Source organism: Micromonospora sp. DT228 (genome assembly GCF_049841595.1).
Lineage (GTDB): Bacteria > Actinomycetota > Actinomycetes > Mycobacteriales > Micromonosporaceae > Micromonospora.
The window spans coordinates 1-57,671 of sequence record NZ_JBNCKO010000016.1; the positions used below are offsets into that span (position 1 = coordinate 1).

Here is a 57,671-nt window from a genome sequence, read left to right on the forward strand (position 1 = left end):
ACAGACGATCATGCGGTGGCCGTCCTCATTCCTGCGGGACCCGAGGTCACCTCACGAACGGCGGCTGCCGTACTAGGGCGTCGATCCGCAGGTCAGTGGTCCGCCCGTCGCGCAGGGCTTCCTTCATCTGACGCCGTGTGTTCGGACTGGCGCCGCTTGACGGCGACGGGTTGCGGGACATCCGGCGGACGACCAGAAGTGCGATGACGGCACCGATCACCCCGGGTATCAGGAGGAGCAGCAGGCCGGGCAGTAGATCGCCAGCGTTCCATTCGCCGTCGGCGACCGACATCCCGACAACGAGCAGAGCGGGGAAGGCGACCACCAGCAGCACCACCAAGCCGGTGTTCAGCCGGCCCGAGCGTGGCTGCGCCTGCGGGATCGGCCGTGCCTGCTCCACCTCTGCGGTCTGGTCCCCGATAGTCGTCACGGTCGCTCCGTACCCCGTCGCCAAAGACGCCACGCGCGCCTGACGAAACCCGGCCGAGGATTGATCGGACAACCCCACTAGGCTGGACCGGTTCTGTCCGGATCGCGTCTGGAGCGTCTCATGACCACGACACTGCCCGCGTACGACGAGGTCGTCGCGCGCTTCGAACCGGTGATCGGCCTGGAGACCCACGTCGAGCTGGGCACGAACACCAAGATGTTCTGTGGTTGCCCGACCGATTTCGGTGGCGAGCCGAACACCCGGGTCTGCCCGGTGTGCCTGGGCCTGCCCGGTTCACTGCCGGTGGCCAACAAGGCGGCCATCGAGGCGATCATCCGGATCGGCCTGGCGCTGAACTGCTCGATCGCCGAGTGGTGCCGGTTCGCCCGGAAGAACTACTTCTACCCGGACATGCCGAAGAACTTCCAGATCAGCCAGTACGACGAGCCGATCTGTGTCGACGGTTACCTGGACGTCGAGATGGGCGGCGAGACGGTGCGGATCGAGATCGAGCGGGTGCACCTCGAGGAGGACACCGGCAAATCGCTGCACGTCGGTGGTGCCACCGGCCGCATCCAGGGCGCGACCGAGTCGCTCGTCGACTACAACCGGGCCGGCATCCCGCTCGTCGAGATCGTCACCAAGCCGATCACGGGCACCGGTGCGCTCGCCCCCGACGTGGCCAAGGCGTACGTCGCCGAGCTGCGTGACGTGATCCGCACCCTCGGCGTCTCCGACGTGCGGATGGAGGAGGGTTCGCTGCGCTGCGACGTGAACACCTCGCTCAACCTGCCGGGCGCGGAGTGGGGCACCCGTACCGAGACGAAGAACGTCAACTCGCTGCGGTCGGTGGAGCGGGCGGTCCGCTCGGAGATGCTGCGCCAGGCGTCGGTGCTCGACGCGGGCGGCCGGATCACCCAGGAGACGCGCCACTTCCACGAGGACACCGGTGACACCACCCCGGGTCGCTCGAAGGAGACGGCCACCGACTACAGGTACTTCCCGGAGCCCGACCTGGTGCCGATCGCCCCGGACCGGGCCTGGGTCGCCGAGCTGAAGGCCGCCCTGCCGGAGCTGCCGCGGGTGCACCGGCGTCGGCTCCAGGAGCAGTGGGGCCTCTCCGACCTGGACATGCAGTCGGTGTTGAACGCCGGCGCGGTCGAGCTGATCGAGGCCACCGTGGCGGCGGGCACCACCCCGGCGGCGGCCCGCAAGTGGTGGCTGGGTGAGCTGTCCCGCCGCGCCAACGAGAGCGGCGTGGAGCTGGCCGAGATCGGTGCCACTCCCGCCCAGGTCGCCGAGCTGCAGGGGCTTGTCGACGCAGGCTCGCTCAACGACAAGATGGCCCGTACGGTGCTGGAGGGCGTGGTCGACGGTGAGGGCTCGCCCACCGAGATCATGACCAGTCGGGGCCTGGAGGTCGTGTCGGACACCGGTGCGCTGACCGCCGCCGTGGACGAGGCGATCGCCGCGAACCCCGGCATCGCCGACAAGATCCGCAGCGGCAAGGTCGCGGCGGTCGGCGCGCTCGTCGGCGCGGTCATGAAGACCACCCGGGGGCAGGCCGACGCGAAGACCCTGCGTGAGCTGATCCTGGAGCGCCTCGGCGTCCAGGGCTGACCGGCACACCCGAAACAGGCCGCCGCGGCGGCCTGCCGCCACCCCCTGTCGCAGACGCGGCCACCCCCGCACCCCGCACGAGGGCGTCAACGGCGACGCCCGAATGGAGCCACCGTGACCCAGCACGACCTCGATGTCCTCGACGAGATCCAGCGGCGGGTGCTCTGGCTCGCCACCCGGATCGTCGACGCCGCCAACCACGACCGGGCCACCGGTGACGGCGTGAAGGTCGGCGGCCACCAGGCGTCCAGCGCCTCGCTGGTCACGGCGATGACCGCGCTGTGGTTCGCGCACCTGGACGCCGAGGACCGGGTCGCCGTGAAGCCGCACGCGTCCCCGGTGTTCCACGCCATCCAGTACCTGCTCGGCAACCTGGACCGCTCCTACCTGCCCCGGCTGCGGGCCCGTGGCGGCCTCCAGTCCTACCCGTCGCGCACCAAGGACCCCGACGAGGTGGACTTCTCCACCGGCTCGGTGGGGCTGGGCGCGGCGGCGCCGCTCTTCGCCGCCGCCACCCGGCGGTACGTCGACGCGCACTTCGGGGCCCGCCCGCACTCCCGGTTCGTGGCGCTGATCGGCGACGCCGAGTTGGACGAGGGCAACATCTGGGAGGCGGTGGCCGACCCGGCGACCACCGGGCTGGGCAACGTCATGTGGCTCGTCGACTTCAACCGGCAGTCGCTGGACCGGGTGGTTCCCGGCATCCGGATCAACCAGTGGCGCGGCCAGTTCGAGGCGGCCGGCTGGCACGTCGTGGAGGTCAAGTACGGCCGTCGGCTCGCCGAGGCGTACGCCCGGCCGGGTGGCGAGGCGCTGCGCGACTGGATCGACGCGATGCCCAACGAGCAGTACCAGTCGCTGTTCGGGTTGACCGGCCCGGCCCTGCGAAAGCAATTCCTGGACGGTGCGCCGGCCGGCATCGACGAGCTGATCGCCCACGTCAGCGACGAGGAGCTGAGCCCGCTCGTCACCGACCTGGGCGGGCACGACCTGTCCGCGATGCTGGACGCGTACGCCCAGTGCGACGCGGTCACCGACCGGCCCAGCGTCGTCTTCGCGTACACCGTCAAGGGTTGGGGGTTGCCCATCGCCGGCAATCCGCGCAACCATTCCGCGCTGCTCAGCTCGGAGCAGGTCGACACGCTGCGGGCCGCGCAGGGGTTGACCGCCGAGACCGAGTGGGACCGCCTCGACCCGGCGTCACCGGCCGGCATCCGGGCCGGCGCCCGCCGGGAGGCGCTGTCCCGCGCGCCCCGCGAGCGCGCGCTGGGGGTCACCGTCCCGGAAAGCACGGGAGTACGCGCAACGAAGCCGATCTCCACGCAGGAGGTCTTCGGTCGGGTGCTCGTGGACCTGGCGCGGCACCGGGAGGTGGGCCGCTACCTGGTGACCACCGCCCCAGACGTGGCCACCTCCACGAACCTGGCCGGGTTCATCAACAAGACCGGGGTGTTCGCCCCCACCGAGCAGCGTTCCTGGACCGAGGACCGGATGCTGCGCTGGACCGAGAGCCCCGCCGGGCAGCACATCGAGCTGGGCATCTCGGAGATGAACCTGTTCCTGCTGCTCGGTCAGCTCGGCCTGTCCTGGGACCTGTCCGGGCAGCCGCTGCTGCCGGTGGGCACGGTCTACGACCCGTTCGTGCTGCGCGGCCTGGACGCGTTCCTGTACGGCACGTACTCCGGCTCGAGGTTCGTGGTGGCCGGCACCCCGTCCGGCATCACCCTGGCCCCGGAGGGCGGCGCCCACCAGTCCACGATCACCGCGTCGGTGGGCCTGGAGCTGCCCGGGGTGACCTTCGTCGAGCCGGCGTACGCGACCAGCCTGGACTGGCTGCTCTGCGACGCGCTGGGGCAGATCGCCGGTGGGTCGACACCGGCGGCGACCGCCGCGCCCGCCGAGGACGGCGCGTACTACTTCCGGTTGAGCACCCGACCGCTGGACCAGGCGCCGTTCGAGGCGGCCCGGACCCGTCTCGGTGACGCGGTGCTGCGTCGCCAGGTGGTCGCCGGGGCGTACCGGCTTGTCGACGCGCACCAGGCGTACCCGCATCTGGTCGACGCCCCGGTGGTGCAACTGGCCGCCTCCGGCGCGGTGCTGCCCGAGGTGTTGGCCGCGGCGGCGGAGCTGGCCGACGAGGGCATCGCCGCGCACGTGGTGGACGTGACGAGCCTCGACCGGCTCTACCGGGCCTGGCAGCGCACCCTGCGCCAGGGCGTGCGGACGGCCACGGTGCCCAGCGTGCCGGGCGCGCTGCGGTCCGCGTTCGTCGATCGGGTGCCGGTGGTGACCGTGCACGACGCGGCGTCGCACGCGATGGCCTGGCTCGGGTCGGCCCTCGGCGCGCCGGCGGTGCCGCTCGGCGTGGACGAGTTCGGCCAGTCCGGCAGTGTCGCCGAGCTGTACGACCTGCACGACCTGCTGCCCGGCAGCATCGTCAACGCCGCCCTGGCCGCCATCGCCCTGCGCTGACCCGGTCGCGCCGGCCCAGTGGTGCCGAGCCGGCCGTGTGGGGCCAGGATCAGCTGGTCGGGCTCGGGGTGGGGCTCTGCAGCGGGTTGGGTGACTCCGGCGCGCCACCGGTCGGCGTCGGGGTGACCGACGCCTGCGCGCCCTGCGCCGGATCGGCCACCACGTGCCGTTCCAGGTTGACCTGGGACTGGCCGGTGCCGCCCACGGTGATGTCGTCGTACGCCTGGAGCATCTTCTGCTGGTCGAAGTAGAGAACCGTCATCGTCAGCGGAGTCGGTTTCTCGCCCTCCAGGCCGCGCAGGCCGGCGCCGCCGGTGGAGCCCTCGACCATCAGCGCGGTGGGCTGCTGGCCGGGCGCCTGGGGCAGCCGGGACACCTGCCGCGCGTGGGTGTGCCCGGCCAGCACCAGCGGGCAGGTGCCGGCGAGCGGCCCGGCCGACGCCGGGTCGTGCACCAGCGCGATGTTCACCGGCTGGGGCGAGCGGCGCACCGTGGTCGCGAGCTGCTCGCCCGCGTCGATCACCTGGTCGGCGACCTGGGGGGTCAGGCCGCTGCCGGCGGGTGAGGTGTTCTTGTCCGGGGTGAAGCGGGGGTCGCCGATGCCGGCGATGGTCAGCCCGCCGACCGTGGTCGTCGAGTTGTTCAACACGATCGCGTTCGGCTGACGGGCGACGGCGGCGGCGGTCTTGCCGGAGTCGTGGTTGCCCCGGATGAAGACGTACGGCTTCTTGAGCAGGCCGATCGAGCCGACGAAGGACGCCTCCGGCTCGCTGCCCCAGTCGGTGATGTCACCGGTGTCGATCACGACGTCGATGCCGAACTGCTCCACCACCGTCCGGATCAGTTGCCAGCCGGTCGGGTTGAGGTGCATGTCGGAGACGTGCAGCACCCGCGTGGTGCCCGGGGTCGGCTCCAGCAGCGGAAGCGCCGAGACGGTGGTGTAGAGCTGGCTGACGTTTCCGACCAGGCGTTGCAGTTGCTCGGCGTACTTGGTGTAGTCGTTGGCGATCCGGCGCGCGTCGCCGACGATGGCTGGCGCGTTGACAAGCAGCCCCTCGTAGCGTGGCTCCTCGATCGCCTGGGGACGTACGGTGGCCGCCGCCGTGCCGAGACTCCCGGCGGTGACCAGCAGCGCGAGGCCACCCGCCCAGGCGGTCCGCCGGACGTTGCGGAAGATCAGCCCGGCCAGGATCAGGGTGACGAGCACCGACGCGCCGAGGGCCCGCAGGCCGAGCCGCATCACACCGGAGCGGACGTCCTCCACGGCGCTCTGGCTGGCCCGGCTGATGCTGGCCGGGTCGTCGATCAGCGCCTCGGTGCGTCCCTGGTCGAGTGCGCCCAGCCGCACGGTGAGGTGGGTCGGCCCGTCGTGGCTGTCGAGCAGCAACGCGCCGAGCGGCGGGATGTCGACGGTGGTGCCGCCGTCGCGGGCGGGGGAGATGCTGAGGTTGGCCCGGAACGGCCCGATGTCGGTGTCGACCTGACCGCCGGCCAGCACCCCGAGCACCGCCCCGGTCAGGGCCACGGCGAGGACGGCGACGATCAGCCCGACGCGGCGCAGCGGGCCGCCGGGGCCGACCAGCGAACGCGTGGGGCGTGGCGGATCGCCGTCGGTCACCGGGGCGTCCCGGTCCCCGGCGTCGTCGTGCTGCTCGTCGCGCTGCCCGTCCATGCTGAAAGTCTGACCTGCCCGTCGGGAGATCTTGGTAAACCTGAACGGATGGTGACGAACGTCAGCTGCGTCCGCCGTCGCCGCCCGCGAAGACCACCCGCAGGAGTCGGTCGTCGTCGCCGCCCGGGTTGCCCCGCCCGTCGTGGTTGGAGGTGCTCACCCAGAGCGAGCCGTCCGGCGCGGCGGCCACCGCGCGCAGTCGGCCGTACCGGTTGGTGAGCAGCTCACTGGGCTGGCCGAGCAGCGTGCCGGTGTCGGTCAGCTCCATCACCCAGAGGCGTTTGCCGCGGAGGCAGCCGGTGACCAGCAGCCGGTCCGTGGCGGCCAGACCGGAGCAGGACGCGTCCTCGGTCGCCCACTGCGTGACGGGGTCGGTGAACCGCCGGTCGCCGGCCCGTCCCTCGACCTCCGGCCAGCCGTAGTTGCCGCCCTTGGTGATCTGGTTGATCTCGTCCCAGGTGTTCTGGCCGAACTCGACGGCGTACATCCGCTTGGCGCCGTCCCAGGCGAAGCCCTGCACGTTGCGGTGACCCTGGGACCAGACCGGGGAGCCGGCGTACGGGTTGCCCGGTGCGGGCTTGCCGTCCCGGGTGATCCGGAGGATCTTGCCGCCGAGGCTCTTCACGTCCTGCGAGAGGGGGCGCTGGCCGGCGTCCCCGGTGCTGACGTAGAGCTGCCCGTCCGGGCCGAAACCCAACCCGCCACCGTTGTGCACGTTGGCCTTGGGGATGCCGGTGAGGATCGGGGTGGGCTGCCCACCGAGTTGTAGCCGCGCGACCCGGTTGTCCCGCTCGGCGGTGTAGTAGACGAAGACCGTCCGGTCGCGGGCGTAGTCGGGGGAGACGGCGATGCCGAGCAGGCCGCCCTCGCCGGCCGCGGCCACGTCGGCGATCGTCTGCACCGGGCGGATCCGCAGACCGTCCGGCCCGGACTCGGGGCCGACCTGGACGATCCGGCCGCTGTCCCGTTCGGTGACGAGTGCGGCCCCGTCGGGCAGGAAGGCGATGGCCCAGGGCACCCGCAGACCCTTCGCGAGGACCGTCGCCACCGCCTGCTGGCCGGCGCCGCCGGGGCTCGCCGAGGCGGACGGGGTCGGCAGGTTGGGCGGCTCGCCGGCCGGGTCGGGCTCCGGTTCGCCGAAGCTGCAACCCGCGCTGAGCAGCACTGCCGCGCAGGACGCCGCGAGGGCCACCCGAAGGCTACGGACGCGAGGGTACGGGGGACGGGCTCTCACCCGGCCCAGGGTAGCCCGCCGGACGGCCCGGCCGAGTCCGATGGGTGCCCGCGACCCCGGCCGGTGCACAGTTCACCGTGCCCGTACGGCCAGCAGCGCGGTGTCGTCCTCGCGGTGGCGGATCGAGGCGAGCAGCAGGTCGCACAGCTCGTCGAGGGGCAGTGAGTCGGTGTCGGTCAGCCGAATCACCAGCTCGGCCAGGCCCTCGTCGATGGATCGGTCCCGCCGCTCGATCAGCCCGTCGGTGTAGAGCAGCAGGGTGTCGCCGGTGGCCAGGCTCGTCGACTGGCTGGTCCGCGACGACGCTCGGGCCAGGCCGAGCAGCGGCTCCGGTCTCGCCTCGAGAATCTCGACCGTCCCACCGACGCGGACCACCAGGGCCGGCGGGTGCCCGGCGTTGGACCAGGTCACCTCGCGGACGCCGGCGTCCTGCGGGCAGATCCGGACCAGCGTCGCGGTGGCGGCGATGGGCAGCCGCAGGCCACGGATCGCGCCGTCCAGGTTGCTCAGCAGCTCCCCGACCGAGTCCGGCCGGCCGAAGGCGTTGCCCCGCACCAGGTTGCGCAGCTGACCCATGGTCGCCGCCGCCTCGATGTCGTGCCCGGCCACGTCCCCGATCGCCGCGATCAGATCGCCGTCGGGCTGGATGAACGCGTCGTACCAGTCACCGCCCACCTCCACCCGGTCGGCCGCCGGCTGGTAGCGGGCCGCCAGCTCCAGCTCCTGGACGACCGGCAGGCGCGGCAGCATGCTGTGTTGCAGGACCTCGGCGACGTGTCGCTGCTCGCCGTACATCGAGCTGTTGCCGACGGCCTGGCCGGCCCTGCGGCCGATCTCGACGGCGGTGAGCAGGTCGCGGTCGTCGAACTGCTGCCGCCCGGTGCCGTTGACCAGGGTGATCGCGCCCAGCACGGTGCCGCCGACGCCCCGCACCGGCACGCTCAGGTAGGACGCGATGCCCAGGCGGGCGGCGATCGGCGCCATCTCCGGGTGGGTGGTGCCCCTCGTCACGTCGGCCAGCGACGCGATGCTGCCGAGTCGGGGCTGGCCGGTCCGCAGCACCGCCCGGATGGACGAGTCCGGGCTCAGCCCGGTGCGCAGCAACTCACCGAAGCGTTCGACGTCCGCCGTCCGGGCCGGGTCGCGGTGCACCGAGACCACCTCGCGCGGCAGGCCGGTCGGGCCGATCAGGGTGAGCAGGCACCAGTCGGCGAGCAGCGGCACCATGGCGGCGGCGAGTCGGCGCAGCGCGGTGCCCACGTCCAGGGTGCCGGCGAGGGTCTCACTCACCCCGGCCAGCAGCTCCAGCCGCTCGTGTGCCTGCACGACCCGCCGCCGGGCCTCCTGCGCGCCGTCCAGCGCGATGCGCAGTCGCAGCTCGGACGAGCAGGCGGCAGCCAGGTCGGCCAGGGTCCGTAGCTGCGCGCTCGTCCACGCGCGCGGTTTGCTGTCGATGGCGCACAGCGAACCGAGCACCCGCCCGGAGAGGTCGGTCAGCGGCATCCCGGCGTACGCGACGACGCCGAGGTCGTCGATGGCCAGATTGTCCCGGACACGGGGGTAGACCCGGGCGTCCGGCAGCACCATCGGCACCTCGATGTCCACCACGTGCTGGCAGAACGAGTGACTCAACGGGGTCTGCCGGCGTTCCGACCAGGGCTCCGGCAACCCGAACGCGCCCGGAAAGAACTGCCGGTCGGCGGTGACCAGGGAGACAAGCGCGACCGGCACGTCCAGCAGGTCGCTGACCAGCCGGGCGAACCTGTCGAACGCCTCGTCCGGGGCGGCGTCGAGGCCGGTGTCGGCGAGCGCGCGGAGCCGCTCCGGGTCGCCGAGCGCCGCGGGTGAGGCGGTTGGACGCCGGGCGGTGCCGGGGGAGCCGTCGGTCATCGAGCACCTGTCTGCTGGGGCGGAGGCCGACCGGACCTCCGACCCTTCGTTATACCTCGTCCAGGGCCGGGTCGAACATCGGTGTGCTGAGTCTCGCCCGCCCCAGCTCCGCGCGCCATCCCCCGGGACGCCGGTTCGCGCCCGCAGCGCGCCGGTCGCGGTGGCGGGGACTATCGTCGGCTGACGTGAAGGTATGGATTCCGAACCAGGCCGGCCTGAACCTGATGGGCGAGCTGCCCCCGGACGTGACGGTGGAGGTCCTGGAGCACGCCGACCGGCTGCCCTCGGAGGTGGCGGACGTCCGCGTCTGGGTGCCGCCGTTCCTGACCGGCACCGACGCGACGGCGCTGCTGGGTGAGCTGCCCGACCTGGCGGTGGTGCAGTTGCTCTCCGCCGGGGCGGACGCCTGGGCCGGCCGGACCCCACCGGGTGTCACCCTCTGCGATGCCCGGGGCGTGCACGACCCGGCCACCGCCGAGTGGGTCGTGACCGCGATCCTCGCCCAGCTACGGGCGTTCCCGGCGTTCCTCCGTGCCCAGGCCGACAGGCGCTGGGCGTACCAGGGGAACGCCCCGACCGACGAGCTGACCGGCAAGCGGGTGCTCATCATCGGGGCCGGTTCGATCGGCTCGGCGGTGCGCGACCGGCTCGCCCCCTTCGAGGTGAGCTTCACCCTGGTCGCCAGGACGGCCCGCCCGGAGCAGGGGGTGTACGCGGTCGAGGAGTTACCCCGGCTGCTGCCCGAGGCGGACGTGGTGGTGGTGCTGGTGCCGCTCACCGACCAGACGCGTGGCCTGATCGACAAGGACTTCCTGGCCGCGATGCCGGACGGGGCGCTGCTGGTGAACGCCGCCCGAGGGCCGGTGGCACACACCGAGGCACTCGTCGCCGAGCTGGGCACCGGCCGGATCTCGGCCGCGCTGGACGTCACCGACCCGGAGCCGCTGCCCGCCGACTCGCCGCTCTGGGCGATGCCGAACGTGCTGCTCACCCCGCACGTGGCCGGGTCGGTGCGAGGCCTGCTGCCGAGGGCCTACCGACTGGTCGGTGACCAGGTTCGCCGGTTCGCCGCCGGACAGCCGCTGATCAACGCGGTCGTCGACGGCTACTGAGCCGGCACTCAGCCGGCGTGGGGCAGCGCCTGACCGGTGGCCGAGATCAGCCGGGGCAGGTCCTCGCCACGGACGGCCGGCAGGGTGACCTGCTGGCCGTCGTCGAGCCGGGCCACCGCCCGCCCGCGCCGGTCGGCGGTCAGCTCGACGACCCGGTCCCAGGTGAGGCGGCGTTGCCCGACCAACGCCCGTAGCCGTAGCTCCCGCGCGTCGGCTTCGGTGCCGGCCCGCCAGGCCCACACCCCGACGGCGAGCGGGACGAGCAGCACCGCCAGCAGGTAGGTCCGGGCGTTCGCCAGCGGCAGGGCACCGATGAAGGCGATCACCGCGGCGACCAGGATGGCTTGGTTGTATCGGAAGCGGACCGTGTCGGGCTTACTCACCCTCCGATGATCCCACTCCCGGCCGTTGCGGCTCGCGGCGGGCGGTGCCGAGGGGGTGGTACGTCGTACAGTGACACCTGTCGTTGCCTGCTCTGGGTGACCGACACGTAACCGATGTGGCCGCCGATCGTTCACAATTGTTGGACAGCGGACCAGAGATTGTTCGATGTCCCGCACCGTCGTACCGCCCCGTGCCCCCTCACGAAGGCGACCGCCGTGCTCCTCGCGTACCCGTTCCGCGTCCTCGTCCCCCGCCGAACACCGGAGACCGCCACGTCCACGACTGTGGCGCTGCTCCTCTTCGCCGGTGCCCTCGACCTGGTGCCGACTCCGGTGGTGATCGCCCTGTCGGCCGGCGCCGGCGCCACCCTCGCCGGGGTGCGGCTCTCCCGGCTGGCCGTCTCGCGCCGCGTCGACCCGGCGCCGCGGACGGCGGGCGTGCTGCTCGACGCGGCGGTGGTGACGGCCGGTCTGACCGCCGTCGCACTGCCGCTGGCCGGTGGCTGGCGCACCGTTGCCGCGCTGGTGGGGGCACTGCTCGTGGTGGCCCTCGCCGGGGCGGGGTTGTGCCGGCTTCCCGGCCGGACGCGCCCGACCGCCGGGGTCCGGCTGCGCGGGCTCGTCGAGTCGACCGGCCCGGCCGTCGGGTTGGCCCTCGCCGGCTGGCTGCTGCTGCCCCCTGTCGGCCCGCCGGTGCCGGTCCGGCTGGTGGCCGCGTTGGCGCTCGGTGGGCTGGGCATGGCCGCGCTCACCGCGTTCGCCGGGCCGCGGCGACGTTCTCCGACGGCGGTCTGCCGCGGCGGAGTCCTGCTCACCCTCGGCGGGCTGGTGCTGCTGGCCGCGCTGCCGTCCGCGCCGACCGGGCGGGTGACCCTGCTGGTCGTACCCCCGCTGGTGCTCGGTTTGCTGCTCGTCGCGGTCGGTGCGGTCGGTGCGGTCGACGCCGCGGACGCGGGCGACACCGCGCCGGCGGAGCCGATCTCGTCGGCCTGGCCCCGGTCGGTGCTCCCCGCCGCGGTGCTGCTGCTGGCGGTGGCGCCGCACCTGGGCTCCGGTCACGCGCCGGATCGGACGAGCGTCGTGCTGGCGCTGGCGGCGGTGCCGCCCCTGGTGCTGCGCGAGTTGCTGCGCGCCCGTGACGCGCCCAACTCGGCACGACCCGCCGCGCACCGCCGACCCGCCGGCGGCCCGGTGCGGCACCGCCACGCGCTCCAGCCGCGCTGGCTGGGTGATCTTCCACCGACGGCGCCCGTGCACGACCCGAGCGACAAGCGCGACCCGGCTGGCCCAATAGCCGGGTACGGCGCCGGCTCGACCTGGCCGGCGGAGGACGACGGCGGCTGGTCGGCGCTGAGCCGGCGGCCGGTTCCGGCGGGAAACGGTCCGCCCGGTGACCGGGCAGCCCTGCTGGACGCCCTCGCCGCGATCGGCGACGTGCCGGCGCCGTCCGGCGCGCTGCTGCTCGTCGACCTGCACGTCACCGACGGGATCGGCCCGACCGCGCGGGAGGACGTGCTGGCCGAGGCGGTGCACCGGGTCCGCGCCGTCATCGCTTCCGACGACGTGGTCACCGGCTGCACGGGCGCCGGCTTCGCGGTGGTCACCGCCGCCGGCCCGGTGCTGGCGTACGCGCTGGGCACCCGGTTGCTGGCCGCGCTCGCCCCGCCCTACCAGGTTGCCGGTGCGGTGATGCGGGTGCAGACAAGCATCGGGCTGGCCGAGGTGAGCGGTGACCGGCCCGCTGACGTGCTCCGGCAGGCCGAGCTGGCCCGGCGGCGGGCCGTGCAACTGGGCCGGGATCGGGTCGAGTGGTATGACGCGTTCCTGGAGGAGCAGTTGGTGCGCCGCCTCGACCTGGAACGCGAACTGCCCGGTGCGGTGGCCCGTGGCGAGTTGGACCTCGTCTACCAGCCGGTTGTCGACCTGGCCGACGGGCAACCGGTGGGTGCGGAGGCGCTGCTGCGGTGGCGCAGCCCGGTGCTCGGCACGGTGCTCCCGGCCGAGCTGCTGCCGGTCGCCGAGGACCTGGACCTGGTCGGCGAGTTGGAGTGGTGGGTGCTGGACCGGGCCTGCCGGCAGTTGTCCGACTGGTCGGTGGGCGTTCGGGAGTTGTGGATGGCGGTGAACGTCACGACCCGGGAGCTGACGACGCCCGACTTCGTGCAGCGGGCGGCGGCCGTGCTGGCCGCGTACGGGGTGCCACCGGAGCGGCTGGTGGTGGAGGTGAGCGAGCCGAAGGTGGCGGGTGACCTGTCGACAGTGGTGGCCCGGTTGGCCGGGCTGCGGTCGCTTGGCGTCCGCACCGCGTTGGACGACTTCCGGGCCGAGCACGCCTCGCTGGCCCAGCTCCGCCGACTGCCGATCGACCTGCTCAAGGTGGGCCCGGAGTTGGTGGGCGCCCAGCCGGACGGGCAGCCACCGCTTATCGACGTGGTGGTAAACGTCGGTGAGCGGCTGGGCGTCGAGATCGTCGCCGAGGAGCTGGAGTCGTCGACGCAGGTGGAGGTGGCCCGCCGGGGCGGCTGCCGGTACGGGCAGGGGTTCGCGCTGGCCCGCCCGGCGACGGCCGAGCGGGTCGAGGCGTACTTCGAGGAGTTCCCGTCCGCATCTCGCTGAACCGGTTCATCTTCCTCGGGGAGGCGCGGTGCTGCCCCGGGGGGTCAGCTGCGGCGTCTCGTCCTGCACCCGGCTCACCGGCGCCCCACCGATCACGGCGAGCAGTTGCCGGGCGGCGTGCGCGCCGTACGCCGAGATGTCCCGGCCCAGCGCGGTCAGCGGCGGGTGCACCAACCGGCACAGCGGCGAGTCGTCCCAGGCCACGATGGACAGGTCGCCGGGAACGGTGAGCCCCATCTCCTGGGCCACGGAGAGCCCGGCGATGGCCATCACGTCGTTGTCGTAGATGACCGCCGAGGGCCGTTGGGCGGAGCTGAGCAGGCGGCGGGTGGCCCGCCCGCCCTCCTCGCCGGTGTAGTCGGACCAGACGGTGACCGCGTCGGCCAGGTCGAGCCGTCGACACACCGCCGCGAACGCGTCGGTGCGGATCTCGGTGTGCCGCAGGTCGGGCAGGCCGGCGACCCGGGCGATCCGCCGGTGCCCGAGCGCGACCAGGTATTCCACCGTCTCGGTCAACGCCGCCGCGTCGTCGGACCAGAGGCTGGCCAACGCGCCGGTGCCACCGGGTCCGCCGATCACCACCGCGGGCAGTTGGAGCTGCTCCAGGGCGGCGATGCGGCGGTCGTCGGTGCGCAGGTCGCAGACGAGCACCCCGTCCACCCGACGTTCGCCCCACCAGCGCCGGTAGACCGCGATCTCGGCGTCCGGATCGGCCACCACCTGGAGAGTCAGCGCGTACGAGCGGGCGGACAGTTCGGCCTCGACGCCACTGATCAGCGCCATGAAGAACGGCTCGACGCCGAGGATCCGGGCCGGTCGGCACAGGGCCAGGCCGACCGCCCCGGCGGTGGCGGCGGAGAGGGCGCGGGCGGCGCTGCTCGGACTGAACCCGATCTCCGTGGCGATGGCCAGGATGCGCTGCCGGGTGGCCTCGGAGACCCCGGGCTGCCCGTTCAGCGCGTACGACACGGCGCCCTTGGACACCCCGGCGTGCCGGGCGACGTCGGCGATTGTCGGCCGCTTCACCGGCGTGCTCCTTAGCTCTCTGGCCGTTGACAGTCCGAATTCCGAACCGTACGGTGCTCAGCTTATCCGGTTCAGTAGGCGTCTTTCGATGCAGAAGGTGCGGTGCGGAGTTGAGCCGACAGGCACTCTACGACGGTTGGACCCTGCGGGCGGCACCCGGAGCGCGGGTGCCCGCCGACATCGCCGGGCGGGCCGTGCCGGCGACAGTGCCCGGCTGCGTACACACCGACCTGCTCGACGCCGGGTTGATCCCAGACCCCTACCTCGACGACAACGAGCTGGCCCTGGCCTGGATCGGGCGCACCGACTGGCACTACCGCACGAGCTTCCGACACCTGGCCGGCGACCACGACCGGGTGGACCTGGTCTGCGCCGGCCTGGACACCGTCGCCACGCTCATCGTCAACGGCGTCGAGGTCGGCCGTACGGCGAACATGCACCGCGGCTACCGGTTCGACGTCCGCGCCCTGCTCCGCGACGGCGACAACGACCTGGCCGTGGCGTTCGAGTCCGCGTACCGCTACGCCGAGGCGCAGCGGGAACGGCTCGGCGACCGGCCCAACGCGTACCCGGAGCCGTTCCACTTCATCCGCAAGATGGCCTGCAACTTCGGGTGGGACTGGGGGCCGACCCTGGTCACCGCCGGCATCTGGCAGGAGATCAGCCTGCACGCCTGGTCCACCGCCCGGCTGGCCGGCGTCCGTCCACTTGTCACGATGGACGGCCGCGACGGCCGGGTCGAGCTGCACATCGACATCGAGCGGGTCGCGGACGTCGCGCTGACCGTCCGGGCGGTCGTCGCCGGCGCCCACGCCGAGACGGTCGTCCCGGCCGGGCAGCGCACGGCCGTGCTGACCCTCACCGTCCGCGAGCCCGCGCTCTGGTGGCCCCGGGGGTATGGCGACCAGACCCGTCACCCGATCGAGGTGACCCTGCACGCGCACGGTGAAACCCTGGACACCTGGTCGCACCGCATCGGCTTCCGCTCGGTACGACTGGACACCACGCCCGACGCACACGGCACCCCGTTCACGCTGTCGGTGAACGACGTCCCGGTCTTCGTCCGCGGGGTCAACTGGATCCCCGACGACGTGTTCCCCACCCGGATCACCCGGGACCGCCTCGCCGAACGGTTCGACCAGGCCGTCGAGGCCAACGTCAACCTGCTGCGCGTCTGGGGCGGCGGCCGGTACGAGTCGGCGGACTTCTACGACCTCGCCGACGAGCGCGGGCTCCTCGTCCAGCAGGACTTCCTCTTCGCCTGCGCCGCGTACCCGGAGGAGGAGCCGTTCGCCGGCGAGGTGGCCGCCGAGGCCGCCGAGCAGGTGACCCGGCTCGCGCCGTACCCGTCGCTGGTGCTCTGGACCGGCAACAACGAGAACATCTGGGGCTGGCACGACTGGGACTGGCAGCCGGCCCTCGCCGGGCGTACCTGGGGACGTGGTTACTACCTCGACGTGCTGCCCCGGATCGTCGGCGCGCTGGACCCCACCCGCCCGTACTGGCCGGGCAGCCCCTGGTCGGGCACCGAGGCGATCCACCCGAACGACCCGGCACACGGCACCACCCACATCTGGGACGTGTGGAACACCCACGACTACACCAGATACCGGGAGTACGTGCCCCGCTTCGTCGCCGAGTTCGGCTACCAGGCCCCACCGGCGTACGCGACCCTGCGCCGGGCACTGAGCGACGAACCCCTGGCCCACGACTCGCCGGGCATGGCCCACCACCAGAAGGCGGCGAACGGCGACGCCAAACTCCAACGCGGCCTGGACGCCCACCTGCCTGCCCCGGCGGACTTCGACGACTGGCACTACCTGACGCAGCTCAACCAGGCGCGGGCCATCCAACTCGGCGTCGAGCACTTCCGATCCCACCGGGGCATCTGCGCGGGCACCATCGTCTGGCAGCTCAACGACTGCTGGCCGGTCACCTCCTGGTCCGCCGTCGACGGCGACGGCCGTCGCAAACCCCTGTGGTACGCGCTGCGCCACGCGTACGCCGACCGCCTGTTGACCGTGCAGCCCCGCGACGGCGGGCTGGCCCTGGTCGCGGTCAACGACGGCGGCACGACCTGGCAGGCGTCGGCCTCGGTGACCCGGCTGACCCTCGACGGTGAGCCCCGGGCGAAGATCTCCGTCGACCTCGACGTTCCGGCGTACTCATCGGTGGTGCTGGCGCTGCCGACGGACCTGGTCCGGCCCGACGACGCCCGGCGGGAGCTGGTGATCGCCGAGGCGGGGGAGACGGCCGAGCGGGCGCTGTGGCTCTTCGCCGAGGACCGGGACGTGGACTGGCCGGCGGCGGCCTGGGAGGCGGCGGTCGAGCCGTTCGACGGCGGGCAGCGGGTCCGGGTCACGGCCCGGACGGTGCTGCGCGACCTGACGCTCTTCCCGGACCGGCTCGACGCGGCGGCCACCGTGGACGGTGCGTTGGTCACGCTGCTGCCGGGCGAGTCGGTGACCTTCACCGTGCGGGCCTCTGGTCCGCTGGACGCTGGCGCGCTGACCGGTCGGCCGGTGCTGCGCTGCGTCAACGATATCGAGCGGCGATAGTCGCTCGGCCCGCGCCGGACCAGGTGGTGCGGTGAGTGATATACCTCAGCGGCATATTTATACCTCTGCGGTATACCGCTCATCGCAGTCCAGCGGCAGGCGCGGCAGGGCGGACGGCACCCCGAGGAGCACAGTGATCACCGAACATGTCCGAGACGCGGCGGCGACAGCGTTCGTCTTCGGGTTCTTCGCCTCCAGCTGGTTCGGCTGGGCTCAGGATTCGCCCCCGAAGCCGTGGCGGCCGGTGCTCATCGGCGGTTCGGTCCTCGCCCTGCTCACCGCTACCGCCGGAGGTCTTCTCGCCGGGAGCCACTGGTCGGACGGGACGGCGTTCGACGCCGACACCAGCCGTACCTTCGGCATCGTCGTCGGCATCGAGTTCGGTGTCGCCGCCATCGGCGCCGGGTTGCTCGCCCTGCTGCGGCGTCGCGAGCTGATCGCTCCGTGGGTAGCCCTGGTCGTGGGCGTCCACCTCTTCCCGGTGGCAGAGCTGCTCGGCTACCGGCTGATCCACCTGGTCGCCGCGCTGGTCACCGTGGCGGCGGTCGTGGCGGTCCCGGTGGCTCGGGCCCGTGCGTCGGCGGTGAGTGCGGTGGTCGGGCTCAGCACCGGCGTCGCGCTGCTGCTCGGCGCGGTGTCCTCGCTGATCATCGCCCTGGTCGCGTACTGAGACGGGTCGCCGAGCGGTGGGGCTGAAGGAGTCTTCTCCAGACGCACCGCTCGGCGAGCTGACGACGGGGTCAGGCGCGGGCGGCGGCGAGCACCTGGCCGACCAGGGCGCCCGAGGTGCCCGAACGCTCGTACTCGGGCCGGTTCAGGCTGCCACCCATCAGCGGCGCCGGGTTGCGGTGCACGGCCGGGCTGTCCGAGCTGACCAGTGCCGCGAAGTGGTACTCGTCGGCGCCGGTCGCCTCGACGATCCGGGCGATGTTGCGCGGGGTGATGCCACCGCCCGGCATGACGATGATCCGGCCGGCGGCCCGGCGCACCAGGTCGGCGATGAGCGGAGCGCCCTCCAGCACGCTGACCTCCTGACCCGAGGTGAGCACCCGCTGTACGCCCAGCTCGATCAGCTGCTCCAACGCCGAGTGCGGGTCGCGGGTCATGTCGAACGCCCGGTGGAAGGTGATGCTGGCGTCGCCCGCGGCGGCGATCAGCCGGCGGGTGGTCGGCACGTCGACGTCGCCCTCGGCGGTCAACGCGCCGATCACGATGCCGTGCGCGCCGGCCGCAACCGCGGCCCGGACGTCCCGCTCCATCGCCTCGACCTCGAACGGCGAGTAGATGAAGTCGCCGGCCCGCGGACGGACGATCACGTGTACCCGGATCCGGCTGACCGCGCGCAGGGTCGTCTCGATGGTGCCCAGGCTGGGGGTCAGCCCGCCGTCGAAGAGCGCGGAGCACAACTCCACCCGGTCGGCGCCGGCCTCCTCGGCGGCGACCGCTCCCTCGACGCTGTCGATGCAGATCTCGAATGTGTTCATGATTCTTCCTCTTCCGTGCGAGACGTGCGGGGCGATGCTGTGGTCCAGTCGATGACGGCCGTGACGGCGCCGACGGGTACGCCGCCGCCGAGCACCGGCACCTGGCGCAGTGCGGCAGCCCCACCCACCGGTACGCCCACGGCGTCGAGGGCGGCGAGGGCGATGGCGGTGGTGGCCCGGGGTGAACCGTCGATCGCCTTCACCGCCACCGCGTGGCCATCCGGTGCGGCCACCGCGAGCACGCCTTCGGCCCCGCCCTTGGCGAGGACGCCGGGCAGCGCCCGCATCAGGTCGGTGTTCGGGTGCCCGTGCCAGCCGCCGACGTACTCCGGGTGTTGGCGCATGGCCTGCGCGACCAGCGCCTCGTCGCTGCCGGCGGGCGCGGTGACCAACGCCTGGAACGTGCGGGCCAGGCCGGTCAGCGGCAGACCGAACAGCGGTGCGCCGCAGCCGTCGACCGCGTGGTGCGCGATCGGCGTGCCGGCCAGCCGGGCGACGGCGGCGGCGGTTTCCCGCTGGAGCGGGTGGTCGGGGTCGAGGTAGTCGTGGGTGCTCCAGGACCGGGCGACGCAGGCGACAAGCATCGCGGCGTGCTTGCCGGAGCAGTTCATCCGAATCCGGTCGCGCTGTCCGCCGGAGCGGATCAGCCGGTCCCGGGTCGCTTCGTCCTCCGGCCAGTCCACCGGGCAGCCGAGCGCGTCCTCGGTCAGGCCGGCCCCGGTCAGCATCGCCCGGACCACCTCGACGTGCCGGTCGTCGCCGGTGTGGCTGCCGGCGGCGAGGGCCAGCGCCGGGCCGGTCAGCTCGTCACCCGCCGCGACCCGGCAGGCCAGTGCCTGCACCGGCTTGAGGGTGGAGCGAGGCAGCACCGGCTCGTCGGGTACGCCGGCGGCGAGGGCGACTTTCCCGTCCGGGGCGAGCACCACGACGCTGCCGTGGTGCCGGCTCTCGACGAAGCCGTTGCGCACGACCCGGGCCAGTTCGGCGTAGCGGAAGATGGTCACCGGGGGGTGTTCCCTTCGACAAGTGGCGGGGCAGGCTCAGCGGCCTGCCGTCCGCGCCGGCCGCCGAAGCGGCCGTTGCGGGCCTGGAGTACGCGGGCGAACTTCGACAGCGAGGCGTTGACCACCAGGTAGATCAGGGCCACCACCAGGAACGTCTGGATCAGCAGGTGGGTGTAGGAGGAGAGCACCTGCCCGCTGTAGAGCAGCTCGGTGTAGCTGACCACGAAGCCGAGGGAGGTGTCCTTGAGTAGCCCGACCAGCTGGCTGACCAGGGACGGGGCGAGTTGGAGCAGCGCCTGCGGCAGGACCACCAGCGCCATGACCTGCCCTCGGCGTAGCCCGACCGCGAGGCCGGCCTCGGTCTGCCCACGGTCCAGCGCCAGGATGCCGGACCGGAAGATCTCCGCGAACGCCGCCGAGTTCGAGACCACAAGCGGCACCACGAGCTTCCAGAACAGCGGGAAGTTCAGCCCGTACTGCGGCAGGGCGAACAGCGTCACGTAGATCAGCAGCAGGGTGGGGACGGTCCGGAAGATCTCCACGTACGCGCCGGCCAGCCAGCGCAGCGGCCGATGCGTCGACAGCCGACCGAGCGCCAGCAGCAGCCCGAGCGCGGCGCTGAGCACGGCGGTCGCGGCGGCGGCGCGCAGCGTCGCCCACAGGCCGTTGAGCAGGTACCGCCAGATCGGCCAGGTGGTGAACGGCTCCCACCGGGCGGCGGCCAGCTCACCGTGGCTGGCGAACTGGTTGACGGCCACGACCAGGGCACCGGCCAGGAGGATCGCGCCCAGCACCGTGGCGATCCGGATCCGCCGCTGGGCGCGGGGGCCGGGCTCGTCGAAGAGGATCTGTTGCGTCTTGTTCATCGGACGATCGCCAGCCTTCGTTCGAGCAGGCCGGTGACCTGACCGATGATCAGCGCCAGCAGCATGTAGGCGAGGCCCGCGCCGGTGAAGACGGCGATCGGTTGGGCCTCGACCAGGTTCACGTTGTTGGCCGCCTGGGTCAGCTCGACCACGCCGACGGCGGCGGCCAGCGAGGTGTTCATCAGCAGCGCGATGCAGATGTTGCCGATCGGCTGGATCACCGCCCGGAGTCCCTGCGGCAGGATCACGTGCCGCAGGGACTGGCCGAAGGTGAGCCCGATGGCGCGGGCTGCCTCGGCCTGGCCCACACCGACCGTGTTGATCCCGGCGCGGATCGCCTCTGCCAGGTACGCCCCCTCGTACACCGCGATGACGATGGCGGCGGACGTGAACAGCGGGAACGTGATGCCGATGGTCGGCAGCGCGAACACGAAGAGCACCAGCAACGCCAGCAGCGGCAGGTTCTGGAACACCTCGACGTACGCGGTGCCGACGGCACGCAGCAGCGGGACGGGGGCGATCCGCAGGGTGGCCACGACGATGCCCAGCAGCATCGCGCCGACGGTGGTCACGACTGTCAGTTCGACAGTCGTGACCAGGCCGTGGCCAAGCTCGCTCAGGTGGGCGGTGAGGGCTTCCATCGGTACGGGAGGCTGCTCAGGAGCCGTCGGCGGAACCGAGGGCGGGCGGGGTGGGCGCCCCACCCTCCACCACCGAGCCGAGGGTGCCCTCCCAGACCTTCGCCCACGTGCCGTCGGCCTGGATCTTCTTCAGCCAGTTGTTGACGAACTCCTTGAACTGCGCGTCCTCCTTGTTGAGGCCGATGCCGTACGACTCGGTGGTGAACGGCTCGCCCACCACCTTCATCCCCGGATTCGCCTTGGCGCCCGAGGCGAGCAGCGTGAAGTCCTGCACGTACGCGTCGCCGCGCTTCTGCAGCAGCGCCTGCAACGCCTGCGGGTCGGTGCCGAAGGCGATCTGCTTCGAGCCGGGCGCGGCGGAGGGCAGCGCGGTGACGGCGGGGGTGTTCGCCCCGACGATCACGGTCTTGCCGGCGAGGTCCTTGACGCTCTTGATCGAGGTGTCGTCCTTGCGGACACCGACGGCGAGGCCGGAGGTGAGGTACGGGCCGGCGAAGGCGACCTGGGTGGCCCGCTGCGGGGTGATCGTGTACGTCTGGAAGACAGCGTCGACCGACTTGGCCTGGAGCATGGCCTCCCGGGTCTGGGTGCCGATTGTCGTCGTCTTCACCTCGGGCTTGCCGATGATGTACTTCGCCAGCAACTTCGCCATGTCGGCGTCGAAGCCCTCGATGGTGCCGCTGACCGGGTTCTGCTGGGCGAGCAACGGCGCGTCCAGGGACCCGCCGATGTTCAGGTAACCGCGCTTGCGGATCGCGTCCATGGCCGAGCCCGCGGGGATGTCCGCGTCGGTGGCGACCGGCGCGGCGTCGTACACCGACTGGGCGATGACGCCGTCGCCGCCCAGGCCGGGGTTGCCGGGCAGCGCCGGAGCGCTGCCGCCGCTGTCGCCGCCGCAGCCGGCGGCGGCGAGGGTCACCGCCACCGCGGTGGCGGTGAGGGCGAGCGACCGCCGCCCGGTGAAGCTCATCTTGAGGATTGACATGACACCCTCCCGTTGGGGGCTAGTGCTGGAGGATCTTGGATAGGAAGTCGCGGGCCCGCTCGGTGCGCGGAGCTGCGAAGAAGTCGTCGGGAGCGCCGGATTCGACGATCCGGCCGTCGTCCATGAAGACCACCCGGTCGGCGGCGCGACGGGCGAAACCCATCTCGTGGGTCACCACGATCATGGTCATCCCCTCGGCGGCCAGGGAGACCATCACGTCGAGCACCTCGTTGACCATTTCCGGGTCGAGGGCCGAGGTCGGCTCGTCGAAGAGCAGCACCTTCGGCTGCATCGCCAGGGCCCGGGCGATCGCGGCCCGCTGCTGCTGCCCGCCGGAGAGTTGGGCCGGGTGGTGGTTCGCCTTGTCGGCGATACCGACGCGCTCCAGCAGGGTCATCGCCTGCTGCCGCGCCTCTGGTCGAGGGATCCGGCGGACCCGGGTGGGGCCGAGGGTGATGTTGTCCAGCACCGTCTTGTGGCCGAAGAGGTTGAAGGACTGGAAGACCATGCCGACATCGGCGCGCAGGCGGGCCAGTGCGCGGCCCTCGGCGGGCAGCGGCTCGCCGTCGATCTCGATGCTGCCCTGCCCGGCGGTCTCCAGCCGGTTGAGGCAGCGGCACAGTGTCGACTTGCCGGAGCCGGAGGGCCCCACCACGACGACCACCTCGCCGGCGGCCACCGTGAGGTCGATGTCCTTGAGCACGTGCAGCGGACCGAACCACTTGTGCAGGCCGCGTACCGACACCATGGGTCGATCCGCACCCGTCGTCTCCGGTGCCACCAGGCGGCCTCACTTCCTTCGGCTACAAAACTAAGTCGGCTTCATATCGAACCAACAGCGCCATCTAAAGGTAGCCAGCAAACTAAGTCAACCGGTTGCTTGAACAAACTCCGGGTGCTAAGAAGCTGACGTGACGATTGACGACGCGCCACGCGATGTCCTCCGGGGCGGCCCCCGGGAGCTACTGCGCTGGGTGGCCACCGGTGCCGCCGTCAGTCGGGCCGACCTGTCCCGCCTCTCCGGGCTCTCCCCGTCGACGGTTTCCCAGCGGGTCGAGGCGTTGATCAGCCAGGGGTTGCTGGAGGAGACCGGCGCCGGGCGGTCCCGGGGTGGGCGACGGCCCCGTCAGCTCGCCGTGCCCACCGGTGGTGCCGTGGTCGGCGCCATCGACCTCGGTGCGCATCACGCCCGCGTCGGCACGCTGGATCTCTCCGGTCGGGTGGTCCAGGCCCGCACCCTGCCGGTCCGCATCGAGGACGGCCCGGAGGCGGTGCTCGGCGCGCTGCTGGCCGAGGTCACCACGCTGGTGGGCAGCGATCCAGTGGCTACGGCCGGCGGCTCGGCGGCAGACGCGCTCCGCGGCGTCGGCATCGGGATTCCCGGCCCGGTGCAGCACGCCACCGGGCGGATCGTCAGCCCATCGCGGATGCCCGGCTGGAACGGCTTCGACGTCGCCGCGTTCTGCACCGGCCAGGTCGACGTGCCGGTCATCGTGGACAACGACGCCAACCTGATGGCGCTCGGCGCGCACCGGACCGCGCATTCCGAGTTGGACCACGCCGTCTACATCAAGGCCGGCACCGGGATCGGCTCCGGTGTGATCTCCAGTGGACGGTTGCACCGGGGCGCGCAGGGCTCGGCCGGAGACATCAGCCACTGCCGGGTGGTGGCCGACCCCGCGCCACCGTGCACCTGTGGAAACGCCGGTTGCCTGGAGGCGGTCGCCAGCGGTGCCGCACTTGTCACCGCGCTCCGGGGTCAGGGCGTAGCGGTCTCCGACCTGACCGGTGTGATCCGCCTGATCGACGACGGTGACCGGCAGGCCACCGCCCTCGCCCGGCAGGCCGGCCGCGCCGTCGGCGAGATCCTGGCCGTGGTGGTCAACTTCTTCAACCCGCAGGTGGTGGCCATCGGCGGCCGGCTGGCCGACTGCGAGCCGCTGTTGGCCAGCATGCGGGCCACCCTCTACGAGCGGTGCCTCCCGCTGGCCACCCAGACCCTGCTCATCGAACGGGTCACCGCCGGTCAGGACGTCGGCATCACGGGTGCCGCCCACCTGGTGATCGATCACGTCGTAGCAGCCGCCTGACCTCGCTCAAACCGACTGCGATGGTCACCTAGGGTGATCGCCTTCGGTGTTTCGTGCCGGATCTATGCGCTTTTACGCGGGCACCGGCGCCGATCATCCTGACAATTTCCTTACAGGCAGTCACGTAGCCTTCCGGTGTTCCTCAGTGACCCGTGATCGCTACTGGAGGTTTCGACGTGCGGATCGACGGACGGCTGCTCGTGCCGATCTCGTTGGCAGTGATGCTGGCGACCGCCGGGTGCGGGACGCCGTCGGCGCCGGCTTCCGGCCAGGCGGATGTCCCGCGCTCGGAGTCGAGTGCCCCGCGCTCGGGTGCGCGCCCCAGTGCTACGCCGACCTCCAGCCCGACTCCGGAGATCCCGACCGACAAGCAGATCCCCACCAGGGCCGCCGGCACCTTCACCACCGCCGCCGGCAACGGTCGCGTGATCGGTAAGGGCAAGAAGCGGGTGCGCTACAGCGTTTCGGTGGAGAAGGGGATCGCCTGGGGTGACATCCCGTCCTGGAAGCCGGACCGGTTCGCCGCGAGCATCGAGCAGGTGTTGGCGGCACCGAACGGATGGGCCACCTCGGCCCAGCACCCGGTCACCAATGCGGCGGTGGACCTGAGCCGGGCGTCGTGGTCCTTCCAGCGGGTTGGCAGCTCGACTGTCGACGTCGACGTGCGGCTCGCGACACCAAGGACAGTGGACAGACTGTGCGGTGCGAGCGGCGTCGACACCGAGGGCGTCTACTCGTGTAAGTACGGCAAGACCATCATGATCAATCTGCGGCGTTGGCTCCAGGGCTCCCCGGGATACCCGGTCAGCATCGACGAGTACCACGCCGGCGTGATCAATCACGAGTTCGGCCACTTCCTCGGCTTCGCGCACATGGAGTGCGGCGGGCCGGGCAAGCCGGGTCCGGTCATGATGACCCAGACGATTGACCTGGGCGGGTGCCTGCCCAACGTCAGCCCGTTCACCGAAAACGGCACGTTCGTCAGCGGCCCGTGGGCGCCGTCCTGACCTGGTGATCCCCGCACCGACCACAGCGGTGATCGACACGGGTTCGCTGATCTCGCGGTGTCCAGGCCATGGGGACACCCCGATATCGCTGATCTCGTGTCGAGCACGAGAGACGGCGCTGCCCGGCCGGTGAGTCTCCTCGTCGACCGGGCAGCAATCGGGTGCTGGTCAGGTGCCGGTGCTCAGGCCCTTCAGCATCTCGGCCAGGTCGGCGGTCTCCGCCGCCGGCGGGGCCTCGATGGTCACCGCCTTGCCGTAGTCGGTGTAGTCGATGACCATGTCGCCCATCTTGCCCATGCCCAGGCCGGCCCGACGCGGCCGGTACTGCTCGTCGACCCACAGGTCGATCTTGAGCTCCTTGACGCCCTGCGCAGCGAGTGCCTGCTCGGTCTCGGTCCGCCGCTTGGAGTCGATCTGCGCGAGGTAGGTCTCCACCGGAGTGGTGACGGTGTAGTGGACGGTCGGCGCCCCGTTCACCGTCTCCTGCCCCACCACGGTCGTGCCCTCGATGGCGAGCAGCGTCTTGATCTGCTTGACCGGGTCCATGTCGTCGAACTGCTTGCCCAGTTCCGCGCCCGCCTTGTTGCCGGCCACCGCGCTCAGATCCATCTTCATCCAGGGCTTGCCGCCCGTGTTCGCGCGGCCCTCCGCGGGAATCTCGACGAAGAACACCGCGCCGATCATCCGGACGGTGACCGTGGTGCCCTCCGGGTCGGTCATCTTCATCTCGGCCTTGGGCGTGTCACCCAGGTCCAGGACACCCTGCATCGAGATCTTCTGACCGCCCATGGTGCCCGTCATCGTCAGGGTCACCGAGTCGGTCTTGGTGGTGGTCTCCACCGTCTTCTGCAGCGACCCCTTGAGATCACTGGCCAGCAACTCCAGGACGCCGGGCTGCTTCTCGGGCGCCTCGGTCGACCCGGGCTGCGGGCCGCAGGCGGTGCCGGCGAGCGCGGTGAGCGCCGCGACCGCCACCACGGCGGTCTTCTTCCACAGTGCCACGTGCACAGCTATTCCCCCCGTAGGAACCTGGGTCCTCCCAGATAGACGGACGCCACGCTAGCCCATGCGGTCAACCCGCGGGCACCGACTTTCAACGGCCAACCCGGGTGCTGTTGCGGGTTGATCGACTCGCGTTCCTTGATGTCGGGCTATCCCGTCGACCCGGATACCCCGATATCAACGAACGCGAGTCGATCACGCGGCGCGCGCGGGCGCGTGGGGTTACTCCGGGACGCGGCGGTAGGCGCCGTCGCTGGCCGAGGTGGCCATCGAGGCGTACGCGCGCAGCGCCGCCGACACCGGCCGCTGCCGGTCGGTCGGGGTGTACGGCTTGTCGCGCTTCTCCTCGGCCACCCGTCGTGCCTCCAACTCGTCGGCCGGCACGTTCAGCTCGATGGAGCGGCCCGGGATGTCGATGACGATCTCGTCGCCCTCGCGGACCAGGGCGATCAGCCCACCTGAGGCGGCCTCGGGGGAGGCGTGGCCGATGGAGAGCCCGGAGGTGCCGCCGGAGAAGCGGCCGTCGGTGAGCAGCGCGCAGGACCGGCCCAGCCCACGACCCTTGAGGAACGAGGTGGGGTAGAGCATCTCCTGCATGCCCGGCCCGCCCCGGGGGCCCTCGTACCGGATCACCACGACGTCGCCCGCGACGATCTCCTTGGCGAGGATCGCCGTCACCGCGTCGTCCTGCGACTCGTAGACCTTCGCCGGCCCACGGAAGGTCAGGCAGTCGTCCGGCACACCCGCGGTCTTCACCACGCAGCCTTCCGGGGCCAGGTTGCCGTGCAGGATGGCCAGGCCACCGTCGGCGGAGTAGGCGTGCTCGCGGTCCCGGATGCAGCCGCCGGCCGCGTCGGTGTCCAGCGACGACCACCTGTTTGTGGTGGAGAACGGCTCGACGGTACGCACGCCGCCGGGCGCCGCGTGGAACAGCTCGACGGCGGTCGGGGTCGGGGAGCCGCCGCGCACGTCCCAGTCGGTCAGCCACTGGGCCAGCGAGGGGGAGTGCACGGCGTGCACGTCCCGGTTGAGCTGCCCGGCCCGGTCCAACTCGCCGAGGATCGCGGGGATGCCACCGGCCCGGTGCACGTCCTCCATGTGGTAATTGGGCGAGTTCGGCGCGACCTTCGCCAGGCAGGGCACCCGCCGGGAGATGGCGTCGATGTCGGCGACGCCGAAGTCCAGCTCTGCCTCGCGGGCGGCGGCGAGCAGGTGCAGCACCGTGTTCGTGGAGCCGCCCATCGCCACGTCCAGGGCGACCGCGTTCTCGAAGGCGGCTTTGGAGGCGACCGTGCGCGGCAGCACCGAGTCGTCGTCGCCGTCGTACCACCGCTTGGAGATCTCCACGACGGTGCGGCCGGCCTCGACGAAGAGGGACCGGCGCGCGGCGTGGGTGGCGAGCGTCGAGCCGTTGCCGGGCAGTGCCAGCCCGATCGCCTCGGTGAGGCAGTTCATCGAGTTGGCGGTGAACATGCCGGAGCACGAGCCGCAGGTCGGGCAGGCGGAGCGCTCGATCTCGCCGAGCTGCTCGTCGGTGACCGACTCGTTCGAGGAGGCGATCATCGCGTCGATCAGGTCGATCTTGCTGTGCACGACGCCCTCGATGGCCATCGTCTTGCCGGCCTCCATGGGCCCACCGGAGACGAAGACGGTCGGGATGTTGAGTCGCAGCGCGGCGAGCAGCATCCCGGGAGTGATCTTGTCGCAGTTGGAGATGCAGACCAGGGCGTCCGCGCAGTGCGCGTTGACCATGTACTCCACCGCGTCGGCGATCAACTCCCGGCTGGGCAGCGAGTAGAGCATGCCGCCGTGGCCCATGGCGATGCCGTCGTCGACCGCGATGGTGTTGAACTCCCGGCCCACCCCGCCGGCCTCGGCGACCGCGTCGGCGACCAGGCCGCCCATGTCCTTGAGGTGTACGTGACCAGGCACGAACTGGGTGAAACTGTTGGCGATGGCGACGATCGGCTTACCGAAATCGTCGTCGGTCATCCCGGTGGCCCGCCAGAGGGCCCGGGCGCCGGCCATCGTCCGACCGTGTGTGGAGGTCCTCGACCGCAGCTCAGGCATACGTACCAGCATGACACCGTCGCCCCGCCGACCCTCCCGCGTATGCGCCGTGTCCCAACAGATGCACACCCAGCCCCCCACGGCGAGCGTCGATCCGGCACTCTTTAAGGCGTGCAACTCCCCCCGGGCATGGTCGCTGTCGCGGGGCTCAGCGGGCTTGTCGCCGCTGTGGCCGCCGCGCTGCTGACCCAGGTCGCCCGGCGGCACAGCGGGCCGCGCCGGCAGGCACACGTGCTGCTCGCGGCGGCCGCCGGGGTCGCCCTGCTCAGCCTGTTGGCCGGGGTGGTCTCCGTGCTCAGCGCGAACCACCACTGGGCCCACGAGCAGGGGCAGCGCACCGGCTGGGCGATCGCGGTGGCGATCGGCACGGCGGTGAGTGGGCTGGCCTTCGCCGGTGGTCTGCTCCGGCTGCCGGGGGTGGCCGCCACGGCGGCGGGCGCGGCCCGGCTCGCCCTGGACGGGCTGGTGATGGCGGCGGCGCTGTGGTTCGTCGGCTGGGTGCTCTTCTCCGAGCCCACCCGGTTGCTCGGCGCCGCCACCCCGACGGCCTGCCCGGCGATCCTGGTGGTCACGGTGAGTGCCGCGCTCGGTGCCGGGCTCGCGATGATCGTCATCTTCCGGGCTGCCACCCCACGTCGACGGCTCGCCGCGCTGGGCGTCGGCATCAGTGCGGTCAGCTGCGGCGGGATGGGTCTCAGTGCCGGGCTCTGCCAGACCGGGCCGACAATGGCGCTGACCGGTGCGGCGGTGCTCGCCGCCGGTCTGTTGACAGTCGCTCTCGCCGTGCGCGGGGCCGACCGGCCGGGGCAGATCGAGGTGGATCTGATCGGTCGCGACGGCGAGTACGCGATCGCCCCGATGGTCGCGATGGCCGCCTCGGCGATGTACCACCTCGCCCAGGACGGCCGCTTCACGGCAGCGGGCGTCGTGGCCGGCAGCGTGGAGGGCTTCGCCCTGGTGGCGCGGCAACACCTCACCCTGCGCGACGTCCGGGACTACGCGGGCCGCCTGGCCGAGCGCGAGGCGCACTTCCGCGAGCTGGCGCACACCGACCCGCTGACGTCGTTGGCCAACCGGCGCGGGCTGCTGCGCGCACTGCGGGACAGGGCCGAGGCGGGCACTCCCTGTGTGCTGCTCGGTCTCGATCTGGACGGCTTCAAGAACGTCAACGACATCCGTGGCCACGACGTGGGTGACGCCGTGTTGGCCGAGGTCGGCCGGCGGCTGCGGAGCAACCTGCGCCCCGGCGACGCGGCCGCCCGGCTGGGCGGCGACGAGTTCGCCGTCCTGATGCAGGGCCGCACGGCCGAGGCGGACCGCGTCGCCGAGCGATTGCTCGGGGTGCTCAACCGGCCGTACGACGAGCCGGAGGGGCCGGTCTTCCTCTCGGTCAGCATCGGGGTGGCGGGGTGGGCCGGCCAGCCGAACGTGGAGCTGCTGTTGCGCCACGCCGACCTGGCGCTGCGCTACGCCAAGCAGCGCGGCAAGAACCGGATCGAACGCTACGACGCCGCGTACGACAAGCTGCTGCGCCGGCGGACGACTGTGGAGCACGAGCTGCGCGGCGCCATCGATCGCGACGAGCTGCGGTTGGCTTTCCAGCCGGTGGCGTCGCTGCCGTCGGTGCGGCCGGTCGGCGCCGAGGCGCTGCTGCGCTGGCACCACCCCGAGCTGGGCAACATCGGTCCGGACGAGTTCATCCCGCTCGCCGAGGAGTGCGGCATGATCGCCCCGCTGGGGGCCTGGGTGCTGCACCAGGCCTGCTACCAGCTCTCCCGTTGGCTGGCCGACGGCCACGACGTCTGGGTGTCGGTGAACGTCTCCCCGCGTGAGTTGCACGCCCCGGAGTACGTGGTCCAGGTCGCCGAGGCGCTGCGCGCCCACCACGTGCCGCCGCAGCGGCTGGTGCTGGAGGTCACCGAGCACGCGGTCGCCACCGACCTGGACGAGCTGATCCGGCGGCTGACCGCGCTGCGGTTGACCGGGGTCCGGATCGCGCTCGACGACTTCGGGGCCGGCTACTCGTCGCTGGGGCAGTTGCGCCGGCTGCCGATCGACATTCTGAAGATCGACCACAGTCTGGTGGCCGAGCACGAGCCGGTCCGGCCGGTCGGCCAGGACGGTCCGGCGTTCGCCCCGATGGTCGACATCGTCATGCGCCTGGGCCACCAGTTGGGGCTGGAGGTGATCGCCGAGGGGGTGACCACACCCACCGAGTTGGCCGCGGTGGTGGCCGCCGGCTGCCGCTTCGGCCAGGGCGCGCTCTTCGGCTGGGGGGTGCCGGCCGAGCACCTGGAGGCGATGCTGGAGGCGGCCACCTCGCCTGGCGCACGGTCCGCGCCGCTGCCCGCGCCACGCCGGGTTCCGCGCGGGTATACGCAGGTCAACCCGTCTGCTGATGGCGAGTCGCCGGGCGACTCGCCGACGTCCGTTGACCAACATGTGGGAGCAGTTGACTCATCGCGTGAGATGCGTCAGGCTTAGCCGCATGTCGTCGTACCGGTCGCTGCGAGTACTTACCTGAGCGCACTCTCCCCATCGAGAGTGCGCTGGCCCCGTGCATCTGCACGAGGGCCGTTTTTATTGCCATCGGAACCTGGCGAGGCGGGCCCCGCCCGTGTCGCATCGCTTGACTAGCCACCAGCCACTCCAGCCGAAGGCCAGAACCGTCATGACGAGACCCACGCCCGAGACCCTCGCCCACTCCGCCCGCAGGGCCCGTGCGGCCGCCGACCCGACCGTCGAGGTCGACCCGGCCGTCGCACGTCCCGCGGCCACCCCGGCCGTCCCGGCGGTACGGCCATCCGCACCGGCCCAGGTCACCGGGGCCGGCTCGCTCGTGCGGTCCCTTGAGGCGCTCGACGTCGACGTCGTCTTCGGCATTCCGGGCGGCGCGATCCTGCCGGCGTACGACCCGCTCTACGACTCCACCGTCCGGCACATCCTGGTGCGGCACGAGCAGGGCGCGGGGCACGCGGCGACCGGGTACGCGCAGGCCACCGGCAAGGTCGGGGTGTGCATCGCCACCTCCGGCCCGGGTGCGACGAACCTGGTCACCCCGATCGCCGACGCGTACATGGACTCGGTGGCGATGGTGGCGATCACCGGGCAGGTGGCCCGCCCGTCGATCGGCACCGACGCCTTCCAGGAGGCGGACATCCAGGGCATCACCCTGCCGATCACCAAGCACAACTTCCTCGTGCAGAACGCCGAGGAGATCCCGCAGGTGCTGGCCGAGGCGTTCCACCTGGCCAGCAGCGGCCGGCCCGGCCCGGTGCTCGTCGACATCCCCAAGGACGTGCTCCAGGCGCAGACCACCTTCGCCTGGCCGCCCACCCTCGACCTGCCCGGCTACCGGCCGACCCTGCACCCGCACGGCAAGCAGATCCGGGAGGCGGCGCGGCTGATGGCCGCCGCCCGCCGGCCGGTGCTCTACGTCGGTGGCGGTGTCCTCAAGGCCGGCGCCACGGACGGGCTGCGCCGGTTGGCCGAGCTGACCGGCATCCCGGTGGTCACCACGCTGATGGCGCTCGGCGCGTTCCCCGACTCGCACCAGCAGCACCTGGGCATGCCCGGCATGCACGGCACGGTCGCCGCGGTCTACGGCCTGCAGAAGGCGGATCTGATCGTCGCGCTCGGCGCGCGGTTCGACGACCGGGTCACCGGCAAGCTGGACTCGTTCGCCCCGGACGCGACGGTGGTGCACGCGGACATCGACCCCGCGGAGATCGGCAAGAACCGGCACGTGGACGTGCCGATCGTCGGGGACGCCAAGCACGTCATCGACGAGCTGATCGCCGCGGTGACCGTCGAGCGGTCGGCGGGGCGGAGCACCGATCTGGGCGACTGGTGGACTCAGCTGGACGACCTGCGCAACCGCTACCCCCTGGGCTACGACGAGCCGGCGGACGGCACGCTCTCCCCGCAGTACGTGATCAAGCGACTGGGCGAGATCGTCGGCCCGGACGCGATCTTCGTGGCCGGGGTGGGCCAGCACCAGATGTGGGCGTCCCAGTTCATCTCCTACGAGAAGCCGAACACCTGGTTGAATTCCGGTGGCCTCGGCACGATGGGTTACGCGGTGCCGGCGGCGATGGGCGCCAAGGTCGGCAAGCCGGACACGGTGGTCTGGGCGGTGGACGGTGACGGTTGCTTCCAGATGACAAACCAGGAGTTGGCCACCTGCGCGTTGGAGGGCATCCCGGTCAAGATCGCCGTGATCAACAACGGCAATCTCGGCATGGTCCGGCAGTGGCAGACGTTGTTCTACAACGAGCGCTACTCCAACACCGAGCTCGGCACCCACAAGCACCGCATCCCCGACTTCGTCAAGCTCGCCGAGGCACTGGGCTGCATCGGGCTGCGCTGCGAGAACGCCGCCGACGTGGACAAGACGATCGCCGCCGCCATGGAGATCAACGACGCTCCGGTCGTGGTCGACTTCGTGGTCGGCAAGGACGCGATGGTCTGGCCGATGGTCGCCGCCGGCACCAGCAACGACGAGATCATGTTCGCCCGCGGCGTCCGCCCGACCTTCGACGAGGATGACATCTGACATGAGTGAGCGCAGCGAACGAATCAGCAAACTCAGCCTTACCCATGGTCGTGGCACGACCGAGCGAAGCGAGGCCGTGGCATGACCATGCATACGTTGTCCGTGCTCGTGGAGAACAAGCCCGGCGTGCTCGCCCGGGTCTCCGGCCTGTTCTCCCGGCGCGGGTTCAACATCGACAGTCTCGCCGTGGGTGAGACCGAGAACCCGGACGTCTCCCGGATCACCATCGTGGTCAACGCCGAGTCGTCGCCGCTGGAGCAGGTCACCAAGCAGCTCAACAAGCTGGTCAACGTGCTCAAGATCGTTGAGCTGGATCCGCAGGTCTCGGTCGCTCGGGAGTTGCTGCTGGTGAAGGTCCGCGCTGACCGGAACTCCCGGTCCCAGGTGCTGGAGACCGTCAACCTGTTCCGCGCCCGGGTGGTCGACGTCGCACCGGACACGCTGACCATCGAGGCCACCGGCACCCCGGACAAGCTCGACGCGCTCCTGCGTGACCTCGAGTCCTTCGGCATCAAGGAGATGGTCCAGTCCGGGCTGGTGGCGATCGGGCGCGGCTCGCGTTCGATCACCGCCGGGCCGGCGCTCCGGGCCGCCTGACCGCCACCGGTCGGCCCGGCCGGGCCGTACCCGAAATAATCCGCACAGACCACGACGGGCCGCCCCGGCCGTCGTACGAAAGGGAAGTTCTCATGAGCGTTGAGGTGTACTACGACGACGATGCCGACCTCGGCCTGATCCAGGCCAAGAAGGTCGCGGTCATCGGCTACGGCAGCCAGGGCCACGCCCACGCGTTGTCGCTGCGTGACTCCGGCGTCGACGTGGTGATCGGTCTGCCGGAGGGTTCGAAGAGCCGCCCCAAGGCCGAGGAGCAGGGCTTCCGGGTTCTCACGCCGGCGCAGGCCTCCGCCGAGGCCGACGTGATCATGGTGCTCGCACCGGACACCGCCCAGCGTTCCATCTACGCGGAGTCGATCGCCCCGAACCTCGCCCCGGGTAAGGCGATCTTCTTCGGCCACGGCTTCAACATCCGGTACGACCTGATCAAGCCGCCGGCCGAGGTGGACGTGGCGATGGTCGCGCCGAAGGGCCCCGGCCACCTGGTCCGCCGCCAGTACGCCGACGGCAAGGGCGTCCCCTGTCTCGTCGCCGTCGAGCAGGACGCCACCGGCAACGCTTTCGCCCTCGCCCTCGCGTACGCCAAGGGGATCGGCGGCACCCGCGCCGGCGCGATCAAGACCACCTTCACCGAGGAGACCGAGACCGACCTCTTCGGCGAGCAGGCGGTGCTCTGCGGCGGCGCCTCGGCGCTGGTGCAGACCGGTTTCGAGGTGCTCACCGAGGCGGGCTACGCCCCGGAGATCGCCTACTTCGAGTGCCTGCACGAGCTGAAGCTGATCGTCGACCTCATGTACGAGGGCGGCATCGCGAAGATGCGCTACAGCATCTCCGACACCGCCGAGTACGGCGACCTCTCCCGTGGCTCGCGCATCATCGACTCCCGGGTCAAGGACGAGATGCGCAAGATCCTGGGTGAGATCCAGTCCGGCGAGTTCGCCCGCGAGTGGGTCGCCGAGGACGAGGCTGGCCGGCCCAACTTCACCAAGTGGCAGGCCGAGGGTGCGGCGCACCCGATCGAGGAGACCGGCAAGAAGCTGCGCGGCATGATGAGCTGGGTCGACCGCCCGATCACCGAGACCGCCTGACTCTCACCAGCAACGGTCCACCAGCGGCCGGCGATCCCGCGCTCTCCCCGGCGCGGATCGCCGGCCGCTGGCCGTGGCGCCCCGCGTCAGCGGCTCTCCCGCGCCTCGGCCTCATCGGCTGCCCGGGCGGCCTTCTCGTAGAGCCCGAGGGCCTTGAGAGTGCCGGCGAGCGTGCGCAGCGCGACGACCAGACGGCTGTGATATCGAACGAGGTCGTGTTCGGCCAGCCAGCGGTAGTGCCCGACCGCCTCCTCGGCAGCCGCCACGGCCGCGTCCTGTTCGCCAAGCCCCAGGTGGCACCTGGCGATCACGAACATCAGTTCGCCGAGCGTCGGGCGGGCCCGCAGTGGCTCAATACGACTCAGGAAGGTCAGGTCCCCGCGGGCGTCCCTGGTCAGTGTCAGAGCTTCGGCCCATCGGCGATGGGTGGCGAGGGAGTCCGCGAGCCCGGTCACCGCTTCGAGTCGCGCGGGCCAATATTTCGCCTGTATCCAGAAGGGGAACTGCCGAAACAGCTTGACCGCCTCCTCCCGGACGGCGAGTGCCTCGGCCGGCTCGCCCAGCACCGCCCGGCAGTAACCCTGCACGGTGAGGGACTGGGCCAGCGCCGTCCGCTCACGAGCGTCGAGCGGCGCGCACCGTAGCCAGGTCTCCCGGGCCTGCTCGGCAAGCGGCAGCGCGTCCCGGGGTGCGTCGGGGCAGAGTTGGGTGGCCACCGTCAGCCGCGCCGTGGCCAGGACGACGAGGCCGTCCCGGTCGGTCGCGTCCTCGACGTACCCGATCGCCTCCCGACCCAGCGCAAGCGCGGATGCGATGGTGCGGTCGTCCGGGATCGAACCCTGCGCGACGAGCGCCCGCGCGAGCCCCACCTCGTGCCGGCCCCGCCGATCCTGGACCAGCCGTCGGTAGAGCGCGACCGCCTCGTCCGCGGCGGCGGTGCGCCGGGACACGACGCTGCGGAGGATTTTCACCTGTTGGGACCGGGTGACCAACGCCTCGGCCAGCTTCGGACCGAACCGCGTGAGATCGACGCGGGCCAGCCGTCGGAGCAGCGTGACGCGTACGGCGAGCAGCAAGAGCGGATCCTCCCGCAGGGGTGTGCATCCGGTTGTAGCGGGTGCGAGCAACCGTGTCGGTGCGGTGAACGGCCGATGTCCGGCGCTCGACCGGGCGTGTGAGGGCCCTCACCCCGCAGACCGGAACACGCCGCCCAGCCAGGCCCCTACGATCGCCTGTAGGTGCAGCAGCCGGCACCTGACGGCCACGGCACGGATCAGCGCAGGGCGCAGTGCGGCGCCCGGCCGCCCGCGCCGATCGCAAACACGACCTCTACGAGGACCGATGACTCCTGTCGTACTGATCGCCGAAGAACTCGCCCCCGCCGCCATCGAGGTGCTCGCCCACGACTTCGACGTCCGGCACGTCGACGGCACCGACCGTCCGGCCCTGCTCTCGGCGCTCTCCGAGGCCGACGCCGTCATCGTGCGCAGCGCGACCCAGATCGACGCGGAGGCGGTCGCCGCCGCGCCGCGACTCAAGGTGGTCGCCCGGGCGGGCGTCGGGCTGGACAACGTCGAGGTGGCCGCCGCCACCGCGCGGGGCGTGATGGTCGTCAACGCGCCCACCTCCAACATCGTCTCCGCCGCCGAGCAGGCCGTCGCGCTGTTGCTCGCCGTCGCCCGGAACACCGCCAGCGCCAGTGCCGCGCTCAAGGCGGGGGAGTGGAAGCGGTCCAAGTACACGGGCGTCGAGGTGCAGGGCAAGACCGTCGGCGTGGTCGGGCTCGGTCGCATCGGGGTGCTCTTCGCGCAGCGCATCGCCGCGTTCGGCACCCGGCTGATCGCGTACGACCCGTACATCCAGCCGGCCCGCGCGGCGCAGCTCGGCGTACGCCTGGTCGGGTTGGAGGAGCTGCTGCGGGAGAGCGACTTCATCTCCATCCACCTGCCGAAGACGCCGGAGACGGTGGGCCTGATCGGTGAGAAGGAGCTGGCGATCGTCAAGCCCGGCGTCCGCATCGTCAACGCCGCCCGTGGTGGCCTCGTCGACGAGCAGGCGCTCGCGAACGCCATCGCCGAGGGCCGGGTCGCCGGTGCCGGTGTCGACGTGTACAGCAAGGAGCCGTGCACCTCCTCGCCGCTGTTCGCCTTCGACAACGTGGTGGCCACCCCGCACCTGGGCGCCTCCACGAACGAGGCGCAGGACAAGGCCGGTCTCGCCGTGGCGAAGAGCGTCAAGCTCGCGTTGCAGGGCGAGTTCGTGCCGGACGCGGTGAACGTGCAGGCCGGCGGCGTGGTCGCCGAGGACGTGCGGCCGCTGCTGCCGCTGGCCGAGAAGCTCGGCCGGGCGTTCACGGCTGTCGCCGGTGGCATCGCCGCGAGCGTCACCGTCGAGGTTCGCGGCGAGATCGTCGCGCACGACGTGTCGGTGCTCAAGCTCGCCGCGACGAAGGGCCTGTTCAGCTCGGTCGTCGAGGAGCAGGTCACCTACGTCAACGCGCCGCACCTGGCCGCGGAGCGGGGCGTCGAGGTCACCCTGGCGACCCTGGCCGAGACGGCCGAGCAGCCCACGCTCGTCACCGTACGCGGCGCGCTGCCGGACGGCCGGACGGTGAGTGTCTCCGGCACCGTCACCCACTCGGGTGCTCGTGACGTGCTCAAGCTGACCGAGGTGGACGGCTTCGACGTGGAGATCGGCGCGGAGGGCATCCTGCTCTTCCTGCGCTACGCCGACCGGCCCGGTGTCGTCGGCACGGTCGGCACCCTGCTCGGCGAGTCGGGCATCAACATCGCCGCCATGCAGGTGGCCCGGCGTGAGGCGGGCGGCGAGACGCTGATGACGCTCACCGTCGACCAGGCGCTCGGCGCCGACCTGCTCACCTCGGCCGCCGAGTCGATCGGCGCCACCGCGGCCAGCGCCGCCGACCTGCGCGACGAGTAACAGCCGACAAACACCGTGGGGGGCCTGGCGATTCGCCGGGCCCCTCGTCATTTCCCGTGCGTGCCGCCGGTGGGTCAGCCGGGCAGGCGTGCCGGCGGCGGGTAGACCGAGCCGTCCTGCGGGTCGAAGAGCATCAGCCCGTGCTCCCCGGCCAACCTCTCGATGTCCAGCAGCACCTGGTCCGCACAGGTCGGGTGCAGGTTCAGCTCGACATGGTCGTGGGCGGCGTGCAGCGGTGCCACCGCCCACGGGCTGTTCGCGCCGGGGTGACGGTCCGGATAGGAGGCGGTGATCGCCCGGTAGAAGCTGACCACCCGCGGGTCCGGGTAACGGTCCACGTGTCGCCCCTGCCGGCAACCGTTTACCGCTGTCCGCACGTCCTCGGGCGTCGCCCCGTCCTCCAGGGCCCACACGCTCAGATCGAAACTCACGGCGGATAGCGTGCCATCCGCCGTTCACCATGTCGAAACTGCCTCGCCGCCGGTCAACAAGTGGGCCCGGAGTCTCCCGTCACGACGGTCCGGTGTAGAGACTCTTGCGGCGAGTTGCGTCGATTCGCTAGCGTACGTACTGCGGTCACTGGCCGAGTTCGAGGCGCCGGCCCGTCTTCGGGTGGCGCGGTCGGCATCCGGCGCGACCGGTCCGCACCCCTCGATTGCGCGAGCCACGCGCACTCGTCGCTGATCGGCCCCCACGGTCGTTGCCGAGAGCGTGGGGGCCGATCGCAACAGTCAGCGCCGGTGGGCGAAGAGCGCCCGATAGTTGGAGTTGCCGCGAAACCAGGCCAGGCCGGTGGGGCCGGCGGCGTACAACGCGGTGGCGTAGGCGTCGGCGATCGTCAGGTCGGGGCCCACAACCGTGGCGGCGACGAGCTGATCCGCGGGCTCACCGGTGTGCGGGTCCACCACGTGCCCCTGCCGCCCGGTCACCCCGGAGGTGCCGACCGCGCCGGTGGTCATCTCCAGCACCAGCGGTGCGCGCTCGGGCGCGGTGGGGTGGTGCACCGCGACCCGCCAGGGCCCACCGTGCGGCGCGCGGCCGCGGACGACGAGGTCGGCGCCGGCGAGTACGGCGTAGTCGTGGATGCCGGCGGCGCGAAGCCGCTCGGCGGCCCGTTCCACCGCCCAGCCGTTGAGCAGGCCCCCGGGATCGAAGCCGCCGGGCACGGCCCAGGCGTCGAACCATCCGTCGGTGGCCGCGCGCATGGCCGCGCAGCGGTCCACCAGGTCGGCGAGCGGCGCGTACGAGTCGGGGCTGATCTCACCCCGACGCAGCCGGGAGACCAGGCTCTCCGGCCGGTTGGGGCCGTAGGTGAGGTCGATGGCGCGCAGTTCGGCGACGCTGTCCCGCAACGCCTCGCCCACGCCCCGGCGGCCGAGCCACTCGGGTGCGTTGAGGAGAAGCGTGTATTCGGCGGTCGCGGTGCGCACGGTGTGCTGCACCGCGATCCGGCCCTCGGTGGCGCCGGCCGGGTCGATCCGGTTCCGGCGGCTGCCGAGTCGGAGGTCCGGACGACGGTTGCGGAACGCCGACGGATCCGGCCAGCGGGTCCGCGGCTGCTCGTCGATGCGCATCGCATCTGCCCCCTCGCACTCGGCGCCGCGTCGTCGCGACCCAACTGTCAGCAGGCCCCCGTGACCCGCTGACCACACCGTAGGCAGCGGACATGACCGGCTCATGAGTCCCAGCTGAGAGGCTGCTGTGCATCATGTTTTCTCATATTGTGGACGTCCCGTACCGGGAGGCGGGACAGCGACGTACCGTTGCCGAGACGGAACCGTTGAGCAGAGGAGTGCGGTCGTGGCGCGGATCGCGGTGGTGGCCGGAGACGGCATCGGGCCCGAGGTTGTCGCGCAGGCGCGCAAGGTCCTCGACGCGGTGCTGCCGGACGTGCAGGCCACCGAGTACGACCTCGGCGCGGCCCGCTGGCACCGTACCGGAGAGGTGCTGCCCGACTCGGTGCTCACCGAGTTGGCCGGGCACGACGCGATCCTGCTCGGCGCGGTCGGTGACCCGACGGTTCCGCCGGGTGTGCTGGAGCGGGGGCTGCTGCTCAAGCTCCGGTTCGCGTTCGACCAGTACGTCAATCTGCGCCCGTCCCGGCTCTGGCCCGGGGTCGCTGGCCCGCTGGGCAACGTCAAGCCGGGCGAGGTCGACCTCGTGGTCGTCCGCGAGGGCACCGAGGGCCTCTACGCCGGGGCCGGTGGCTCGCTGCACCGCGACACCCCCGCCGAGGTCGCCACGGAGGAGAGCCTGAACACCCGGCACGGCGTGGAACGGGTGATCCGGGACGCGTTCGCCCGCGCCGCGCGCCGGGAGCGGCGCAAGGTCACCCTGGTGCACAAGACGAACGTGCTCACCCACGCCGGGTCGCTCTGGTCACGCACCTTCGACGTGGTCGCCGCCGAGCACCCGGACATCGCCACCGAGTACCAGCACGTCGACGCCGCCGCGATGTTCCTGGTCACCCAGCCGCAGCGCTACGACGTGGTGGTCACCGACAACCTCTTCGGCGACATCCTCACCGACATCGCCGCCGCCGTCACCGGTGGGATCGGGCTGGCGGCCAGCGGCTGCATCAACCCCGAGGGGGCGTACCCCTCGATGTTCGAGCCGGTACACGGCTCCGCGCCGGACATCGCCGGGCGAGGCATCGCCGACCCGGTCGCCGCCGTGCTCTCCGCCGCATTACTGCTCGAGCAACTCGGGCACACCGAGTCCGCGGCCCGGGTCAACGCGGCGGTCGCCGCCGAGCTGGCCAGCCGCACTCCGGGCGTGACGCTGCGTACCGAAGAGGTCGGCGATCGTCTCGCCGCCCACGCCGTAGCCTGACCGCCCCGGCCCCACCCAGCGACCGGCCCGGCCTCGGCTCGGCCGGGTCGCACCGTCTCGCCCGAGCGGCGCTACCCGCTGAACGGCCGTTCGGGTAAGTTTCTGGCACAGCCAATTCGGTGTGCGGTCCCGCATGCCGTTGTCCCGCAGGGAGGTCAGCGCGATGAGCGGTGGTGACATGCTCGACTTCGAGATCCGTCCGAATCCCGCGCCGGTATCCGCCGCCGACCGGGCCTCGCTGCTGGCCAACCCCGGGTTCGGCCGCGTCTTCACCGACCACATGGTCACCATCCGGTACGCCGAGGGCAAGGGTTGGTACGACGCCCGGGTGGAGGCCCGCGGCCCGATTCCGATGGACCCGGCCAGCGCGGTGCTGCACTACGCGCAGGAGATCTTCGAGGGATTGAAGGCCTACCGCACGGCCGACGGCGGCGTGACGATGTTCCGGCCGGACGCCAACGCGGCCCGGTTCGTCGCTTCGGCGCAGCGGATGGCGATGCCGGCGCTGCCGCCGGAGGTCTTCGTCGACTCGCTGCACAAGCTCATCGAGATCGACCAGGAGTGGATCCCCACCGGTCCGGACGGCAGCCTCTACCTGAGGCCGTTCATGTTCGCCAGCGAGGTCTTCCTCGGCGTCCGCCCGGCCAACGAATACCTCTACATGGTGATCGCCTCACCTGTCGGCGCGTACTTCACCGGCGGGGTCAAGCCGGTCACCGTCTGGGTCTCGCCGGACTACACCCGGGCCGCGCCCGGCGGCACCGGCGCGGCCAAGTGCGGCGGCAACTACGCGACGTCGCTGGCCGCCCAGGCCGAGGCGATCGAGGCGGGCTGCGACCAGGTCGTCTTCCTGGACGCGGTGGAGCGCCGGTTCGTGGACGAGCTGGGCGGCATGAACGTCTTCTTCGTCTACGACGACGACTCGATCGTCACCCCGCCGCTGACCGGCACGATCCTGCCGGGCATCACCCGCGACGCGATCCTCACGCTGGCCGGGGCGGCCGGGCACCGGGTCGAGGAGCGGCCGGTCAGCTTCGCCGACTGGCAGGCCGACTCGGCGAGCGGACGCCTGAGGGAGGTGTTCGCCTGCGGCACCGCCGCGGTGATCACCCCGATCGGTGGGGTCCGCTTCCCGGACGGCGAGTTCCTGATCGGTGGCGGCGAGCCCGGCCGGGTCACCATGAGCCTGCGCGAGCAGTTGGTGGGCATCCAGCGCGGCAACGCGGCCGACGAGTACGGCTGGGTGCAGCGGGTCCTCTGAGCGTCGTGCCCCGCGCCGGCCCGTCCCGATCGGACGGGCCGGCGCGGCCGGACCCGGGTGGTCGGCCCGGCCCTACGCCCCGGTCGGCTCGTCGAGCAGGTGGTCACGGAGGGCGGCGAGCTGCTCGTCGGTCACCCCGGCATGCCGCAGGTACGCCTCGACCGAGCCGTGCCCCTCGCGGAGCTCGTCGAGGAAGAGCTGCATCGCCTCGGCGGGCGAGGCCAGGAACGGCGCCGGCACGTCCACGCCCTCCGGGTTGATCGAGGCCAGCCAGGCACTGTAGCGGGCCGACGCCTCGCTGCTGAGCGCATAGTCCGCCGTGATGTCCGCGTCGTCGACGCCGAGCACGGCGAGGGTCAGCGCACAGACGATGCCGGTGCGGTCCTTGCCGGCGACGCAGTGCACGACCACGGGGGCATTCGCGGAGTCGGCGATCAGCCCCACCGCCTCGCCCAGCCCGGCGGTGCCGGTCTGGGCCAGGTCGGCGTACCGGTCCGCGAGGTAACGGGCCAGGCTGGCACCCTCCTCGTGCGGCACGTTCGCCCAGTCGGCGTGCTCCGGGTGGATGTTGCGGTAGGTGAGCCCCTGATATGCCGGCACCCGCCCGTCTCGCTGCACCTCGGTGGGGCGGCGCAGGTCGATGACGGTGCGGATGCCGATCGCGGCGAACGCGTCCCGGTCCTGCTCGGTGAGGCGGTGCAGCGAGTCGGACCGGAACAGCCGGCCCCGGCGTACGGGTCGGTCGCCGTGGCCGAGATAGCCACCGACGTCGCGGAAGTTGAAGGTGGCGGGCAGTGTGGTCTGGTGATTGTCGTCGATGGCGTCCACGTTCACACGGTAACGGCCGGTGGGGAAACACCCCACCGGCCGTCGGGTCGAACAGTCACCGGGCCGTGCCCGGCGGGAGGGCCCCGTACGTCTCGTCGTAGTAGCCGCCCAGCTGATCCCGGTAGCTCGGGTCGCTGTGGCTGCTCTCGTCGTACTCCGGAGCGGCCTTGATCTGGTCCCGGGTCCGGTCGACGGAGACGGTGCGCTGGTCGTGGTCCACCTGGTTGACGGTGCCGGCCGGAAGCATCACCTTCTTGCCGAAGATCCAGGTGCCGGTGTCCACCACCAGGTAGCTGCCGCCCACCTCGTGGCTGGCACTGTCGATCTTGCCGACTCCACCGTCGCTGGCCTCGACCTTGTAGCCGACCAGGTCGACGTCGGCCACCCCGGTCTGATCCCGGTACCGCCAGGGGTCGAACGTGCCGGCTGGCGCGCCCCCGGCCACAACGCCCTGGTCACCGCCGCGCAGCGGGTCCGGCCCGGCGTGGGTGGCGTGCGGATCGATCCTGTCCATGCCGTTCACTCCTGACTGTCGCCGATCGTCTCGGCGTAGGCGGGTTCGTCGTCCCCGCAGGAGCTACCCGGCGACCGGGGACCGGAAACGGCGAGCGGCCGAGGGCCGTGGGTGCGGCGACGGGCCGTGGGTGCGGCCACGGTCGCGGGTGCGGCGACGGGCCGACGCCGCAAGGTGCGGTGCCGGCCCGTCGGGGGCGTGCCTGCTCAGGCCAGGGCGGCCTCGGCGTCCAGGGTGACCGCCGCGGCGTGCACCACTGCCGAGATCCGCAGGGCCTCGTGCACCTGCTCGCGGGTGAAGCCGCTGGCCCGCAGCGTCTTCTCGTGCGACTCCAGGCACATACCGCAGCCGGTGATCGCCGACACGGCGAGGCACCAGAGCTCGAAGTCGCCCTTGTCCACGCCGGGCCGCGCGATGATCTGCATCCGCAGGCGGGCGGGCATCGAGGCGTACTGCTCGTCGCCGATGAGGTGCTTGGCCCGGTAGTAGATGTTGTTCATCGCCATGATCGCGGCGGCGCCCTTCGCCGCCTCGACACCCTCCGGCCCGAGGTGCCCGAGCGCCTCGGCCGCGATCTCCCGCAGCGCCACCGGGTTACGAGCGGCGACCGCGCAGGCCAGCGCGGTGCCCCAGGTCTGCACCGGGGTCAGCGTCGAGGTGCCGAGCGTGGAGCCCAGGTTGAGCCTGATGTCCTTGGCGTACTCGGGCAGGGCCGCCTTGACCGCGTCCAGACCCATGCTCAGACTCCGGCGGCGGCGAGGAGCGCGTCGGCGTCGAGGGGGTCGCCGCCCTTGTTCCAGTTGCACGGGCACAGCTCGTCGGTCTGCAGCGCGTCGAGCACCCGCAGCACCTCGGAGACGTTGCGGCCGACCGAGTCGGCGTCACCGACAGTGAGCACAGGTCCTCCTTCTAGGCGGCACGGTGGCCGTAACTTGATCCGTTCCAGATGCTTCCGCACCACTGTTGTGGCCGGTGGGCGGCCTGGGGGCGTGTGAAGCCGATCACCGGCGGCGGTTCGGGCCGAGCCGGCAGGGTGGCCAGCGTGCGACACCCTCCGTGGTGGTCCCGATATATGGATTGTTCTTCCCACATTCGGGGGTGAGTGGCAGAGTGGCGACCGTGAGCAACACCTCCCTGATTATTGCGACCTAGCGCGCCGGCCCTCCCCTCCGCCGAGCGCGCAGACCTCCCGCACCCGCGGGAGGTCTTTTTGTTGCTCCGAGAAAGGAATCCTGATGACGTTCCAGGTCTTCGACACGACCTTGCGCGACGGCGCCCAGCGCGAGGGGCTCACCTACTCGGTGGTCGACAAGCTGGCGGTGGCCCGGTTGCTCGACGAGTTCGGCGTCGGCTTCATCGAGGGCGGCTGGCCGGGCGCGGTGCCCAAGGACACCGAGTTCTTCCGTCGGGCGCGCACCGAGTTGGACCTGCGCCACGCCGTGCTCGTCGCGTTCGGCGCCACCCGCAAGGCAGGTGTCGCGGTTGCCGACGACCCCCAGGTGCGTGCCCTGCTGGACGCGCAGACCCCGGCGGTGGCGCTTGTCGCCAAGGCCGACACCCGGCACGTCGAGCGGGCGCTGCGCACCACCGGCGCGGAGAACCTGGCGATGATCCACGACACCGTCAGCCACCTGGTCCGCGAGGGCCGGCGGGTCTTCGTCGACGGCGAGCACTTCTTCGACGGCTACCGGCACGACCCCGCGTACGGCGCTGCCGTGGTGCAGACCGCGCTGGCCGCCGGCGCGGAGCGAATGGTGCTCTGTGACACCAACGGCGGCATGCTGCCGTCCCAGGTGAGCGCCGTGATCGGTGATCTGACCGACAAGCTGGGGATCGACGCCGGGCTGCTCGGCATGCACGCGCAGAACGACACCTCCTGCGCGGTGGCCAACACGATCGCCGCCGTGGAGGCGGGCGTGCGCCACGTCCAGGGCACCGCCAACGGGTACGGCGAACGCCCCGGCAACGCCGACATCTTCGCGGTCGTCGCCAACCTCCAACTCAAGCTGGGCATGCCGGTCCTACCGGAGGGCTGCCTGGCGCAGATGGTGCGGGTCTCGCATGCCATCGCCGAGATCGCCAACATCGCCCCCGACACCCACCAGGCGTACGCCGGGGCCGCCGCCTTCGCCCACAAGGCGGGGCTGCACGCGAGCGCGATAAAGGTCGACCCGTTGCTCTACAACCACGTGGACCCGTCGGTGGTGGGCAACGACATGCGGATCCTGGTGACCGAGATGGCCGGCCGGGCCAGCGTCGAGCTGAAGAGTCGTGAACTGGGTCTGGACCTGGGCGGCAGTCCGGAGGCGTTGACCCGGGTCACCAAGCGGGTCAAGGAGTTGGAGGCCGGCGGCTGGTCCTTCGAGGCCGCGGACGCCTCCTTCGAGCTGCTGGTCCGCTCCGAGTTGCCGGAGGGCAGCCCGGCTCGACCGTTCACCCTGGAGTCGTACCGGGTGCTCGTCGAGCATCGCGAGGACGGCTCGGTGGTCTCCGAGGCGACCGTCAAGATCCGGGTACGCGGTGAGCGGGTGATCGCCACCGCCGAGGGCAACGGCCCGGTCAACGCGCTCGACGAGGCGCTGCGGGTGGGGCTGGCCCGGCACTATCCGCAGCTGCGCAGCTTCGAGCTGGCCGACTACAAGGTGCGCATCCTGGAGGGCAGCCACGGCACCGGCGCGGTGACCCGCGTGCTGCTGGAAACGGCCGACGGCACTGGCCGGGACTGGACCACTGTAGGTGTGCACCCCAACGTGGTCGAGGCCAGCTGGCACGCCCTGATCGACGCCCTCACCTACGGCCTAGCCCCCACCACGGTCTAACCCCACCCCACCCCGCCAACACCCTCGCGATCTTGCACTTTGTGTTGTTGATGTGCGGCGTTTGCCACTTATGTCGGGACAGGAAGTGCAAGATCGCGAGGGCGGGGGAGGGTTACGGTGGCCAGGACGGGGCGGTGGTCGCTGCCGGGCAGGGCGAGCACCCGTACCGAGCGAACCGCGATGCGGTGGTCCACCAGGACGTGGTCGATGGTGACGGGTGGGATGAGGTCACCGTCGTACGGGCCCCAGGTGCCGGTCAGGCCCTCTCCGGCGGCGTCGGCGGCGTCCACGTAGCCGGTGCGCAGCAGGGCGCGTAGTGGGCCGTGGTCGAGAGTGGCGTTGAAGTCCCCGGCGAGGATCTGCAGGCCACCGTCCGGGGTGGCCGGAGGTTGCGCGGTCAGGTCGGCACGCCAGTTGCCGACCTGGTCCAGCGCGTACGGGGCCGAGGGGTGGGCCGACTCGACCCGTACCGGGGGTGCGCCGGGGACGGCCACCGTCGCGTACGCCTGGGTGAAGCCCCAGCCGTTGAGGTTGTGCCGGAGGCCGACGTCGCTCAGCGGCCACCGCGAGTAGACCCCGGAGCCGGGCGTGCCGATCGCCGGGTTGAGCTGCCGGTGTGGCAGCAGCCGGTCGAGGCCTGCCTGATCCAGCGCGGTCTGCGCCTCGGGCGTGAACTCCTGCACGGTGAGCACGTCCACCCCGTGCCGCCGGACCAGCTCGACAAGCGTCCCCGCGTCGCCGGAGCCGGCGAGCAGGTTGGCGGTGAGTAGTCGCACTGTCGGCCCGGCCGCTTCCGGCTGCCGGGCGTCCAGCGCCCGAGGTGCGACCACGCCGAGCAACGCCAGCGCCGTCAGGGCCGCGACCGCCGCCGGCCACCAGCGCCGCAGGGCGAGCGCGAGGGCCAGCGGCAGCACGCTGAATCCCGCGATGTACGGCGTGAAGGCGAGCGCCTGCACCAACGGCCCTCGGTCCAGGCCGACAAGCCGGACGGCGGCCCAGAGGGCGGTCGGCGCGACCGTCAGCCAGCAGAGCACCGTGCCGAACCGAGCCGAGCGGTACCACCGTGCTGCGGGCGTGGGCGTGGGCGTGGGCGGCCCGTCGACGATCATGACGGTGATCCTAGTGGGTCCGCCGAAACCGTTTCGTGAATGGCGATGCGTTCATATTTCACTATTATCTGACGGCTGACTGACAAGTCGATAAAGTGAGATCAACTATTGACGTTCGGCTTTTTCCGATGCTACGTTCCATCTGACTCAAGCGACGCAACTCTGAGTAGTAATCCCAGCTCAGATGGGATGTAGATAGTTCCGAAATCAATCTCACCGGTTGTCAGTGAGTGAGGTTTCCCGGCACCCCAGTGTCGTCGTCCGCCTATTCATGGGCAGTCATCCGTCCCGCCCCGCGGGTCGGCCGAATTCGCACGGTCACACAAGGGGGACCTGTCATGGAAATTTCCTTCCGACGCAAGGCGGCAGCCGTCACGTTCGCTGTCCTGGCGCTCACTCTGGTCGGTGGGGGGATCGCCGTCGCCCAGCCGTCGGCGAAGGCGCCGCAGGCAGCCGTCAAGCCGGCGGCACGTGAAACGAACAGCCAGCCGCCGGTCACCGCCGAGTCCGCACGCTCGGCGAAGGCCGCGCTGAAGGCCGGCGGGGTCACCACGATGGCCGCCGCCACCTGGTTCACAGTCGTCAACGCCAACGGCACCAAGGCGCGCGGCACCGGCACCGTGATCAAGTACGGCCCCGGCCAGTACGAGGTGCAGTTCGGCTACAACGTGTCGGCGGGCGCCTTCCTGGCCACCATCTCCCGACACGACTCCTGCTGCATCCCTCCGGGTGGTGAGGTCGGGGTCGCCCCGCGGCTGAGCACGCCCAACGCGGTCTACATCGAGACCCGCAACTCGGCGGGAACGCCGACCGACCGGGGCTTCACCCTGCTCACCCACACACCCTGACCGATCGACACCCGGCCCCCGCGCCCTGTGCGCGGGGGCCGCGTGCTGTCACCCGTGCGCGGGGCTTGTGCGACCGTGCCGTGTGCGCGGGGCCCGGGCACCCGCGCCTCGCGCGGGGCGGACGTGTGCTGTCACCCGCGCACCGCCCCGGCCGCGGAGGGCGGCTCGCCACCGTGCTTGGGCCTGATCGACTCGACGTCCGGGAAGTCGGGGTGTCCTGGGTAGGTGGACGGCCCGGTTTCCGGAAAATCGAGTCGAATCAGACGTTCTCGCGGCGGCTCGCGCCGATCGTCACACTTGCGTGCGACTCATCCCCGTTCCGGCCACTCCGGGCCGGTCCGGGCCGCACAATCCGACGTTTGCCGAGGCCCCGCCCCGGGAAGCAAGCACCGTGACGGACATCTCGGACACCCTGGCCAGCATGCCCACCTCGGTCGATCCCGAGCCGACCGGCGTCGAGCTGGAACAGACCCTCTTCGAGGTCAAACGCGTGATCGTCGGGCAGGATCGGCTCGTCCAACGCCTGCTCACCGCACTGATCGCCAATGGGCACTGCCTCCTGGAGGGCGTACCCGGGGTGGCCAAGACCCTGGCCGCGCAGACCCTCGCGACGGTCGTCGGCGGCACCTTCTCCCGGATCCAGTTCACCCCGGACCTGGTCCCCTCCGACATCGTCGGCACCCGGATCTACCGGGCCTCCAAGGAGACCTTCGACATCGAACTGGGCCCGATCATGGCCAACCTGGTGCTGGCCGACGAGATCAACCGCGCCCCGGCCAAGGTGCAGTCGGCCCTGCTGGAGGCGATGGCCGAACGGCAGGTCTCCATCGGCGGGCGCAGTTGGCCGGTCCCGCAACCGTTCCTGGTGCTGGCCACCCAGAACCCGATCGAGTCCGAGGGTGTCTACCAACTCCCGGAGGCGCAGCGCGACCGGTTCCTGATGAAGGTGGTTGTCGACTATCCCAGCGACGCCGACGAACTGGCCATCCTCTACCGGATGAGCACCGACCGGCCGAGCCCGCGTCCGGTGCTCGACGCGCAACGACTGCGGGCCCTCCAGGCCCACGCCGAGAGGGTGTTCGTCCACCACGCGTTGGCCGAGTACGTGGTGCGGCTGATCCTCGCCACCCGTGACCCCGGCCGCTTCGGGTTGCCGGAGATCGCCCCGCTGTTGGCGTACGGCGCCAGCCCGCGGGCCACCCTGGGCCTGGTCGCCGCCGCTCGGGCCCAGGCCCTGCTGCGGGGGCGGGAGTACGTGCTGCCCGAGGACGTCCGTGACCTGGCCGTCGACGTCCTCGCCCACCGGCTGGTGCTCTCCTTCGACGCGGTGGCCGACGGGGTGTCGGCCGAGAGCCTGGTGCGCCGACTGGTCGAGGCGGTGCCACCGCCCCGGCTGGCCACCGGTCACCCACAGCAGACGCCGGATCTGGCGGCGGCATGAGACGAGCGACCATCGCGCCGGCTGACCCGGGCCTGGCCGAGCTGTCCCCGGACCAGCGGGTACGTCGCCTGGAGCTGACCGTCACGCGCCGGCTCAACGGGTTGCTGCACGGCCAGTACCGCGGCCTGCTGCCCGGACCGGGCAGTGAACCCGCCGGCAGCCGCGAGTACCGGCCGGGCGAGGACGAGGTCCGCAGAATGGACTGGGCGGTCACGGCCCGCACCGCCGTGCCGCACGTCCGCCAGGTCGACGCCGACCGGGAACTGACCACCTGGCTGCTCGTCGACGGCAGCGCCAGCATGGAGTTCGGGACCGCCGAGCTGGACAAGCGGGAGCTGGCCGTGGCCGCGGTCGCGGCGGTCGGCTTCCTGACCGCGGGCGTCGGCAACCGCCTCGGCGCCCAGGTGCTGCGTGCCGACGGGGTACGCCGCTTTCCGGCCCGCAGCGGACGTACCCATCTGCTCGCCCTGCTCCGCACGCTGCTCGCCGCCCCACGTCCCACCTCGCCCGGCGACCGACCGGGGTGGAGGTCACCGGATCTGGCCGACGGTCTCGACGCGCTGCACCGGATCGCCAACCGACGTGGCCTGGTCGTGGTGGTCTCCGACTTCCTCGACGGACTGCCCGACGACCCTCGCCAACCGGCGCCCTGGGAACGCACGCTGCGCCGGCTGGCCGTCCGGCACCAGGTGCTGGCGATCGAGGTCACCGACCCGCGTGAGCTGGAGCTACCGGACGTCGGGCTGATCACGCTCGTCGACCCGGAGACCGGTCGTCGCCGCGAGGTGTGCACATCGGACCGCCGGCTGCGCGAACGCTACGCCGAGGCGGCCGTCGTCCAGCGCGATCAGATCCACGAGTCGTTGCGCCGCAGCGGGGCCACCCACCTGCCCCTGCGCACCGACGGGGACTGGAGCGCGGACATCGTCCGGCACGTGCACGCCCAACGTCGACTGGCCGCCGCGCCGGTCGGCCCGGCACGGGGAGGTATCGCGTGACCTGGCAGTCGCCGCTGCGACTCTGGCTGCTGCTCGGGGTGCTCGCCCTCGTCGGCGCGTACCTGCTGATGCAGCGCGGGCGCAGCCGCTACGCGGTCCGCTTCACGAACCTGCGGCTGCTGGACCGGGTGGCGCCGGAGCGGCCCGCCTGGCGTCGGCACGTACCGGCCGGGCTCTTCCTGGCCATGCTGGCCCTGCTGGTCGTCGGGTTCGCCCGCCCCAGCGCCGAGGTCCAGGTGCCCCGGGAGCGGGCCACGGTGATGGTCGCGGTGGACGTGTCCACGTCGATGCTCGCCACCGACGTGGAACCGGACCGGTTGGCCGCGGCGAAGCAGGCGGCCCGACGGTTCGTCGAGGGCCTGCCCGACGAGTTCAACGTGGGTCTCGTCGCGTTCGCCGGCAGCGCGGCCGTGCTGGTGCCGCCGGGCACCGACCGCGACGCCCTCGACGAGGGGATCGGCCGGCTCGCCGAGGGAATCACCGGCGTGCAGGGCACCGCGATCGGGGAGGCCATCAACACGTCCCTCGGCGCGGTCAAGAGCCTGGACAGCGAGGCCGCGAAGGAGACGCCACCGGCCCGGATCATCCTGCTCTCCGACGGCGCCAACACCTCCGGAATGGACCCGATGGAAGCGGCGGCGGAGGCGGTGACGGCGGAGGTGCCGGTGCACGCCATCTCCTTCGGGACCCCGTCCGGGTTCGTCGACCGCGGCGGACGGCCCATCCAGGTGCCGGTCGACGGGCAGACCCTCAAGGCGGTCGCCGAGGAGACCGGCGGGATGTTCCACGAGGCCAGCACCACCGACGAGCTGAAGGCCGTCTACGACGACATCGGCAGCTCGGTCGGTTACCGCACGGAGCGGCAGGACGTCTCGGCGCGGTTCATCGGCCTGGGACTTGTCTTCGCGATGGGCGCCGCCGCCGGCTCGCTGCGCTGGTTCTCCCGCCTGCCCTGACCGCCGCGCACCACAGTCGTCGACCGTGAGGAGTACGCATGGCAGTACAGACCGGACTGGGCGAACCGCGCGGTCCCTGGTTCATCTCACCGGAACTCGACCGGGACGGGCGCGGGTGGTGGGACACGCCCGAGCGTGACCCGGGCGGGCGCAGGCCTCGACGGCTGCTCGCCGCGCTGGCCGTGGTGGCGCTCTCCGCCGTCTCGGGCGCCGTCGCCGGTGGCGTGGTCGCCGCCCGGGACGGGACTCCCGGCCCCGCTGCCGCGTCCGCCGCCCCGGTGCCGGCCGAACTGGTCACCGCGGCCGAGCGGACCGTACCCGGGGTGGTGTCGGTGCTGGCCGGCGGCACGTCGGCCGGGTCCGCGACCGGCTCGGGCTTCGCGGTGGACGACCAGCAGCACCTGATCACCAACGATCACATCCTGGCCAAGGGTGGCGGCGGGCCGGTCACCGTCGAGCTGCCCGACGGGCGCCGGTTCGCCGCCGAGGTGGTGGGCCGGGAGCCGCGCAGCGACCTGGCGGTGCTGAAGGTGCCGGCGGCGGCCGGACTCACCCCGTTGCCCATGGCCAAGCCGGGTGCGACACGTGTCGGCGAACCGGTGCTCGCGGTGGGCTCGCCACTCGGTCTGGCCGGAACTGTCACCGCGGGAATCGTCAGCGCGTTGGACCGCGAGGTGCGGCTGGGCAACAACCGGCACCGCGCGGTGCAGACCGACGCGTCCATCAACCCCGGCAACTCGGGTGGGCCACTCGTCAACGCCCGTGGGGAGGTGGTCGGGGTCAACACCGCCATCGCCACCATCGACGGGAGCGGCTCGATCGGCATCGGGTTCGCCATCCCGATCGACCAGGTGCAGCAGACCGCCGACACGATCATCGGCAAGGGCGGCTGACCTGCGCGGACGGCCGACGGCCCGGCAGTGTGTCGGATATCCGGCCGGGCGGCATCGGGCCATGGAAATATTACTGTCGGTATGGATACTGGCGGAGGTGGAGCGTCCTCTTCTCGCGGTCCTCCTGCTGGTGGGCCTGGTCATCGGATGTGCGGTGGGGTCGGCGTACGCCCGGGCACGACGCGGGTGGAACGACTACCAGACGGTCCGGAAGTCGGTGCCGGGCGCCCGTCGAGGCGCCTGGTCGCTGATCCGTGGGGCCGCCGTGAAGGCCGGGGTGATCGCGCTGCTGCTCTTCGGCGCGGTGGCGTACGCGGCGGTCGGCTCCGATGAGGAAGCCGCCGGCCCGGCACCCACCCAGTCAACACCGCAACCCAAGCCCCCAAACCGATAACGTCACACCCCAGGCCGCGCGCCGCACCGCCCCAGACCGCGGCGATCTTGCACTTTCTGTCGTCGAAATGTCTGCAATGTTCCCGATGTCGGGACAGAAAGTGCAAGATCGCGGCCGGTCGCGCGTGCGGGTGGGGCTAGCCTCGGGGCGTGGACGACGGACTGCGGGTGACTGATCGGTGGATCGTTCCCGCCGGGGAGCTGCGGGAGCGCTTCTCCCGCTCGTCGGGGCCGGGTGGGCAGGGTGTGAACACCGCGGACTCCCGGGTCGAGCTGAGCTACGACGTGGCCAACTCGCCGGCCGTGCCCGAGTGGCTGCGGTCACGGGCACTCGCTCGGCTGGCCAATCGCCTGGTCGACGGGGTACTGACGATCGCCGCCAGCGAGCACCGGGCCCAGCTGGCCAATCGGGAGGCGGCCCGCGAACGCATGACCGCGCTGCTGCGGGAGGCTGCCGCACCCCCACCGCCGCCCCGCCGGGCGACCCGCCCGTCCCGTGGGGCCAAGGAGCGCAGGCTGGCCGAGAAGAAGCGCCAGTCCCAGCGCAAACGCGACCGCCGCGCCGACGACGACTGATCAGCCGCGCCCCCCGACATTCCCGAGCGGTGCGGAGTCAGCCGGTGAGGGACCAGGCCTGGTTCTGGCCGCCGATGCACTCCCACTGCTGCACGAAGGCACCGGGCGCCGGTGCCGTCAGGGCGGAGTTGGCGGCGTCGAGGCACTTGTCGCTGTGCCCGGCCCGCAGCTCCCACTTGTCGTCTGCGCGGCGCTGGAGGTGCCAGGTCTGGCTCGGGCGCCAGCCGCAGCTCTCCAGCCCCAGCCCTGCCCCGTTCCCCGTCGAGGCCTCCCGGACGCTCAGGCATTTTCTGCTGGCGACGTCCATGATTTGGAAGGCGTTCTGGTAGGCGACCCGTCCGCCTCGACGCAGAAATTTGAACCGCTGCGTCGGCCGGTTCAAATCCGGTTGCACTTTCATGTCTGCTCCGTCGACGGCCAGATTGTCCCGGCCGCTGTAGGCGCTGTGCAGCCGTCCGGTGTAGTCGAATAGGACGAATGGCACCGATGTTGTCTCGCCGCGCTTCGAAACGGTGGCGACCCATCGGTTGGACGCGCTTTCGGTGAGCTTCTTGTGCGCCTCGCGTACCTGCGGTGCGACGCAGAGGTGGTCCCGGGGCGTCGCCTCGCGCCACACGAACCCCTGCTGGCAGGTGTCGGGCCCGTAGGTCTTGTCGGCCGGTTTGCGGAACTGGTTGGGGTTCCGGTTGTCCAATTTCACGAATTGTCGGGTCTTCGTGTCCACGCAGACGTGATCGTCCGGCCGGGCTTCCCGCCACACATTTCCTGGAATGCAGGTTGATGGGCCGAATGGCCCAAACGCGACCGGCGCGCCACGAACTGCTGGTTTGTCGAACGCTGTGCCGCCGATCGCCGCACTCACGGACGCAGTTTCGGACACTGTTATGCCGATCGTCAGAAGACCGGCAAGGAGCATTAGTGAACGTGCACCGGTAATCATAAAAAGCAAGCTAACACGATAAGCGGCACCGCCGACGGGACACGCAACGATCGGTGCGGAGGCTCCCGAATAACAGAAACTGGAATCTGTCAGTCAGATGACGTACGGTTGTCGGGCATTCACGATGAGAGGACACCCCATGGACACCCGCTCCCTCGGCACCACCGGGCCCACCGTCTCCACCCTCGGGCTCGGCCTGATGGGCATGTCCGACCTCTACGGCGCCGCCGACGAGGCCGAGAGCATCGCCACCATCCACGCGGCCCTGGACGCCGGCATCACCCTGCTGGACACCGGCGACTTCTACGGCATGGGCCACAACGAGATGCTGCTGCGCGACGCGCTGCGCGGCCGTCATCGGGACAACGCGGTGATCAGCGTCAAATTCGGCGCGCTTCGCGACGCCGAGGGCGGCTGGAACGGCAACGACGTCCGGCCGGTCGCGATCAAGAACTTCCTGGCGTACACCCTGCGCCGGCTCGGCACCGACCACGTGGACATCTACCGACCCGCCCGGCTCGCCCCGGACGTCCCGGTGGAGGAGGTGGTGGGCACCCTCGCCGAGCTGGTCAAGGCCGGCCACGTCCGGCACATCGGCCTGTCCGAGGTGAGCGCGGAGACGCTGCGCCGGGCGCACGCGGTGCACCCGATCAGCGACCTGCAGATCGAGTACTCCCTGATCTCCCGCGACCCGGAGGCCGCGATCCTGCCGACGGCCCGCGAGCTGGGCGTGGCGATCACCGCGTACGGTGTGCTCTCCCGCGGCCTGATCAGTGGCCACTGGCAGGCCGGCCGGCAGACCGCGGGCATCGACTTCCGCAGCCACCTGCCCCGGTTCGCCGGCGCGAACCTGGACCGCAACCTCGCCCTGGTGGATGCGCTACGCGCCATCGCCGAGGCGCGCGGCGTCACCGTGGCGCAGATCGCCATCGCCTGGGTGCTGTCGCGCGGCGCGACGATCGTCCCGCTGATCGGCGCCCGCACCCGGGAACGGCTCACCGAGGCGCTGGGCGCCGCGACCGTCACCCTGACCGAGGCGGACCTGGCCGCCATCGAAGCCGCCGTCCCGGCCGGCGCGGCGGCCGGCTCCCGTTACGACGAGGCGCAGATGGCCTTCCTGGACAGCGAGCGCGCATGACCGCGGACCGTGGCGCGACCGCCGGTCCGGGGGCCGCGCCACGGTTGCCGGCGCGGTCAGGGAGGCTGGCCTGATGAGCGACGCCACCGTCCTGACCGCTGACCGCATCCTCGACACCGCCGAGGAGGTGCTGCGCCGGTACGGGCCGGCGAAGGCCACCGTCCTGGACGTCGCGCGTGCGCTGGGCGTCAGCCACGGCAGCGTCTACCGGCACTTCGCCAGCAAGGCCGCCCTGCGCGAGGCGGTCGCCGAACGCTGGCTGGCCCGGGTCTCCACCCCGCTGATCGAGGTGGGCGCCGGGCCCGAGCCGGCCGCCCAACGGCTGCGTCGGTGGCTGGCCGAGCTGAGCGGCACCAAACGCCGGATGGCCCGGGAGGACCCGGAGCTGTTCGACAACTTCCACCAGCTCGCCACGCTCTCCGAGGGTGCCGTCGCCAACCACCTGGAGGTGCTCGCCGGTCAGCTCAGCCTGATCGTCGCGGACGGGGTGGCGGCCGGTGAGTTCAGCGTGCCCGACGCGGCGGTGGCCGGGCGGGCGCTGCTCCAGGCCACCGCGCGGTTCCACCACCCGGCACACCGCACCGAGTGGACCGGGCCCGGGCTCGACGACGACCTGTCGGCAGTGGTCGACCTGCTCGTCGATGGTCTGCGTACCCGCACGGCCGGGTGAGCCGAGCCCTCGATCAGCCCGCGACGGCGGCGAGCAGTCGGTCGCGCAGCACGGCGGCCCGCTCGGCGAACCCGCGCTGCGCGGCGGCGTACTCCGCCCGCGCCGTGCTGGACCGTGTGATCGCCCACCTGACAACCGCGTGAACGGCTGCGGCCACGCCGAGACGGGCGTCTGTTGGTCTCAGGGTGGGTTACAGCAGCCGGTCCGGTGGCGTCGGCGCAGCTCAAGGGGGGTGCGGCCCATCTGATCGGCCCGGGAACCGGGGCAAGATGACAGCTGCTAACACATGGCGGTACGGGTGAAGCCCTTCAGGGGGTCATACCCCCACCCGTGCCGCTGGCTCCACTTGGGTAGAGCAAGGCCGCGCAGACATCGATCAGTCGGGAACGCAGATGGCCCGCACGCTGCGAGAACTCGCGCTGCCGCGCGACGTACTCGGCCTTGCCCTCAGGAGTCTCGATGGCTACTGCCGGTTCCCCGTACGAGGAGAAGTCGTACGGGGATGCCTGCATGTCGAGTAGCCGGATGTCCCTCGCCAACTCGAAGCAGTCGAGCGCCAGCTCCCCTGGAACCGCAGGTCCCAGCTTGGTTGCCCACTTGTGGCAGTCCATCGAGGCGTGCAAGCAGCCCGGCTGGTCAAGCTCTACCTGGCTCTCCCTCGTTGGTTGGAGCCGGTTGAGGCTGACCGCATCAGGGGTGAAGAACCGGAACGCATCGAAGTGCGTGCAGCGGATCTGGTGAGACTCGACTACCGCGTCAGTTCCCACTTGCCCAAGTCGCAGGGGGAGTGGATGCCGATGTTCACGTTGGCGGTACACCATTGCCCACTCATGCAGGCCGAAGCAGCCAGTGAAGGCTGGTCGCGACGCGATCGCGGACAACAGTCGATGGATAAAGCGCACTGACTCGCCCCGGTCGGCGAGGAACGCTGTGACGTCGAAGCTCACGACTCCGTCCGCGTCAGTGGCGTACCAACGCCACTGTCGGTGTGGGGCGGGGCCGTTCGGTCCGGGCTCCAAGGAGATGCCCACGCCCGGGTGCCAGCGTCGGAGCACGGAGGGCCTGGTGCCGTAGTAGTCGTACAAGAAGTCATCGATCGCGTGGCGTTCCCTCGTGGCCTTGCGGGCGCGGTGGCCTGCGGTGAGGGAGTCCGTGCGCTTCTCGTGGGCTTCCAACAGTGGGAGCCAGCTTGTGACGGGGGTGCTGCTCAACGGTTCGGGCCCTTGTTGTCCGCTTCGTGTCGCTTGCATACCCCCCACCTCTGAGAGGTGCCTGAGTTGCGCTTACGCAGGTCGGCCACCGGGTGCCGCTCGCCGCGCCGCCGGCGGGCCAGGTGCGGGGTCAACCAGACGTCCACCCGCTCCTCGTGGGCGCGCCGGCAGGCCTGCCACCGCGCCACGTCGAGCACGGCGGGGGCGAGGGCGGCGGTCACGCACCCCAGGGTACGACCGCCGCCCGCGCGCCCGGTCAGGGCATGTGCACCCGCACACCCGCGGAGAACACCCCGCTGCGCAGCTCCAGCTGCTGCGGCGGATCGCGCCCGTCGACGGTGAAGACAAGCGGCAGCACCGTCCGACTGCCCGCGGCCATCGGGTCGGCGAAGACGTCCCGACCCAGGTTGGCCGCCCGGGTGGCCGACTCGTCGGTGCTCACCCAGCGCCCGCCGGGCAGGTACGCCCGTTGCAGTTGGCCGTGCCACGGTTGGTGGTCACCGGTGACGTTGCGCACACCCACGGTGGCCTGACAGCGCCGACCGTTGGCCGGTGCGGCACCCCCGCCGTCGGCCTTCCCGGGCGCGCCGCACGACATCCGGTACACGGTGAACTCGAACGCCGACTCGCGAAGGGGAACCCCCACCGGCCCGGTGACACCGGTGCCCGTCCACGCGCCGCTGGTGGGCTGCTTCTGCGTGTCGATCGCCGAGACCTGCCGGGTCGCCGTCCAGCCGGCGGTGCCGACGATGCCGGCGAGGACCGCCACGGCCGCGCCCACCACCAACCAGACCGGCGGGGTACGCCGCCGCCCCGCCGTACCCGGGGCTGCCGGGCGCGGATAGATCGTTCCGCGACCACCGTCGGGTCCGCCCCGGCCGGCA

The 57,671-nt window shown here is 71.6% G+C and carries 52 protein-coding genes (1 of these 52 running past the window's edge); 25 read left to right on the top strand and 27 right to left on the bottom strand.

Going from position 1 to position 57,671, the window contains the following annotated elements:
* Positions 1-46 precede the first annotated feature (46 nt).
* A complete protein-coding gene (locus ACLQ29_RS26600; protein WP_425774183.1) occupies positions 47-502 on the bottom strand; it encodes a hypothetical protein in 456 nt (151 codons plus the stop codon).
* A 48-nt stretch (positions 503-550) separates the two neighbouring features.
* Here ACLQ29_RS26600 and gatB point away from each other — a divergent pair, with 48 nt between their 5' ends.
* Complete coding sequence (gatB, locus tag ACLQ29_RS26605; protein ID WP_425774184.1) at positions 551-2,050, top strand: Asp-tRNA(Asn)/Glu-tRNA(Gln) amidotransferase subunit GatB; 1,500 nt, start codon at positions 551-553, stop codon at positions 2,048-2,050.
* A 114-nt stretch (positions 2,051-2,164) separates the two neighbouring features.
* Positions 2,165-4,522, top strand: a complete 2,358-nt coding sequence (locus ACLQ29_RS26610; protein ID WP_425774185.1) for a transketolase-like TK C-terminal-containing protein — start codon at positions 2,165-2,167, stop codon at positions 4,520-4,522.
* A 49-nt stretch (positions 4,523-4,571) separates the two neighbouring features.
* Here ACLQ29_RS26610 and ACLQ29_RS26615 read toward each other — a convergent pair whose 3' ends face one another.
* The 3 genes from ACLQ29_RS26615 to ACLQ29_RS26625 form a co-directional block, all read right to left on the bottom strand.
* Positions 4,572-6,194, bottom strand: coding sequence for a metallophosphoesterase (locus ACLQ29_RS26615; RefSeq protein WP_425774186.1), 1,623 nt, complete (start codon positions 6,192-6,194; stop codon positions 4,572-4,574).
* A gap of 61 nt (positions 6,195-6,255) precedes the next feature.
* Entirely contained in the window at positions 6,256-7,428 is a 1,173-nt protein-coding gene (locus ACLQ29_RS26620; RefSeq protein WP_425774187.1) for a PQQ-dependent sugar dehydrogenase, read from the bottom strand.
* A 72-nt stretch (positions 7,429-7,500) separates the two neighbouring features.
* Positions 7,501-9,318: a SpoIIE family protein phosphatase gene (locus ACLQ29_RS26625; RefSeq protein WP_425774188.1), complete on the bottom strand. Its 1,818-nt coding sequence runs from the start codon at positions 9,316-9,318 to the stop codon at positions 7,501-7,503.
* 185 nt (positions 9,319-9,503) lie between these two features.
* On the opposite strand from ACLQ29_RS26625, the gene ACLQ29_RS26630 reads away from it, so the two are divergent.
* Complete coding sequence (locus ACLQ29_RS26630) at positions 9,504-10,430, top strand: 2-hydroxyacid dehydrogenase (protein ID WP_425774189.1); 927 nt, start codon at positions 9,504-9,506, stop codon at positions 10,428-10,430.
* A gap of 8 nt (positions 10,431-10,438) precedes the next feature.
* Here ACLQ29_RS26630 and ACLQ29_RS26635 read toward each other — a convergent pair whose 3' ends face one another.
* On the bottom strand, positions 10,439-10,813 hold the full coding sequence (locus ACLQ29_RS26635) for a PH domain-containing protein (RefSeq protein ID WP_425774190.1): 375 nt from the start codon (positions 10,811-10,813) through the stop codon (positions 10,439-10,441).
* A gap of 216 nt (positions 10,814-11,029) precedes the next feature.
* Here ACLQ29_RS26635 and ACLQ29_RS26640 point away from each other — a divergent pair, with 216 nt between their 5' ends.
* The gene (locus tag ACLQ29_RS26640; RefSeq protein WP_425774191.1) at positions 11,030-13,429 is read left to right on the top strand and encodes an EAL domain-containing protein; all 2,400 of its coding nucleotides are present in this window, start codon (positions 11,030-11,032) and stop codon (positions 13,427-13,429) included.
* 6 nt (positions 13,430-13,435) lie between these two features.
* Here the strand turns inward: ACLQ29_RS26640 and ACLQ29_RS26645 are convergent, their stop codons facing one another.
* On the bottom strand, positions 13,436-14,455 hold the full coding sequence (locus ACLQ29_RS26645) for a LacI family DNA-binding transcriptional regulator (RefSeq protein WP_425774192.1): 1,020 nt from the start codon (positions 14,453-14,455) through the stop codon (positions 13,436-13,438).
* A gap of 110 nt (positions 14,456-14,565) precedes the next feature.
* On the opposite strand from ACLQ29_RS26645, the gene ACLQ29_RS26650 reads away from it, so the two are divergent.
* Positions 14,566-17,013 carry a glycoside hydrolase family 2 protein gene (locus tag ACLQ29_RS26650; RefSeq protein WP_425774193.1) on the top strand — a complete coding sequence of 816 codons (2,448 nt, stop codon included), beginning with the start codon at positions 14,566-14,568 and terminating at the stop codon, positions 17,011-17,013.
* A gap of 133 nt (positions 17,014-17,146) precedes the next feature.
* Complete coding sequence (locus tag ACLQ29_RS26655) at positions 17,147-17,683, top strand: hypothetical protein (protein ID WP_425774194.1); 537 nt, start codon at positions 17,147-17,149, stop codon at positions 17,681-17,683.
* Between the two features lie 70 nt (positions 17,684-17,753).
* On the opposite strand, the gene ACLQ29_RS26660 is transcribed toward ACLQ29_RS26655, so the two are convergent.
* Genes ACLQ29_RS26660 through ACLQ29_RS26685 form a run of 6 tightly spaced genes read right to left on the bottom strand, consistent with a single transcriptional unit; the run spans position 17,754 to position 22,741 of the window.
* On the bottom strand, positions 17,754-18,497 hold the full coding sequence (locus ACLQ29_RS26660; protein ID WP_425774195.1) for a copper homeostasis protein CutC: 744 nt from the start codon (positions 18,495-18,497) through the stop codon (positions 17,754-17,756).
* Complete coding sequence (locus ACLQ29_RS26665; RefSeq protein ID WP_425774196.1) at positions 18,494-19,501, bottom strand: asparaginase; 1,008 nt, start codon at positions 19,499-19,501, stop codon at positions 18,494-18,496. The genes ACLQ29_RS26660 and ACLQ29_RS26665 overlap by 4 nt, the downstream gene beginning before the upstream one ends.
* On the bottom strand, positions 19,498-20,367 hold the full coding sequence (locus ACLQ29_RS26670; protein WP_425774197.1) for an amino acid ABC transporter permease: 870 nt from the start codon (positions 20,365-20,367) through the stop codon (positions 19,498-19,500). The genes ACLQ29_RS26665 and ACLQ29_RS26670 overlap by 4 nt, the downstream gene beginning before the upstream one ends.
* On the bottom strand, positions 20,364-21,008 hold the full coding sequence (locus ACLQ29_RS26675; protein WP_425774198.1) for an amino acid ABC transporter permease: 645 nt from the start codon (positions 21,006-21,008) through the stop codon (positions 20,364-20,366). The genes ACLQ29_RS26670 and ACLQ29_RS26675 overlap by 4 nt, the downstream gene beginning before the upstream one ends.
* Positions 21,009-21,024: 16 nt before the next feature.
* Entirely contained in the window at positions 21,025-21,993 is a 969-nt protein-coding gene (locus tag ACLQ29_RS26680; RefSeq protein WP_425774199.1) for a glutamate ABC transporter substrate-binding protein, read from the bottom strand.
* Between the two features lie 19 nt (positions 21,994-22,012).
* On the bottom strand, positions 22,013-22,741 hold the full coding sequence (locus tag ACLQ29_RS26685) for an amino acid ABC transporter ATP-binding protein (RefSeq protein ID WP_425774200.1): 729 nt from the start codon (positions 22,739-22,741) through the stop codon (positions 22,013-22,015).
* A 163-nt stretch (positions 22,742-22,904) separates the two neighbouring features.
* Here ACLQ29_RS26685 and ACLQ29_RS26690 point away from each other — a divergent pair, with 163 nt between their 5' ends.
* Together ACLQ29_RS26690 and ACLQ29_RS26695 are read left to right on the top strand one after the other, a co-directional pair.
* A complete protein-coding gene (locus ACLQ29_RS26690; protein ID WP_425774201.1) occupies positions 22,905-24,083 on the top strand; it encodes an ROK family transcriptional regulator in 1,179 nt (392 codons plus the stop codon).
* A gap of 176 nt (positions 24,084-24,259) precedes the next feature.
* A complete protein-coding gene (locus ACLQ29_RS26695) occupies positions 24,260-25,090 on the top strand; it encodes a DUF3152 domain-containing protein (protein ID WP_425774202.1) in 831 nt (276 codons plus the stop codon).
* 168 nt (positions 25,091-25,258) lie between these two features.
* Here the strand turns inward: ACLQ29_RS26695 and ACLQ29_RS26700 are convergent, their stop codons facing one another.
* A complete protein-coding gene (locus ACLQ29_RS26700; RefSeq protein ID WP_425774203.1) occupies positions 25,259-26,092 on the bottom strand; it encodes a hypothetical protein in 834 nt (277 codons plus the stop codon).
* 222 nt (positions 26,093-26,314) lie between these two features.
* A complete protein-coding gene (ilvD, locus tag ACLQ29_RS26705) occupies positions 26,315-28,162 on the bottom strand; it encodes a dihydroxy-acid dehydratase (RefSeq protein WP_425774204.1) in 1,848 nt (615 codons plus the stop codon).
* 111 nt (positions 28,163-28,273) lie between these two features.
* Between ilvD and ACLQ29_RS26710 the strand changes: the two genes are divergently transcribed.
* From ACLQ29_RS26710 to ilvC, 4 genes are all read left to right on the top strand, one after another.
* On the top strand, positions 28,274-30,646 hold the full coding sequence (locus ACLQ29_RS26710) for a putative bifunctional diguanylate cyclase/phosphodiesterase (protein ID WP_425774205.1): 2,373 nt from the start codon (positions 28,274-28,276) through the stop codon (positions 30,644-30,646).
* Between the two features lie 187 nt (positions 30,647-30,833).
* The gene (locus ACLQ29_RS26715; protein WP_425774206.1) at positions 30,834-32,717 is read left to right on the top strand and encodes an acetolactate synthase large subunit; all 1,884 of its coding nucleotides are present in this window, start codon (positions 30,834-30,836) and stop codon (positions 32,715-32,717) included.
* An 81-nt stretch (positions 32,718-32,798) separates the two neighbouring features.
* Complete coding sequence (gene ilvN, locus ACLQ29_RS26720; protein ID WP_425774207.1) at positions 32,799-33,314, top strand: acetolactate synthase small subunit; 516 nt, start codon at positions 32,799-32,801, stop codon at positions 33,312-33,314.
* Between the two features lie 92 nt (positions 33,315-33,406).
* Positions 33,407-34,420, top strand: coding sequence for a ketol-acid reductoisomerase (ilvC, locus tag ACLQ29_RS26725; protein WP_425774208.1), 1,014 nt, complete (start codon positions 33,407-33,409; stop codon positions 34,418-34,420).
* A gap of 86 nt (positions 34,421-34,506) precedes the next feature.
* Here the strand turns inward: ilvC and ACLQ29_RS26730 are convergent, their stop codons facing one another.
* A complete protein-coding gene (locus ACLQ29_RS26730) occupies positions 34,507-35,496 on the bottom strand; it encodes a hypothetical protein (protein WP_425774209.1) in 990 nt (329 codons plus the stop codon).
* Positions 35,497-35,761: 265 nt separating this feature from the next.
* Between ACLQ29_RS26730 and serA the strand changes: the two genes are divergently transcribed.
* Complete coding sequence (gene serA, locus ACLQ29_RS26735; RefSeq protein WP_393372756.1) at positions 35,762-37,360, top strand: phosphoglycerate dehydrogenase; 1,599 nt, start codon at positions 35,762-35,764, stop codon at positions 37,358-37,360.
* A 74-nt stretch (positions 37,361-37,434) separates the two neighbouring features.
* Here serA and ACLQ29_RS26740 read toward each other — a convergent pair whose 3' ends face one another.
* Both ACLQ29_RS26740 and ACLQ29_RS26745 read right to left on the bottom strand, forming a co-directional pair.
* Positions 37,435-37,791, bottom strand: coding sequence for a hypothetical protein (locus tag ACLQ29_RS26740; protein WP_393372759.1), 357 nt, complete (start codon positions 37,789-37,791; stop codon positions 37,435-37,437).
* Positions 37,792-38,091: 300 nt separating this feature from the next.
* On the bottom strand, positions 38,092-38,934 hold the full coding sequence (locus ACLQ29_RS26745) for an FAD:protein FMN transferase (RefSeq protein WP_425774210.1): 843 nt from the start codon (positions 38,932-38,934) through the stop codon (positions 38,092-38,094).
* Positions 38,935-39,160: 226 nt separating this feature from the next.
* On the opposite strand from ACLQ29_RS26745, the gene ACLQ29_RS26750 reads away from it, so the two are divergent.
* Positions 39,161-40,192: a 3-isopropylmalate dehydrogenase gene (locus ACLQ29_RS26750; RefSeq protein WP_393372764.1), complete on the top strand. Its 1,032-nt coding sequence runs from the start codon at positions 39,161-39,163 to the stop codon at positions 40,190-40,192.
* 163 nt (positions 40,193-40,355) lie between these two features.
* Positions 40,356-41,453, top strand: a complete 1,098-nt coding sequence (locus ACLQ29_RS26755) for a branched-chain amino acid aminotransferase (protein ID WP_425774211.1) — start codon at positions 40,356-40,358, stop codon at positions 41,451-41,453.
* Between the two features lie 72 nt (positions 41,454-41,525).
* Here the strand turns inward: ACLQ29_RS26755 and ACLQ29_RS26760 are convergent, their stop codons facing one another.
* From ACLQ29_RS26760 to ACLQ29_RS26775, 4 genes are all read right to left on the bottom strand, one after another.
* On the bottom strand, positions 41,526-42,281 hold the full coding sequence (locus tag ACLQ29_RS26760; protein ID WP_425774212.1) for a tyrosine-protein phosphatase: 756 nt from the start codon (positions 42,279-42,281) through the stop codon (positions 41,526-41,528).
* A gap of 55 nt (positions 42,282-42,336) precedes the next feature.
* On the bottom strand, positions 42,337-42,795 hold the full coding sequence (locus ACLQ29_RS26765) for a PRC-barrel domain containing protein (protein ID WP_425774213.1): 459 nt from the start codon (positions 42,793-42,795) through the stop codon (positions 42,337-42,339).
* A gap of 206 nt (positions 42,796-43,001) precedes the next feature.
* The gene (locus tag ACLQ29_RS26770; protein WP_425774214.1) at positions 43,002-43,532 is read right to left on the bottom strand and encodes a carboxymuconolactone decarboxylase family protein; all 531 of its coding nucleotides are present in this window, start codon (positions 43,530-43,532) and stop codon (positions 43,002-43,004) included.
* Positions 43,533-43,534: 2 nt separating this feature from the next.
* A complete protein-coding gene (locus tag ACLQ29_RS26775) occupies positions 43,535-43,693 on the bottom strand; it encodes a hypothetical protein (protein ID WP_425774215.1) in 159 nt (52 codons plus the stop codon).
* Between the two features lie 337 nt (positions 43,694-44,030).
* Between ACLQ29_RS26775 and cimA the strand changes: the two genes are divergently transcribed.
* Entirely contained in the window at positions 44,031-45,614 is a 1,584-nt protein-coding gene (gene cimA, locus ACLQ29_RS26780) for a citramalate synthase (RefSeq protein ID WP_425774216.1), read from the top strand.
* A gap of 68 nt (positions 45,615-45,682) precedes the next feature.
* Here cimA and ACLQ29_RS26785 read toward each other — a convergent pair whose 3' ends face one another.
* On the bottom strand, positions 45,683-46,648 hold the full coding sequence (locus ACLQ29_RS26785) for an endonuclease/exonuclease/phosphatase family protein (protein WP_425774324.1): 966 nt from the start codon (positions 46,646-46,648) through the stop codon (positions 45,683-45,685).
* Positions 46,649-47,061: 413 nt separating this feature from the next.
* On the opposite strand from ACLQ29_RS26785, the gene ACLQ29_RS26790 reads away from it, so the two are divergent.
* The 7 genes from ACLQ29_RS26790 (at position 47,062) to arfB (ending at position 52,828) form a co-directional block, all read left to right on the top strand.
* The gene (locus tag ACLQ29_RS26790; RefSeq protein WP_425774217.1) at positions 47,062-47,571 is read left to right on the top strand and encodes a hypothetical protein; all 510 of its coding nucleotides are present in this window, start codon (positions 47,062-47,064) and stop codon (positions 47,569-47,571) included.
* A 391-nt stretch (positions 47,572-47,962) separates the two neighbouring features.
* Entirely contained in the window at positions 47,963-49,012 is a 1,050-nt protein-coding gene (locus ACLQ29_RS26795) for an AAA family ATPase (RefSeq protein WP_425774218.1), read from the top strand.
* On the top strand, positions 49,009-50,010 hold the full coding sequence (locus ACLQ29_RS26800; protein WP_425774219.1) for a DUF58 domain-containing protein: 1,002 nt from the start codon (positions 49,009-49,011) through the stop codon (positions 50,008-50,010). Before ACLQ29_RS26795 ends, ACLQ29_RS26800 begins: the two co-directional genes overlap by 4 nt.
* On the top strand, positions 50,007-50,966 hold the full coding sequence (locus tag ACLQ29_RS26805) for a VWA domain-containing protein (RefSeq protein WP_393372792.1): 960 nt from the start codon (positions 50,007-50,009) through the stop codon (positions 50,964-50,966). Before ACLQ29_RS26800 ends, ACLQ29_RS26805 begins: the two co-directional genes overlap by 4 nt.
* Positions 50,967-51,004: 38 nt before the next feature.
* Positions 51,005-51,859 carry a S1C family serine protease gene (locus ACLQ29_RS26810; RefSeq protein WP_425774220.1) on the top strand — a complete coding sequence of 285 codons (855 nt, stop codon included), beginning with the start codon at positions 51,005-51,007 and terminating at the stop codon, positions 51,857-51,859.
* 97 nt (positions 51,860-51,956) lie between these two features.
* Positions 51,957-52,253, top strand: coding sequence for a hypothetical protein (locus tag ACLQ29_RS26815; RefSeq protein WP_425774221.1), 297 nt, complete (start codon positions 51,957-51,959; stop codon positions 52,251-52,253).
* 149 nt (positions 52,254-52,402) lie between these two features.
* Positions 52,403-52,828 (top strand): alternative ribosome rescue aminoacyl-tRNA hydrolase ArfB, encoded by a 426-nt coding sequence (gene arfB / locus ACLQ29_RS26820; protein ID WP_425774222.1) that lies wholly within the window; start codon positions 52,403-52,405, stop codon positions 52,826-52,828.
* Positions 52,829-52,865: 37 nt separating this feature from the next.
* On the opposite strand, the gene ACLQ29_RS26825 is transcribed toward arfB, so the two are convergent.
* Positions 52,866-53,690 carry an RICIN domain-containing protein gene (locus ACLQ29_RS26825; RefSeq protein ID WP_425774223.1) on the bottom strand — a complete coding sequence of 275 codons (825 nt, stop codon included), beginning with the start codon at positions 53,688-53,690 and terminating at the stop codon, positions 52,866-52,868.
* Positions 53,691-53,907: 217 nt separating this feature from the next.
* Here ACLQ29_RS26825 and ACLQ29_RS26830 point away from each other — a divergent pair, with 217 nt between their 5' ends.
* Both ACLQ29_RS26830 and ACLQ29_RS26835 read left to right on the top strand, forming a co-directional pair.
* Positions 53,908-54,906: an aldo/keto reductase gene (locus tag ACLQ29_RS26830; RefSeq protein WP_425774224.1), complete on the top strand. Its 999-nt coding sequence runs from the start codon at positions 53,908-53,910 to the stop codon at positions 54,904-54,906.
* A gap of 73 nt (positions 54,907-54,979) precedes the next feature.
* Complete coding sequence (locus ACLQ29_RS26835; protein WP_425774225.1) at positions 54,980-55,576, top strand: TetR family transcriptional regulator; 597 nt, start codon at positions 54,980-54,982, stop codon at positions 55,574-55,576.
* 13 nt (positions 55,577-55,589) lie between these two features.
* Here the strand turns inward: ACLQ29_RS26835 and ACLQ29_RS26840 are convergent, their stop codons facing one another.
* The 4 genes from ACLQ29_RS26840 to ACLQ29_RS26855 all read right to left on the bottom strand — a co-directional run.
* Positions 55,590-55,733: a hypothetical protein gene (locus tag ACLQ29_RS26840; RefSeq protein ID WP_425774226.1), complete on the bottom strand. Its 144-nt coding sequence runs from the start codon at positions 55,731-55,733 to the stop codon at positions 55,590-55,592.
* A gap of 151 nt (positions 55,734-55,884) precedes the next feature.
* Positions 55,885-56,826 (bottom strand): 3-methyladenine DNA glycosylase, encoded by a 942-nt coding sequence (locus ACLQ29_RS26845; RefSeq protein ID WP_425774227.1) that lies wholly within the window; start codon positions 56,824-56,826, stop codon positions 55,885-55,887.
* Entirely contained in the window at positions 56,784-57,008 is a 225-nt protein-coding gene (locus ACLQ29_RS26850) for a hypothetical protein (protein ID WP_425774228.1), read from the bottom strand. Before ACLQ29_RS26850 ends, ACLQ29_RS26845 begins: the two co-directional genes overlap by 43 nt.
* A gap of 35 nt (positions 57,009-57,043) precedes the next feature.
* On the bottom strand, positions 57,044-57,671 hold the 3' end of the coding sequence (locus tag ACLQ29_RS26855; protein WP_425774229.1) for a hypothetical protein. Its footprint extends 881 nt past the window's final position; only the last 628 of its 1,509 coding nucleotides appear in the window; the start codon falls outside the window, past its right edge; its stop codon occupies positions 57,044-57,046.

What these genes read in the sequence shown, in the direction of transcription:
- ACLQ29_RS26830 (WP_425774224.1), top strand. Translation starts at nt 53,908, where the DNA reads ATGGACACCCGCTCCCTCGGCACCACCGGGCCCACCGTCTCCACCCTC.
- ilvD (WP_425774204.1), bottom strand. Translation starts at nt 28,162, where the DNA reads ATGCCTGAGCTGCGGTCGAGGACCTCCACACACGGTCGGACGATGGCC.
- ACLQ29_RS26755 (WP_425774211.1), top strand. Translation starts at nt 40,356, where the DNA reads ATGAGCGGTGGTGACATGCTCGACTTCGAGATCCGTCCGAATCCCGCG.
- ACLQ29_RS26685 (WP_425774200.1), bottom strand. Translation starts at nt 22,741, where the DNA reads ATGGTGTCGGTACGCGGCCTGCACAAGTGGTTCGGTCCGCTGCACGTG.
- ACLQ29_RS26615 (WP_425774186.1), bottom strand. Translation starts at nt 6,194, where the DNA reads ATGGACGGGCAGCGCGACGAGCAGCACGACGACGCCGGGGACCGGGAC.
- ACLQ29_RS26680 (WP_425774199.1), bottom strand. Translation starts at nt 21,993, where the DNA reads ATGTCAATCCTCAAGATGAGCTTCACCGGGCGGCGGTCGCTCGCCCTC.
- ACLQ29_RS26800 (WP_425774219.1), top strand. Translation starts at nt 49,009, where the DNA reads ATGAGACGAGCGACCATCGCGCCGGCTGACCCGGGCCTGGCCGAGCTG.
- ACLQ29_RS26625 (WP_425774188.1), bottom strand. Translation starts at nt 9,318, where the DNA reads ATGACCGACGGCTCCCCCGGCACCGCCCGGCGTCCAACCGCCTCACCC.
- cimA (WP_425774216.1), top strand. Translation starts at nt 44,031, where the DNA reads ATGACGTTCCAGGTCTTCGACACGACCTTGCGCGACGGCGCCCAGCGC.
- ACLQ29_RS26845 (WP_425774227.1), bottom strand. Translation starts at nt 56,826, where the DNA reads ATGCAAGCGACACGAAGCGGACAACAAGGGCCCGAACCGTTGAGCAGC.
- serA (WP_393372756.1), top strand. Translation starts at nt 35,762, where the DNA reads ATGACTCCTGTCGTACTGATCGCCGAAGAACTCGCCCCCGCCGCCATC.
- ACLQ29_RS26660 (WP_425774195.1), bottom strand. Translation starts at nt 18,497, where the DNA reads ATGAACACATTCGAGATCTGCATCGACAGCGTCGAGGGAGCGGTCGCC.
- gatB (WP_425774184.1), top strand. Translation starts at nt 551, where the DNA reads ATGACCACGACACTGCCCGCGTACGACGAGGTCGTCGCGCGCTTCGAA.
- ACLQ29_RS26835 (WP_425774225.1), top strand. Translation starts at nt 54,980, where the DNA reads ATGAGCGACGCCACCGTCCTGACCGCTGACCGCATCCTCGACACCGCC.
- ACLQ29_RS26670 (WP_425774197.1), bottom strand. Translation starts at nt 20,367, where the DNA reads ATGAACAAGACGCAACAGATCCTCTTCGACGAGCCCGGCCCCCGCGCC.
- ACLQ29_RS26715 (WP_425774206.1), top strand. Translation starts at nt 30,834, where the DNA reads ATGACGAGACCCACGCCCGAGACCCTCGCCCACTCCGCCCGCAGGGCC.
- ilvN (WP_425774207.1), top strand. Translation starts at nt 32,799, where the DNA reads ATGACCATGCATACGTTGTCCGTGCTCGTGGAGAACAAGCCCGGCGTG.
- ACLQ29_RS26765 (WP_425774213.1), bottom strand. Translation starts at nt 42,795, where the DNA reads ATGGACAGGATCGATCCGCACGCCACCCACGCCGGGCCGGACCCGCTG.
- ACLQ29_RS26675 (WP_425774198.1), bottom strand. Translation starts at nt 21,008, where the DNA reads ATGGAAGCCCTCACCGCCCACCTGAGCGAGCTTGGCCACGGCCTGGTC.
- ACLQ29_RS26810 (WP_425774220.1), top strand. Translation starts at nt 51,005, where the DNA reads ATGGCAGTACAGACCGGACTGGGCGAACCGCGCGGTCCCTGGTTCATC.
- ACLQ29_RS26790 (WP_425774217.1), top strand. Translation starts at nt 47,062, where the DNA reads ATGGAAATTTCCTTCCGACGCAAGGCGGCAGCCGTCACGTTCGCTGTC.
- ACLQ29_RS26770 (WP_425774214.1), bottom strand. Translation starts at nt 43,532, where the DNA reads ATGGGTCTGGACGCGGTCAAGGCGGCCCTGCCCGAGTACGCCAAGGAC.
- ACLQ29_RS26745 (WP_425774210.1), bottom strand. Translation starts at nt 38,934, where the DNA reads ATGCGCATCGACGAGCAGCCGCGGACCCGCTGGCCGGATCCGTCGGCG.
- ilvC (WP_425774208.1), top strand. Translation starts at nt 33,407, where the DNA reads ATGAGCGTTGAGGTGTACTACGACGACGATGCCGACCTCGGCCTGATC.